General features: G+C 59.9%; 58 protein-coding genes (2 of these 58 cut by a window edge). 15 read left to right on the top strand and 43 right to left on the bottom strand.

The annotated features are described in order from the left end of the window. Positions 1–504, bottom strand: the 5' end (the start) of a protein-coding gene (locus tag FOY56_RS05355; RefSeq protein WP_146344789.1) for a YhaZ family DNA alkylation repair protein. Its footprint begins 630 nt before the window's first position; only the first 504 of its 1,134 coding nucleotides appear in the window; its start codon is at positions 502–504; the stop codon falls past the left edge of the window. A gap of 12 nt (positions 505–516) precedes the next feature. Further along, positions 517–1,296, bottom strand: coding sequence for an SDR family oxidoreductase (locus FOY56_RS05350; protein WP_146344788.1), 780 nt, complete (start codon positions 1,294–1,296; stop codon positions 517–519). A gap of 160 nt (positions 1,297–1,456) precedes the next feature. Here FOY56_RS05350 and FOY56_RS05345 point away from each other — a divergent pair, with 160 nt between their 5' ends. From FOY56_RS05345 to FOY56_RS05325, 5 genes are all read left to right on the top strand, one after another. Then, a complete protein-coding gene (locus FOY56_RS05345) occupies positions 1,457–2,482 on the top strand; it encodes a Hint domain-containing protein (RefSeq protein ID WP_146344787.1) in 1,026 nt (341 codons plus the stop codon). A gap of 68 nt (positions 2,483–2,550) precedes the next feature. Further along, positions 2,551–4,158 carry a peptide chain release factor 3 gene (locus FOY56_RS05340; protein WP_146344786.1) on the top strand — a complete coding sequence of 536 codons (1,608 nt, stop codon included), beginning with the start codon at positions 2,551–2,553 and terminating at the stop codon, positions 4,156–4,158. A gap of 56 nt (positions 4,159–4,214) precedes the next feature. Next, positions 4,215–5,108, top strand: coding sequence for a glycosyltransferase family protein (locus tag FOY56_RS05335; protein ID WP_186766246.1), 894 nt, complete (start codon positions 4,215–4,217; stop codon positions 5,106–5,108). Continuing rightward, entirely contained in the window at positions 5,105–6,037 is a 933-nt protein-coding gene (locus tag FOY56_RS05330; protein WP_146344784.1) for a glycosyltransferase family 2 protein, read from the top strand. The genes FOY56_RS05335 and FOY56_RS05330 overlap by 4 nt, the downstream gene beginning before the upstream one ends. Before the next feature lie 179 nt (positions 6,038–6,216). After that, the gene (locus FOY56_RS05325; RefSeq protein WP_146344783.1) at positions 6,217–7,692 is read left to right on the top strand and encodes a DEAD/DEAH box helicase; all 1,476 of its coding nucleotides are present in this window, start codon (positions 6,217–6,219) and stop codon (positions 7,690–7,692) included. A gap of 46 nt (positions 7,693–7,738) precedes the next feature. On the opposite strand, the gene FOY56_RS05320 is transcribed toward FOY56_RS05325, so the two are convergent. From FOY56_RS05320 to FOY56_RS05160, 34 genes are all read right to left on the bottom strand, one after another. Next, positions 7,739–8,575, bottom strand: a complete 837-nt coding sequence (locus tag FOY56_RS05320) for a HalD/BesD family halogenase (protein ID WP_146344782.1) — start codon at positions 8,573–8,575, stop codon at positions 7,739–7,741. A gap of 103 nt (positions 8,576–8,678) precedes the next feature. Then, positions 8,679–10,346 (bottom strand): ribonuclease J, encoded by a 1,668-nt coding sequence (locus FOY56_RS05315; RefSeq protein WP_146344781.1) that lies wholly within the window; start codon positions 10,344–10,346, stop codon positions 8,679–8,681. Then, entirely contained in the window at positions 10,343–11,122 is a 780-nt protein-coding gene (locus FOY56_RS05310) for a type III pantothenate kinase (RefSeq protein WP_146344780.1), read from the bottom strand. Before FOY56_RS05310 ends, FOY56_RS05315 begins: the two co-directional genes overlap by 4 nt. 12 nt (positions 11,123–11,134) lie before the next feature. Next, a complete protein-coding gene (locus tag FOY56_RS05305) occupies positions 11,135–11,884 on the bottom strand; it encodes a biotin--[acetyl-CoA-carboxylase] ligase (protein ID WP_146344779.1) in 750 nt (249 codons plus the stop codon). A gap of 66 nt (positions 11,885–11,950) precedes the next feature. Next, positions 11,951–13,390: an NADH-quinone oxidoreductase subunit NuoN gene (gene nuoN / locus FOY56_RS05300; protein ID WP_146344778.1), complete on the bottom strand. Its 1,440-nt coding sequence runs from the start codon at positions 13,388–13,390 to the stop codon at positions 11,951–11,953. Between the two features lie 11 nt (positions 13,391–13,401). After that, positions 13,402–14,943 (bottom strand): NADH-quinone oxidoreductase subunit M, encoded by a 1,542-nt coding sequence (locus FOY56_RS05295; protein ID WP_146344777.1) that lies wholly within the window; start codon positions 14,941–14,943, stop codon positions 13,402–13,404. Beyond that, entirely contained in the window at positions 14,943–17,099 is a 2,157-nt protein-coding gene (gene nuoL, locus FOY56_RS05290; protein ID WP_146344776.1) for an NADH-quinone oxidoreductase subunit L, read from the bottom strand. Before nuoL ends, FOY56_RS05295 begins: the two co-directional genes overlap by 1 nt. A gap of 6 nt (positions 17,100–17,105) precedes the next feature. Beyond that, positions 17,106–17,411 (bottom strand): NADH-quinone oxidoreductase subunit NuoK, encoded by a 306-nt coding sequence (gene nuoK / locus FOY56_RS05285; RefSeq protein ID WP_008553673.1) that lies wholly within the window; start codon positions 17,409–17,411, stop codon positions 17,106–17,108. A gap of 3 nt (positions 17,412–17,414) precedes the next feature. Further along, positions 17,415–17,822 (bottom strand): hypothetical protein, encoded by a 408-nt coding sequence (locus tag FOY56_RS05280; RefSeq protein ID WP_146344775.1) that lies wholly within the window; start codon positions 17,820–17,822, stop codon positions 17,415–17,417. Further along, entirely contained in the window at positions 17,822–18,424 is a 603-nt protein-coding gene (locus FOY56_RS05275) for an NADH-quinone oxidoreductase subunit J (protein WP_146344774.1), read from the bottom strand. Before FOY56_RS05275 ends, FOY56_RS05280 begins: the two co-directional genes overlap by 1 nt. After that, complete coding sequence (locus FOY56_RS05270; protein ID WP_146344773.1) at positions 18,421–18,831, bottom strand: carboxymuconolactone decarboxylase family protein; 411 nt, start codon at positions 18,829–18,831, stop codon at positions 18,421–18,423. Before FOY56_RS05270 ends, FOY56_RS05275 begins: the two co-directional genes overlap by 4 nt. Further along, positions 18,828–19,322: an NADH-quinone oxidoreductase subunit NuoI gene (gene nuoI / locus FOY56_RS05265; RefSeq protein ID WP_146344772.1), complete on the bottom strand. Its 495-nt coding sequence runs from the start codon at positions 19,320–19,322 to the stop codon at positions 18,828–18,830. The genes FOY56_RS05270 and nuoI overlap by 4 nt, the downstream gene beginning before the upstream one ends. Before the next feature lie 2 nt (positions 19,323–19,324). Beyond that, entirely contained in the window at positions 19,325–20,365 is a 1,041-nt protein-coding gene (gene nuoH, locus FOY56_RS05260) for an NADH-quinone oxidoreductase subunit NuoH (protein WP_146344771.1), read from the bottom strand. Positions 20,366–20,371: 6 nt separating this feature from the next. Further along, the gene (locus FOY56_RS05255; RefSeq protein ID WP_146344770.1) at positions 20,372–20,758 is read right to left on the bottom strand and encodes a YNQ4 family lipoprotein; all 387 of its coding nucleotides are present in this window, start codon (positions 20,756–20,758) and stop codon (positions 20,372–20,374) included. Then, a complete protein-coding gene (gene nuoG / locus FOY56_RS05250; protein ID WP_146344769.1) occupies positions 20,755–22,776 on the bottom strand; it encodes an NADH-quinone oxidoreductase subunit NuoG in 2,022 nt (673 codons plus the stop codon). The genes FOY56_RS05255 and nuoG overlap by 4 nt, the downstream gene beginning before the upstream one ends. 3 nt (positions 22,777–22,779) lie before the next feature. Further along, a complete protein-coding gene (locus FOY56_RS05245; protein WP_146344768.1) occupies positions 22,780–23,193 on the bottom strand; it encodes a DUF5333 domain-containing protein in 414 nt (137 codons plus the stop codon). Positions 23,194–23,288: 95 nt separating this feature from the next. Next, the gene (locus FOY56_RS05240) at positions 23,289–23,660 is read right to left on the bottom strand and encodes a hypothetical protein (RefSeq protein ID WP_146344767.1); all 372 of its coding nucleotides are present in this window, start codon (positions 23,658–23,660) and stop codon (positions 23,289–23,291) included. A 1-nt stretch (position 23,661) separates the two neighbouring features. Beyond that, a complete protein-coding gene (locus FOY56_RS05235; protein WP_146344766.1) occupies positions 23,662–24,369 on the bottom strand; it encodes a class I SAM-dependent methyltransferase in 708 nt (235 codons plus the stop codon). Between the two features lie 9 nt (positions 24,370–24,378). Next, positions 24,379–24,876 (bottom strand): DUF3291 domain-containing protein, encoded by a 498-nt coding sequence (locus tag FOY56_RS05230; RefSeq protein WP_246139420.1) that lies wholly within the window; start codon positions 24,874–24,876, stop codon positions 24,379–24,381. 21 nt (positions 24,877–24,897) lie between these two features. After that, complete coding sequence (gene nuoF, locus FOY56_RS05225; RefSeq protein WP_146344765.1) at positions 24,898–26,193, bottom strand: NADH-quinone oxidoreductase subunit NuoF; 1,296 nt, start codon at positions 26,191–26,193, stop codon at positions 24,898–24,900. Positions 26,194–26,203: 10 nt separating this feature from the next. Further along, positions 26,204–26,449, bottom strand: a complete 246-nt coding sequence (locus FOY56_RS05220) for a DUF5337 domain-containing protein (RefSeq protein WP_146344764.1) — start codon at positions 26,447–26,449, stop codon at positions 26,204–26,206. A gap of 25 nt (positions 26,450–26,474) precedes the next feature. Further along, complete coding sequence (locus FOY56_RS05215) at positions 26,475–26,897, bottom strand: hypothetical protein (RefSeq protein ID WP_146344763.1); 423 nt, start codon at positions 26,895–26,897, stop codon at positions 26,475–26,477. 26 nt (positions 26,898–26,923) lie between these two features. Then, positions 26,924–28,225, bottom strand: a complete 1,302-nt coding sequence (locus FOY56_RS05210; RefSeq protein WP_146344762.1) for an NADH-quinone oxidoreductase subunit E — start codon at positions 28,223–28,225, stop codon at positions 26,924–26,926. Positions 28,226–28,409: 184 nt separating this feature from the next. Further along, positions 28,410–30,047 (bottom strand): hypothetical protein, encoded by a 1,638-nt coding sequence (locus FOY56_RS05205; protein ID WP_146344761.1) that lies wholly within the window; start codon positions 30,045–30,047, stop codon positions 28,410–28,412. A 100-nt stretch (positions 30,048–30,147) separates the two neighbouring features. Continuing rightward, complete coding sequence (locus tag FOY56_RS05200) at positions 30,148–31,371, bottom strand: NADH-quinone oxidoreductase subunit D (RefSeq protein ID WP_146344760.1); 1,224 nt, start codon at positions 31,369–31,371, stop codon at positions 30,148–30,150. Then, positions 31,371–31,544, bottom strand: coding sequence for a hypothetical protein (locus FOY56_RS23495; protein ID WP_186766245.1), 174 nt, complete (start codon positions 31,542–31,544; stop codon positions 31,371–31,373). Before FOY56_RS23495 ends, FOY56_RS05200 begins: the two co-directional genes overlap by 1 nt. Beyond that, the gene (locus FOY56_RS05195) at positions 31,544–32,161 is read right to left on the bottom strand and encodes an NADH-quinone oxidoreductase subunit C (RefSeq protein WP_146344759.1); all 618 of its coding nucleotides are present in this window, start codon (positions 32,159–32,161) and stop codon (positions 31,544–31,546) included. The genes FOY56_RS23495 and FOY56_RS05195 overlap by 1 nt, the downstream gene beginning before the upstream one ends. A gap of 14 nt (positions 32,162–32,175) precedes the next feature. After that, on the bottom strand, positions 32,176–32,709 hold the full coding sequence (locus FOY56_RS05190; protein WP_146344758.1) for a NuoB/complex I 20 kDa subunit family protein: 534 nt from the start codon (positions 32,707–32,709) through the stop codon (positions 32,176–32,178). Then, positions 32,700–33,065: an NADH-quinone oxidoreductase subunit A gene (locus FOY56_RS05185; protein WP_146344757.1), complete on the bottom strand. Its 366-nt coding sequence runs from the start codon at positions 33,063–33,065 to the stop codon at positions 32,700–32,702. Before FOY56_RS05185 ends, FOY56_RS05190 begins: the two co-directional genes overlap by 10 nt. A gap of 194 nt (positions 33,066–33,259) precedes the next feature. Further along, on the bottom strand, positions 33,260–34,048 hold the full coding sequence (locus tag FOY56_RS05180) for a crotonase/enoyl-CoA hydratase family protein (protein WP_146344756.1): 789 nt from the start codon (positions 34,046–34,048) through the stop codon (positions 33,260–33,262). Positions 34,049–34,086: 38 nt separating this feature from the next. After that, a complete protein-coding gene (locus tag FOY56_RS05175) occupies positions 34,087–34,941 on the bottom strand; it encodes a hydroxymethylglutaryl-CoA lyase (RefSeq protein WP_146344755.1) in 855 nt (284 codons plus the stop codon). A 66-nt stretch (positions 34,942–35,007) separates the two neighbouring features. Next, entirely contained in the window at positions 35,008–36,939 is a 1,932-nt protein-coding gene (locus FOY56_RS05170) for an acetyl/propionyl/methylcrotonyl-CoA carboxylase subunit alpha (protein WP_146344754.1), read from the bottom strand. A gap of 86 nt (positions 36,940–37,025) precedes the next feature. Then, positions 37,026–38,630: a carboxyl transferase domain-containing protein gene (locus tag FOY56_RS05165; RefSeq protein ID WP_146344753.1), complete on the bottom strand. Its 1,605-nt coding sequence runs from the start codon at positions 38,628–38,630 to the stop codon at positions 37,026–37,028. Continuing rightward, complete coding sequence (locus FOY56_RS05160) at positions 38,627–40,159, bottom strand: AMP-binding protein (protein WP_146344752.1); 1,533 nt, start codon at positions 40,157–40,159, stop codon at positions 38,627–38,629. The genes FOY56_RS05165 and FOY56_RS05160 overlap by 4 nt, the downstream gene beginning before the upstream one ends. Before the next feature lie 134 nt (positions 40,160–40,293). On the opposite strand from FOY56_RS05160, the gene FOY56_RS05155 reads away from it, so the two are divergent. Continuing rightward, a complete protein-coding gene (locus FOY56_RS05155; protein ID WP_146344751.1) occupies positions 40,294–40,896 on the top strand; it encodes an OmpW/AlkL family protein in 603 nt (200 codons plus the stop codon). A gap of 74 nt (positions 40,897–40,970) precedes the next feature. On the opposite strand, the gene FOY56_RS05150 is transcribed toward FOY56_RS05155, so the two are convergent. Continuing rightward, positions 40,971–42,134, bottom strand: coding sequence for an isovaleryl-CoA dehydrogenase (locus FOY56_RS05150; protein WP_146344750.1), 1,164 nt, complete (start codon positions 42,132–42,134; stop codon positions 40,971–40,973). A gap of 513 nt (positions 42,135–42,647) precedes the next feature. Between FOY56_RS05150 and FOY56_RS24045 the strand changes: the two genes are divergently transcribed. After that, a complete protein-coding gene (locus FOY56_RS24045) occupies positions 42,648–42,749 on the top strand; it encodes a VOC family protein (protein ID WP_281288794.1) in 102 nt (33 codons plus the stop codon). Continuing rightward, a complete protein-coding gene (locus FOY56_RS05145; protein WP_281288793.1) occupies positions 42,742–42,984 on the top strand; it encodes a VOC family protein in 243 nt (80 codons plus the stop codon). Before FOY56_RS24045 ends, FOY56_RS05145 begins: the two co-directional genes overlap by 8 nt. 152 nt (positions 42,985–43,136) lie before the next feature. On the opposite strand, the gene FOY56_RS05140 is transcribed toward FOY56_RS05145, so the two are convergent. Beyond that, positions 43,137–44,330 carry a DegT/DnrJ/EryC1/StrS family aminotransferase gene (locus FOY56_RS05140; protein WP_146344749.1) on the bottom strand — a complete coding sequence of 398 codons (1,194 nt, stop codon included), beginning with the start codon at positions 44,328–44,330 and terminating at the stop codon, positions 43,137–43,139. Between the two features lie 129 nt (positions 44,331–44,459). On the opposite strand from FOY56_RS05140, the gene FOY56_RS05135 reads away from it, so the two are divergent. Then, complete coding sequence (locus FOY56_RS05135; protein WP_146344748.1) at positions 44,460–45,764, top strand: MmgE/PrpD family protein; 1,305 nt, start codon at positions 44,460–44,462, stop codon at positions 45,762–45,764. Here FOY56_RS05135 and FOY56_RS05130 read toward each other — a convergent pair. Continuing rightward, positions 45,749–46,411 (bottom strand): HAD-IA family hydrolase, encoded by a 663-nt coding sequence (locus FOY56_RS05130; protein ID WP_146344747.1) that lies wholly within the window; start codon positions 46,409–46,411, stop codon positions 45,749–45,751. The genes FOY56_RS05135 and FOY56_RS05130 overlap by 16 nt on opposite strands. A gap of 129 nt (positions 46,412–46,540) precedes the next feature. Between FOY56_RS05130 and glmU the strand changes: the two genes are divergently transcribed. Together glmU and glmS are read left to right on the top strand one after the other, a co-directional pair. Further along, complete coding sequence (gene glmU, locus FOY56_RS05125; protein ID WP_146344746.1) at positions 46,541–47,896, top strand: bifunctional UDP-N-acetylglucosamine diphosphorylase/glucosamine-1-phosphate N-acetyltransferase GlmU; 1,356 nt, start codon at positions 46,541–46,543, stop codon at positions 47,894–47,896. Next, positions 47,896–49,719 carry a glutamine--fructose-6-phosphate transaminase (isomerizing) gene (glmS, locus tag FOY56_RS05120; RefSeq protein WP_146344745.1) on the top strand — a complete coding sequence of 608 codons (1,824 nt, stop codon included), beginning with the start codon at positions 47,896–47,898 and terminating at the stop codon, positions 49,717–49,719. Before glmU ends, glmS begins: the two co-directional genes overlap by 1 nt. Positions 49,720–49,859: 140 nt before the next feature. On the opposite strand, the gene FOY56_RS24100 is transcribed toward glmS, so the two are convergent. Continuing rightward, the gene (locus FOY56_RS24100; protein ID WP_342779778.1) at positions 49,860–50,144 is read right to left on the bottom strand and encodes an FkbM family methyltransferase; all 285 of its coding nucleotides are present in this window, start codon (positions 50,142–50,144) and stop codon (positions 49,860–49,862) included. Positions 50,145–50,398: 254 nt separating this feature from the next. Between FOY56_RS24100 and FOY56_RS05115 the strand changes: the two genes are divergently transcribed. Next, positions 50,399–51,085 (top strand): DNA alkylation repair protein, encoded by a 687-nt coding sequence (locus FOY56_RS05115; RefSeq protein WP_146344744.1) that lies wholly within the window; start codon positions 50,399–50,401, stop codon positions 51,083–51,085. Here the strand turns inward: FOY56_RS05115 and FOY56_RS05110 are convergent. Then, a complete protein-coding gene (locus FOY56_RS05110; protein ID WP_146344743.1) occupies positions 51,073–51,546 on the bottom strand; it encodes a hypothetical protein in 474 nt (157 codons plus the stop codon). The two genes, FOY56_RS05115 and FOY56_RS05110, sit on opposite strands and share 13 nt — an antisense overlap. Before the next feature lie 92 nt (positions 51,547–51,638). On the opposite strand from FOY56_RS05110, the gene moaA reads away from it, so the two are divergent. From moaA to FOY56_RS05095, 3 genes are read left to right on the top strand one after another with little or no spacing between them, the layout of a single operon-like run. Then, complete coding sequence (moaA, locus tag FOY56_RS05105) at positions 51,639–52,646, top strand: GTP 3',8-cyclase MoaA (protein WP_146345142.1); 1,008 nt, start codon at positions 51,639–51,641, stop codon at positions 52,644–52,646. 1 nt (position 52,647) lies between these two features. After that, positions 52,648–53,952 (top strand): 3-deoxy-D-manno-octulosonic acid transferase, encoded by a 1,305-nt coding sequence (locus FOY56_RS05100; RefSeq protein ID WP_146344742.1) that lies wholly within the window; start codon positions 52,648–52,650, stop codon positions 53,950–53,952. Beyond that, entirely contained in the window at positions 53,945–54,979 is a 1,035-nt protein-coding gene (locus tag FOY56_RS05095) for a glycosyltransferase family 4 protein (RefSeq protein ID WP_146344741.1), read from the top strand. The genes FOY56_RS05100 and FOY56_RS05095 overlap by 8 nt, the downstream gene beginning before the upstream one ends. Before the next feature lie 97 nt (positions 54,980–55,076). Here FOY56_RS05095 and FOY56_RS05090 read toward each other — a convergent pair whose 3' ends face one another. After that, positions 55,077–55,532 (bottom strand): MAPEG family protein, encoded by a 456-nt coding sequence (locus FOY56_RS05090; RefSeq protein ID WP_146344740.1) that lies wholly within the window; start codon positions 55,530–55,532, stop codon positions 55,077–55,079. 36 nt (positions 55,533–55,568) lie between these two features. Then, positions 55,569–56,246: the 3' end of a methylmalonyl-CoA mutase gene (scpA, locus tag FOY56_RS05085; RefSeq protein WP_146344739.1), read on the bottom strand. It continues 1,452 nt past the right edge of the window; 678 of the gene's 2,130 nt are visible here — the last part of the coding sequence; its start codon lies off the right edge, out of view — the gene reads right to left on this strand; the stop codon is at positions 55,569–55,571.

Raw genomic sequence — 56,246 nt, 5'->3', positions numbered from 1 at the left:
CCGGGTGCCTTCGCTGACCAGCCGGCGCACATGGTAGTTGGGATGGTCGGTCCACACATGCAATTGCGCCAGTGTCAGGTCGGGCCAGCGGTTCAGCATCGGGCGCAGCGCCCATTCCATCGAGAACCGTTGGGTGATCTGACTGAGAAGGTCCAGTGTCAGGTCCGGATGGTCGTCCAGCCCACGCAGAACCACCAGTTCGCCAAGCGGCGCGAAAATGAAATCGCCAAAATCATCATCCGTCAGTGTCGGGTCCAGCGGCGGTGGCAGCGCGGTAACAAGGGTTGGAGCGATGTCCGGCAAAGGCCCTGGCAGGTGTTGACCCAGACACTCGGCAATCCAGACGATGCGCTGTTTCAATTCCAGATCGGGCAACCGGGTCATGACTGTCGCCGAGAACCCGTTTGCGTCAAACTCAGGCGCCGCGGATTGGAAAAGGCCCGCCAGATAGCGGACCTTTTCGGCGTTGAACAGTTGGTCTTTGAGGGAAAACCCCTGAGCCATTCCAGCGCTGCCTTACATGGTCAGATTGGTAGCACCGCCATCCAGCAGCCAGTTTTGCCCGACAATGAACCCGGCGTTTTGCGAGCATAGGAACGCGCAGGCGGCGCCGAATTCTTCAATCGTGCCATAGCGTTGCACCGGAATCGTGGCCTGACGACGGGCGCGGGCCTCATCAATTGTGATGCCTTCGTTCTGAACGACCGTGTTATCCAGCGAGGCGGCGCGATCCGTGTCATGCAGGCCTGGCAGCAGGTTGTTGATGGTCACGCCGCTGGCGGCGACCTGACGCGAGGTGCCTGCGACATAGCCGGTCAGCCCGGTTCGGGCGGCATTTGACAGACCCAGCACCGGGATCGGTGCGCGTACCGCCTGACTGGTGATGTTGACCACACGGCCCCAGCCACGCTCCATCATGCCCGGCACCAGCCCTTTGATCAGGGCAATGGGGGTCAGCATGTTGGCATCAAGCGCCTTGATGAAATCGTCGCGATCCCAATCGGTCCACATGCCCGGAGGTGGGCCGCCCGCGTTGTTCACAAGGATATCAGCCGCCCCTGCGGCCTCCAGCATCGCGGCCTGACCGTCGGCGGTGGTGACGTCGATGGCCACGGTGGTGACCGTAACACCGAAATCGGCGCGGATCTGTTCGGCGCTGGCCTCCAAAGCGTCAGCCCCACGCGCGTTCATGATCAGATCGACGCCTTCGGCGGCCAGTGCCCTGGCACAGCCCAGCCCCAATCCCTTGCTGCTGGCACAGACCAATGCGCGTTTTCCCGCGATTCCAAGATCCATTCTGGTTCTCCTGTTGAGCTTGTTTAGTGATCGTTTATCATCATCGGCGGATACATTGCCAGTATTTGACCGGGCATTCGTCCGAGATATGACACAATCAGATTGCATTTTCAGTGCTAAGCACTAATTCAATCTATGCTTGTGTTCCCGAGCCTTCGACATGGATGACAATACTGCCGTGACATATTTCCGAGTTCCGACCCAGTCCATTCCTGTCTACCGCGCCGAAGCGTTCGCGGTGACCGATGGTGCCAATCTTGGCGATGAAATCATGCCTTTGGACGAATTGGTTTTCGATGACATCTATCGGCTGGATCCCCACGCCCCGCGTTTGCGGCTGGGGGTGATCGCGCGACCCAACGGCACGTTTCGCATCGGCGAAGGCAGCGAAACCGGTCGGCCCGGCGCAGATCTGCATCTGGACAGCGCCCTGCATTTCATGTCGCCCGACGGAAAGTCGCTGGATATTCTGATCCTGGTCGAACTTGACGACGATGCGCATATCGACGCTGTGTACCTGCTGCCTCTGGCGCCGCTGGTCCCGGGCAAGGATTACGCGCTGGTTGGTGGCGATCACGACAGCGCGCGGCGCAAACTGGCCGAGGTGGCCTGTGTGTCGTTCACGCGCGGCACCCGGATCACCATGGCCAATGGCGCACTGATCCCGATCGAAGACCTGAAGGTCGGCGACCGCGTGCTGACCCGCGATGACGGTCCGCGTGCGGTGCGGTGGATCGGGCAATCCACGGTTCGCGCGGTGGGGGCGCTGGCCCCGATTGTGATTACCGCCGGAACCATGAACAACGAAGGCGATCTGGTGGTCAGCCCGGACCACCGGCTGTTCGTCTATCAGCGCAGCGACGAAATTGGCGCCGGCCAACCCGAGGTGCTGGTCAAGGCCCGGCATCTGGTGAACGACGACACGGTGTATGTGCAGGAAGGCGGATTTGTCGAATACTTCCAGATCCTGTTTGACCGGCACCACATCATCTATGCCGAAGGGATCGCTGCCGAATCCATGCTGATTGACCCGCGCACAAAGTCGGCTTTGCCGGACGGCGTGTTGGACGAACTGGGCGGGTTGGTATCATCGCAACGCGACGGCAGTCATGGGCTGGAGGTGCAGAAATCCCTGCTGGACCGCCCCGACGCGGCAGAACTGTTGCGACGCGCGTCGACCAAGTAAGCGGCCTTGGCGCAGCGGGCGCCCTGTTTTCCTTGCGTGCCCCCGCAACCTTACCTATATGCCCGCACATGTTGGACACCTCTTCGAACCGCCCCGATCTGCCGCCTGAAATTGCGCGGCGTCGCACCTTTGCTATCATTTCGCATCCGGATGCGGGCAAAACCACGCTGACTGAAAAGTTTCTGCTGTTCGGCGGCGCTATTCAGATGGCTGGTCAGGTGCGCGCCAAGGGCGAAGCCCGCCGGACGCGGTCGGATTTTATGCAGATGGAAAAGGACCGGGGCATTTCGGTGTCAGCCTCGGCAATGTCGTTTGATTACAAGGACTTTCGGTTCAATCTTGTCGACACGCCCGGACACTCGGATTTTTCGGAAGACACCTATCGCACGCTGACGGCGGTGGATGCGGCCGTAATGGTGATCGATGGCGCCAAGGGGGTGGAAAGCCAGACCCGCAAGCTGTTCGAGGTCTGCCGGTTGCGCGACCTGCCGATCCTGACCTTCTGTAACAAGATGGACCGCGAAAGCCGTGACGTCTTTGAGATCATTGACGAAATCCAGGAAAACCTTGCGATTGACGTGACACCGGCCAGCTGGCCCATCGGTCAGGGCGCGGATTTTGTCGGGTGTTACGACATCCTGCACGACCGGCTTGAATTGATGGACCGCGCCGACCGTAACCGCGTCGCGGAAAGCATTGAAATCAAAGGGATTGATGACCCGGCGTTGGTTGAGCATGTGCCTGCGCATCTGTTGGAAAAGTTCCTCGAAGAGCTTGAGATGGCGCGCGAATTGCTGCCGCCGCTGGACCCTCAGGCGTTGCTGGATGGTACGCTGACGCCAATCTGGTTCGGGTCTGCAATCAATTCGTTCGGGGTCAAGGAATTGATGGACGGGATCGCCGAATACGGCCCCGAGCCACAGATTCAATCGGCGCTACCACGTCAGATTTCTCCTGAAGAAACAAAGGTCTCCGGCTTTGTCTTCAAGGTTCAGGCCAACATGGATCCCAAACACCGCGACCGGGTTGCGTTTGTGCGGATGGCCAGCGGGCATTTCAAACGTGGGATGAAGCTGACCCATGTACGGACCAAGAAACCGATGTCGGTTTCAAACCCTGTGCTGTTTCTGGCGTCGGACCGGGAACTGGCGGAAGAGGCCTGGGCCGGGGATATCATCGGGATTCCGAACCACGGGCAGCTGCGCATCGGCGACACGCTGACCGAAGGCGAGGCGTTGCGGGTGTCCGGCATCCCCAGCTTTGCACCGGAATTGTTGCAGAATGTGCGCGCCGGCGACCCGCTGAAAGCCAAGCATCTGGAAAAAGCGTTGATGCAATTTGCCGAAGAAGGCGCGGCAAAAGTGTTCAAACCGTCAATCGGATCGGGGTTCATCGTGGGCGTCGTCGGGCCTTTGCAGTTCGAAGTGCTCGCCTCGCGGATTGAAATGGAATACGGGCTGCCGGTGCGGTTTGACGCCAGTCAGTTCACCAGCGCGCGCTGGGTCAGTGGTGACAAGCAGGCGATCGACAAGTTCGTGAACGTCAACCAACAGCACATCGCGTACGACCATGACGGCGACATTGTATATCTGACGCGTCTGCAATGGGATATCGACCGGATTGAGCGGGATTATCCCGATCTGAAGCTGACCGCGACCAAGGAAATGATGATCTGAGTCTGGCCGACCGGGATACAGCGCGCTGGGGCACGGTTTCGACAATCCGCGCCCCATTGCGCGACATTGCCCGGTTTGCCGCCTATCATCTGGATCTGGGCGCGGCGGAAGTTCATATCTTTCTGGATGAACCCTCAGACGCAGTGGACGCGTTTTTCGAAGCGTATCCAAAGGTTTACATCACGCAGTGCAACGCTGCGTACTGGCGGGGCGTGCCAGATGCGAAGCGGTCCACGCATCAAAGACGGCAGGCATACAATGCGTCGCGGTGCTATCGCGAGTGCGCGCTAGACTGGTTGGCCCATATTGATGTGGACGAGTTTTTGCTCTCTTCCCGCCCTTTGGTACATGCACTGGGCGCTGTGCCCCAGAATGTGACCCACGCCCGGATGCGTCCGGCCGAGTTACTGGCGCAAAGCGATGCCTTTCGGGGGCCTGCGCATTTCAAACTGCCGCGCCCGGATTGGGATGACGGGAAAGCGGCGTTGGTGGATATTTACCCTGAGTTCGGTGCTTATCTTACCGAGGGTTTTCTGGGGTATGTCGGCGGCAAGATCGTTGCGCGCACGGGGGTGAGTGACCTCCATTTCGGAATTCACGCACTGAAACAGGGTGGTCAGGTGCTGGGCGGTGGTCTTGATTTGGCGGATGTTCATGTCGGACATGCGCATGCGCCGTCGTTCGAGGCGTTTGAGCGGCATCTTGAGTTTCGGATGACAAAGGGATCGTATCGAAGAAAACCGAATGATTCCATGAAGGTTGAGGACATTGTAAAAGTTATCCGCGACACCGAAGGCCGCGCTGGCCTGCGCCGGTTCTATGATCAGATCAACCTGGCCACGCCACACTTGCTGGACCGGCTGGCCGCGCATGATATGCTGCTGACAGCGACGCTGGATCTGGATGAGAAAGTGACGCGCTGGTTCGGACCAATGCCGGAGGACGCATGACACGTTGGGGCCTTGTGGCAACAATTAGGGCCCCGGCGCGGGAGATCCTTGAATTCGCCGGTTATCATATCGAACAGGGCGCGCACCGTTTGTACATCTATCTGGATGAACCATCGGCCGACGCCGAGGCGGCGCTGAACGCGCACCCCAAGATCCGGGTGACCGTGTGTGACGACGCCTATTGGCGCAAGCTGGGCCGCAACCGCCCCGGCAAGCATCAGCTGCGCCAGACCGCAAACGCGACCCATGCCTATACGCGCAAGGCCGAGGTCGACTGGCTGATCCACATCGATGTGGATGAGTTTTTGTGGCCCGATACCCGTGTCGGTGATCATCTGGAGGCCCTGCCCGACAGCGCACTGTGCGCCCGGGTTCGCCCGATGGAGGCCTTGGCCGGGACTGATGGGTACTTCAAGGCTTTCATCCCCTCCGGACCCGACCGCGACCGGATTGTGGAGCGGCTGTACCCGACTTTTGGGCCCTATGTAAAAGGCGGGTTTCTGAGCCATGTCGCCGGAAAGCTGTTCGTGCGAACCGGGCTTGGCGCGGTGACGATCAAGATTCACAACGCGTTTCGCGGCGACGACATGAACCCCGGCCAGGTCGAACTGAGCGATGTTGCGCTGTGCCATTGCCATGCAACGTCGTGGGACCAGTGGTTTGCCGCCTATCGGTATCGGCTGCTCAAAGGGTCGTATCGCGCCGAACTGGCGCCGTCCCGCCCGCGCGACAAGGGCGGGCTTTCGATGCATGAATTGCTGAGCATGATCGAAGCCGAAGATGGCGAGGCCGGGATTCGTGCATTTCATGACGAATTATGCGCCGATACCCCACGACTGCGCGAAGCTTTGTCGCGCGAGGGATTGCTGCGGCACTGCGACCTGCAATTGAGCCATGTTTTGGCAGCGCAGTTCCCCGATTGTACCTGAATTGTTTCGATTTTTTGAACAATCGGATCCAATCGGCCAAACCCCGCGAGTTCATTTGACCAACGCCCTGCTTTTTGTTATGTCGCCGCACGAGCCGTGATGCGCAAGGGCGCAAGACCAACAGGGTCTGGCTCATCATACGTGCGGGCCCAGACAGTGTCCGCAAACTGCGGATACCCATGACAAAGTTCTCTGATCTAAATCTGAACCCGAAAGTAATGCAGGCCATCGAAGAGGCCGGATATGAAACCCCAACCCCTATTCAGGCAGGTGCCATCCCACCTGCCCTGGAAGGTCGCGACGTTTTGGGGATCGCCCAGACCGGCACCGGAAAAACGGCCAGCTTTACGCTGCCGATGATCACGATGCTGGCCCGTGGCCGCGCCCGTGCGCGGATGCCGCGCAGCCTGGTGCTGTGCCCGACCCGTGAATTGGCCGCGCAGGTTGCCGAGAATTTCGACACCTACGCCAAACATGTCAAACTGACCAAGGCGCTGTTGATCGGTGGGGTCAGCTTTAAAGAGCAGGACGCGCTGATCGATCGGGGCGTCGACGTTCTGATTGCGACTCCGGGCCGTTTGCTGGACCATTTTGAGCGCGGCAAACTGTTGTTGACCGGTGTTCAGATCATGGTGGTGGATGAAGCCGACCGTATGCTGGACATGGGGTTCATCCCCGACATCGAGCGCATTTTTTCGCTGACGCCCTTCACCCGTCAGACGCTGTTCTTCTCGGCCACCATGGCGCCCGAGATCGAGCGTATCACCGATACCTTCCTGAGTGCCCCGGCACGGATCGAAGTGGCCCGTCAGGCAACGACCAGCGAAACCATCAAACAGGCCATCGTACAGTTCAAGCCATCGCGCAAGGACCGCGAAGGCAGCGAAAAGCGCAATGTTCTGCGTGCCCTTATCGACGCGGAAGGCGACAAGCTGACCAACGCGATCGTATTCTGCAACCGTAAGACGGATGTGGATGTCTGCGCGAAATCGCTGAAGAAATACGGCTATAACGCCGAACCGATCCATGGCGATCTGGACCAGAGCCAGCGGACCCGCACGTTGGACGGCTTCCGTGAAGGCAAGCTGCGGATCCTGGTGGCGTCTGATGTCGCGGCCCGTGGTCTGGACGTGCCCAGCGTGAGCCATGTGATCAACTTCGACGTACCGTCGCACGCCGAAGATTACGTGCACCGCATTGGCCGGACCGGCCGCGCCGGACGTGAAGGCAAGGCGATCACCATCTGCACGCCGCGCGATGAAAAATATCTCGAAGCCGTCGAACGGCTGGTTCAGAACGAGATCCCGCGTCTGGAAAACCCGCTGAAGTCCGAAGCGGCCAAACCTGCGACGAAGAGCACAAGCAGCAAGAGCAGTTCGACAACGTCGTCCAAATCGTCGTCGTCGAAATCTTCGAGCCGCTCGACAAGCAGCGCATCGAAAGACGCTGAACCGAAGGCTGCAGAGCCCAAGACCACGTCATCACGCAGCACGTCGTCAAAAAGCACCTCGTCCTCTTCCAGCAGCAGCGCGTCAAAAAGCAAATCCAGCAAATCCTATTCGGATCGCAACGCACGTGGCGGCAAGGTGGTTGGCATGGGCGATCATATGCCCAGCTTCATCGCGCTGAGTTTTGAAGACCGCTACGCCAGCTGACACGCGGGCCAAGAATTTTCGACGAAAATTCTTTTGCGACCGTGCCTCAGTCGATCAAAGCGTCGGCGCGGTGCCCTGCCCGTTCATGATGGATTGGCAGGGTTCGGCCATATAACTGACGTGTGCGTTCGACGCTTCCGACCATGCCGGGGGCTTCGACATAGGAAAAGATCGCCACATAGCGCGGCGTTGGCCCGGCCAGCGGCGCGACGCGATGCAGCGCATACCGCCCCTTGAACAGTTGCAGGTCGCCCGGTTCCAGCGTCAGGGACACTACCCGGTCTGAGGTGCCGTTCAGCACGCTTGCAACGTCGTCGAATTGCTCGTTCTGCGAATCGCGGATCATCGGGACATATTCGAACTCGCCTCCGCTATCAGCGTTTTGCAGCGCGAGGGTCACCGTGAAATTGTTGGTGTCAAAATGCCAGGGAAAGCCGTTGCCCTCTTGCGCGGCATTCACGATGACGTCGGCCAAAGGGTCGGCGTAGCGGAAGAACTTGTCTTCAGGTTCCTGCAGGCAGTCGCGGATGAAGTCATCGAAGCCGTCGCTGTCGAACACACGGCGCAACGGTCCGTTCGGGGCGAAATTGTCGGCCGCGACAAAGGCGTTCGAGCGATCAAAGAACATCCGCCTTGGATCGGCCTCGGGCAAGCTGGGATCTTCGGCGGTGAAATAGGCGTTGGTGCGCGAAAAGCTGCGGTGGCCTTTGTCTGCGACCGCGTCGGCCTCGGCAACTGCGGCAGCGACGCCCTGAGGCGTCAGGAAGCCTTTGAGAACAGCGCACCCCTGTCGGGACAGATCGGCCCGGACCTGCGCCAAAATGGCGTCGCGCGCGGCGCTGTCACCGGCGATTGGATAGCGGTCGAAATCAATTCCGGTCATGGTGTCGCCCTTTCCTGATGCTGTCAGGTCAAGCGAACACCATGCAGGGGGGCCGATCTGTCGTGTTTTCGACGCCCCCGTGTCGCGTTATTGGCGCGCCAGGTCAGCTCATCCGGCTGACGATCACCGTGACTTCTGGCTTTTTGCCGATCTCGTCGTGACCAACCTTGCGGGCGATGCGTTTCAGCGCCTCTTCCAGCTTGTCGTCATTGGCGCGGGTTTTGGCATCGGCGCGGCCCAGGAACTGGGTCAAATCCTCTTCCATCACATCGACGAGCGACGCGTTGGAGCGGCCAGTGTGCGGCAGGCCCATGATCTCGCACCAGGCCTCGCCCAGCGGTTCATCGTCTTCGTCCAGAATGACGTTGACGACGACATGACCGTTCAACGCCATGCGGATCCGGTCGCGCACGATGCCGTCCAGCGCGCCGATCTTGATCGAGCCGTCCAGATAGGTCCGCCCGGTTTCGACATATTCCGCGACCTTCGGTGTATTGCCGGACAGGTCCAGCATGGTGCCGTTGACCGCGACTGCCGATTGAAACCCGGCCTCATCAGCCAGCTTGGCATGTTCGCGCAGGTGACGGTGTTCGCCATGCATCGGAATCACCATCTGCGGCTGCACGATGGAATGCATCTTTTGCAGATCGGGGCGGTTGGCGTGACCGGAAACGTGATACCGACCGGTGGAATCATCAACGATATCAACGCCGATTTCGCTGAGCTGGTTCATGATGTTGATCACGCCGCGTTCATTGCCCGGAATGGTCTTGGACGAGAACAGGAACAGGTCGCCCTCTTTCAGCGTGATGCCACGATACTTGCCACGGGCCAGCTGGGCGCTGGCGGCGCGGCGTTCGCCCTGGCTGCCGGTGACCAGAAGCATGATGTTGTCGCGCGGCATTTCCAGCGCATTTTCGGGGCTGGTGACGGTAGGGAAATCCGTCAGGACGCCGGTTTCAACCGACGCTTCGACCATCCGCTGCATTGCGCGGCCCAGCAGCACGATAGAGCGCCCTGCCCGCTGACCGGCCTCGGCCAGTGTCTTGAGCCGTGCGACGTTGCTGGCGAAGGTGGTCGCGACAACCATGCCGGTGGCTTCGCCGACCAGATGTTCGATTGCCGGGCCGATTTCGGATTCGCTGCGGCCGGGGTCGGGCGAGAACACGTTTGTGGAATCACACACGAAGGCTTTGACGCCGTCCTTGCTGACCTCATGCCACAGGACCGGATCGAAGGGTTCGCCGACGATGGGCTGTGGATCAAGCTTGAAGTCGCCTGAGTGGATCACGCGGCCCACCGGGCTGTCGATGATCAGGGCGGCGCTTTCGGGGATCGAATGCGACATTGGAAGGAAACCGACGCTGAAAGGGCCCGCCTGAACCGTTTCGGGCCAGGGCGAAACGGTGTGCACCGCCTGTTCGGGCTGGCCTTTTTCCACCATCTTGCGGCGGGCCAGATTGGCGGTGAAGGCGCGGGCATAGACCGGCACGCGCAAGTCATCGTAGAACTGCGCGATGCCACCGATGTGATCTTCGTGGGCGTGGGTGATAAACACAGCCTCAAGCCGGTCAACGCGCTCTTTCAGCCAGGTCATGTCGGCAAAAATCAGGTCGACGCCCGGGGTGCTGTCCATGTCAGGGAATGCGACGCCCAGATCGACAAGGATCAGGCGCTCTTTCCCGGGTTTGCCATAGCCATAGACATAGGCGTTCATGCCGATTTCACCGGCGCCGCCCAATGGCAGGTAGATTAGTCTTTCACCGCTCATGCGATTCCATTTTCCTTGTTATAGCGATGAATCACGGTCAGCCCGTGCATCGTCAAATCATCTTCGAAGACATCAAACAGGTCTTCGGTCTGTTGAAAGAGAGGGGCCAGTCCGCCAGTCGACACGATGCGCATCGGGCGCTCGCGTTCGCCTTGAATGCGGCTGCAGATTTCCTTGACCAGCCCGACATAGCCCCAGAACACGCCGGATTGCATGCAGGTGACGGTGTTGGTGCCGATCACCTTTTGAGGTTTCGAAATGTCGACATGTGGCAGCGCGGCGGCGGCCATGTGCAACGCTTCGAGCGACAGGTTCACGCCCGGCGCAATGACGCCGCCGATGTAAGAGCCGTCAAAATCCACCACATCGAAGGTGGTCGCGGTGCCGAAATCGACCACGATCAGGTCGCCTCCGTGGCGATCAAACGCTCCAGCGGTATTTACCAGCCGGTCGGGGCCGACTTGCGTGCCTTCATCAACGCGCGGCTGATGCGGCAGCGCGCATTCGGGTTTGCCCACGACCAGCGGGCGGCAATTGAAGAAACGGTCGGCAAAAACGCGCAGGTTGAACACCACACGCGGCACGGTGGACGAGATGATGACATCGGTGATGTCGGCCTGAATCTCGTAATGTTTGATCAGCGTGGTGAACCACGTGAAATAGGCGTCCGCTGTACGGGCATGGTGGGTCGATGTGCGCAGGGTGCAGAGAAATTTCTCTCCGTCCCAGATCGAGAACACGGTGTTGGTGTTGCCGCAGTCGATGGCCAGAAGCATCTGCGCCCCCTCTTAGAAAAAGACCTCAGCCGCCGGAATGCTGACGCGGCCCTTGGCGGTGTGTAGGACAAGGTTGCCACTGGCGTCCACCGTCTCGAAGGTGCCAGAGGTCTCGGACGTTGCGGTACGGGCGGTGATCACCTGCCCCAGACGCGCAGCCCGGTCAAGCCATGCGGTGCGGATGGGATCAAAACCATAGGTGGAAAACTGCGTCTCGTACCGTGCAAAGGCGGCGGCGAGTTCGGTCAGGAAATCCTCGGCAGATATGGTGACGCCGGTCTCGGACAACAAGGACACCGGGCGCAAAGCGCGGTCTTCGACGTCGTTTTGGCCCGGAGCCTCGGCAAGGTTCACGCCGATCCCGATGGACAGGTAGCTGAGGTTGGGCCCCTGCCCGGCGCTTTCCAGCAGGATGCCAGCCAGCTTACCGCCGTTCAGCAACACGTCGTTGGGCCATTTCAGCGACAGACCTTCGGTGCGTCCGGTCACAGCCACACAAGCGTCAAACAGGGCCAGTGCCGCGACAAAGCTGCGCAACGCGGCACGCTCGGGGCCGTCCTGCGGGCGCAGGACCAGCGTGGCGGCCAGATTGCCCTTTGGGTTTTTCCATGCACGGCCACGTCGGCCACGGGCCGCGGTTTGCATATGCGCCATGATCCAGACCGGTCCGGTCAGGGTGGGCGCAATGCGCGCAGCCTCGTTCAACGTGCTGTCGACGGTGTCGAGGATGTGCAGGCCGTAACCTGCGGGCCAGTCTGTCATGTGCAGGGTCCTGAAACGGAAAAAGCCGCCGGAGTGATCCGGCGGCTTTTCGTGGGTTGGGTGGGATCAGTTGACAAGCGTGACAGCAGCAGCAGCGGCTGCGCCTTCGATACCGAACATATTGATGACCCCCAGAACCATCACGGCAGCCGAGGCCATCAGGAAGCCCCAGAGCACGGGTGAGCTGTTTTCGTCCAGCGCGTCGCCTTCTTCACCGAAGTACATGTAGTAGACGATACGCAGGTAATAGAACGCACCGATCACCGAGGCGATCACACCGGCAACGGCCAGCCATGCAAGGCCAGCCTCGTAGGCGGCGCGCAGCACGTATAGCTTGCCAAAGAAGCCCAGCATCGGCGGGACACCCGCAAGGCTGAACATCAGGATCAGCAGGGCCAGCGCCTTGCCCGGTTCGCGCTTGGAATACATGTTCAGCGCGGTGATATCCGTGACGGGCTGTCCGTCTTTTTCCATCATCAGGATAAAGGCAAAGGTGCCGACATTCATGGTGACATAGATCGCCATGTAGACCAGCAGCGCCTGCACCCCCAGAACCGTGCCCGCCGCCAGACCCATCAGCGCATAGCCCATGTGGGCAATCGATGAATAGGCCATCAGGCGTTTGATGTCGCGCTGGCCGATGGCGGCAAAGGCGCCAAGGAACATGCTGAGCAGCGCCAGCAGGGCGATGACCTGCTGCCAGTCGGCAACGGCATTTCCAAAGGCGTCATGCATGACACGGGCGAACAGCGCCATGGCAGCCATTTTCGGCGCGGTGGCAAAGAACGCGGTGACCGGTGTGGGCGAACCTTCGTAGACATCCGGGGTCCACATGTGGAACGGCACGGCCGAGACCTTGAACGCAAGGCCCGAGATCAGGAACACAAGGCCGAACAGCAGCCCCAGAGACAGCTCTCCGTGATGGGCGGTCTGGATGATGCCGGCAAAGGCGGTGGTTCCGGCAAAGCCATAGACCAGCGAGGCACCATACAGCAGCAGACCCGAGGACAGCGCGCCAAGGACAAAATATTTCAGACCGGCTTCGGTCGATTTCACACTGTCACGGCGCAAGGCGGCAACGACGTAGAGCGCCAGCGACTGCAGTTCCAGCCCCATGTACAGCGCGATCAGGTCGCCCGAGCTGACCATCATCATCATACCAACGGCGGCCAGCGCCACCAGGACCGGGTATTCGAATCGCAGCAAGCCGCGACGCGACATGTATTCCTGACTCATGATCAGGATGGCAGCGGCCGAGAACAGGATCGTGACCTTTGAGAACCGGGCGAACCCGTCATTGATGAACATGCCGTTGAACGCGGTTTCGGTTCCGGAAGAACCGGTCGCGATCCAGATGCCCAGGACGAACATCAGGGCAGCGGTCACCCAGGTCAGGACCGGCGCAAGGCCATCCTTGGAGGTGTAAACCGCCCCGACCAGCGCCAGCATGGCATAGACCGACAGTACGATCTCGGGGAGGATAATGTTCAGATCAGCCTGGATCATGTCCGGCTCCCTTAATGCGTGGCGACCTGGGTCGCGGATTTCGCCGCGGCCAGTGCGCTATCATAGTTGTCAACCAGTGCCGCCGTGGACGGGCCGATGATGTCGGTGATCAGTGATGGGTAAACACCCAACAGCAGGGTCATGACAATCAGCGGCGCAAAAATCAGACGTTCGCGCGGGGTTATGTCGGAGATGGTTTTCAGGCTTTCCTTGATCAGATCGCCAAACACCACCCGGCGATAGAGCCACAGCGCATAACATGCGCTGAAGATCACGCCGGTTGTGGCAACGGCGGCCACCCAGGTGTTGACCTGGAAGATACCCATCAGGGTCAGGAATTCGCCAACGAAGCCCGAGGTGCCCGGCAGGCCGACATTGGCCATGGTGAACAGCATGAAGACCAGCGCATAGGCGGGCATCCGGTTCACGAGGCCGCCATAGGCGTCAATCTCACGCGTGTGCATCCGGTCATAGATCACGCCGACACAGAGGAAGAGCGCGGCCGAGATGAAACCGTGGCTGAGCATCTGGAAGATCGCGCCATCCACACCCTGCTGGTTGGCCGCAAAGATGCCCATGGTGACAAAGCCCATATGCGCCACCGAGGAATAGGCGATCAGCTTTTTCATATCTTCCTGCACCAGCGCGACCAGCGAGGTGTAGACGATGGCGATGGCCGACATCCACAGGATCAGCGGGGTCAAAACCTCGGACCCGACAGGGAACATCGGCAACGAGAACCGCAGGAATCCATAGCCACCCATCTTCAAGAGGATCGCGGCCAGAACGACAGAACCAGCGGTCGGCGCCTGAACGTGGGCGTCAGGCAACCAGGTGTGCACCGGCCACATCGGCATCTTCACCGCGAAGCTGGCGAAGAAGGCGATGAACATCAGCGTCTGCATCCCGCCGACGATGTGGATACCCAGAACACTAAAGCTGTCAGAGGCAAATTCATGCGTCATCAGCTGTGTGATATCCGTGGTGCCCGCATCGGCGAACATCGCCACCATCGCCACCAGCATCAGAACCGAGCCGAGGAAGGTGTAGAGGAAGAACTTGAACGACGCATAGATGCGGTTGGCGCCGCCCCAGATGCCGATGATCAGGAACATCGGGATCAGGCCTGCTTCGAAGAACAGGTAGAACAGCACGAGATCCAGCGCCATGAACACGCCCAGCATCAGAGTTTCCAGGATCAGGAAGGCGATCATGTATTCCTTGACGCGGTCGGTTACATTCCAGCTGGCCAGAATGGTCAGCGGCATGATGAAGGTGGTCAGCAGGACAAACAGAACGCTGATGCCATCAACGCCCATCTTGTATTTCAGGCCCAGCAGCCAATCGCCCTCTTCCACCATCTGAAAGCCGGTGTCGGCAGGGTCAAAGCCGGTATAGATGCCGATCGACACAAGGAAGGTCACGGTGGTGGCGAACATCGCCACCCATTTGGCATTGCGCTGCGCGGCTTCATCTTCGCCGCGCAGGAACACGGCGAGGATCGCCGCCGCAATCAGCGGGATGAAGGTGACAATGGAAAGAAGATTGTCCATTAGTGCGCTCCTCCGCCGATCGTCATCCAGGTCACAAGGGCAGCTATGCCCAGCACCATCCAGAAGGCGTACGTAAAGATAAATCCGGACTGGGCCTTGCCAGCGAGGCGGGTAAAGAACGGAACAACCCCCATCGCGACGCCATTCAGGAAGCCGTCGATGACATTGCCGTCGCCGCGTTTCCACAGGAAGCGGCCAAGGGCCAGCGCGGGCTTCACAAAGATCGCGTCATAGAGTTCGTCAAAGTACCACTTGTTCTTGAAGAACAGGTACAGCGGACGCTGGTTCTCGGCGAGCTTCTTGGGCAGTTCGGGATTCACGATGTAGAACAGGTATGACAGCCCCAGACCGATCAGCATGGCGATGAAGGGCGAAACCTTGACCCATTTTGGCGCCGCGTGCGCGTCGTCCAAAACATGGTTGTCGGGGGCAAAGTACAAAGCGCCCTCGCCCGGTTTGCCGATAAAGGCTGCGTGATGCTCTCCGCCATGGGCTGCGTCGTCACCGTGGCCGTCATCACCTGCCGCGTGGCTGGTTTCAGCATTTGCGTGGGTGTCATGGCTGTCGCTGACTTTGTCTTCGCCGGACGCGCCATGCGAGGCGTCATCGCCATCAGCCGACATCTCGGACACCGGGATGCCGTAGAATTTGCCAACCTGATCCGCGTGACCGAAGAAGTTCGAATACCAGATCATGCCGGCAAAGACCGCGCCAAGGGACAGGACACCCAGTGGGACCAGCATGGTCATCGGGCTTTCGTGCGCGTGCTCATGCGTGTGCTTGTCGCCACGTTCCTTGCCATAAAAGGTCAGGAAGATCAGACGCCAGGAATAGAATGACGTCATGCCCGCCGCGATGACCAGAAGCCAGAAGCCATAACCCGATCCGCCTGCATAGGCGCTTTCGATGACGGCGTCTTTGGACAGGAACCCGGCAAAGCCGATGGTGGTCAGCGGGATGCCGACACCGGTGATGGCCAGCGTGCCGATCATCATGGCGGCAAAGGTATAGGGGATCTTTTTGCGCAGGTTGCCATAGTTCATCATGTCCTGCTCGTGATGCATCGCGTGGATGACCGAACCGGCCCCAAGGAACAACAGCGCCTTGAAGAAGGCATGCGTGAACAGGTGGAACATCGCCGCCGAATACATGCCGACGCCTGCGGCGACGAACATATAGCCCAGCTGCGAACAGGTCGAATAGGCGATGACGCGCTTGATGTCGGTCTGAACCAGACCCACGGTCGCGGCGAAGAATGCGGTCGTTGCACCAAGTACGGTGATGAACGCGGCGGCTCCGGGTGCGAATTCATACAGCGGCGACATGCGGCAGACCAGGAACACACCGGCGGTGACCATGGTCGCAGCGTGGATCAGGGCCGACACAGGTGTCGGGCCTTCCATCGCGTCGGGCAGCCAGGTGTGCAGGATCAGCTGGGCCGACTTGCCCATCGCGCCGATGAACAACAGTACGCCAATCAGTTCGGCCGCGTTCCAGTCGCTCCACAGGAAGGTGACATTGGTTTCCGCCAGCGTCGACACCGACGCAAAGATGTCATCAAAGCTGATGCTGTCGACAAGGAAGAACAGCGCAAAGATGCCAAGGGCAAAGCCAAAGTCTCCGACACGGTTGACGATGAAGGCTTTCATCGCTGCGGCGTTGGCGCTTGGTTTACGGTAGTAAAAGCCGATCAGCAGGTACGAGGCAACGCCGACGCCTTCCCAGCCGAAGAACATCTGAACAAGGTTGTCCGAGGTGACCAGCGACAGCATGGCGAAGGTGAAGAAGGACAGATAGGCAAAGAAGCGCGGCTTATAGACCTCGCCCTCTTTCCACTGCGGATCTTTGTCCATGTAGCCAAAGCTGTAGAGGTGGACCAAGGCGGATACGGTTGTCACCACGATCAGCATGATGGCTGTCAGTCGGTCCAGACGGATCGCCCATTCGGTCGCCAGTGTGCCGCTTTCGATAAAGCGCAGAACCGGGATCGACTGGGTGATACCGTCGAACGAGAAGAACACGATCCAGCTGAGCAGGCAGGCCAGGAACAACAGGCCCGTCGACACCCAAAGGGCAGCGGTTTCGCCGATGTATTTCCAGCCGAACCCACAGATCAGGGCGCCAACCAGAGGGGCGAAGAGGATAATGGTTTCCATTGTGACTTAGCCCTTCATCACGTTGACGTCTTCGACCGCGATGGTGCCGCGGTTGCGGAAGAAGCAGACCAGAATGGCAAGGCCGATGGCGGCCTCGGCGGCGGCAACTGTCAGCACGAACAGCGTAAAGACCTGCCCGACCAGATCGCCCAGAAAGGACGAGAACGCCACAAGGTTGATATTCACCGCCAAGAGCATGAGTTCGATGCTCATCAGCAGGATGATCACGTTCTTGCGGTTCAGGAAGAGCCCGAAGATCCCAATGACGAACAGCGTCGCCGCGACTGTCAGATAATGTTCAAGTCCGATCATGTTTCACCATTCCAGCAACGGGTAGCCGTGCTTAGTACAAGTATGCTGCGCAAGGGGCGCAACGTCAGCGTTTTGGTCGAATGAGGTCGCAGCAGGGTCTGCGGAGTCGAAAGGGAATTCACCGGGCATGGCCGGGCCAGAAAACAGAACGTCATACTTCTTGTTTACGCAGTCGAAGTGGTAGATCGAGTGCGTGCTGCCGTCTGCGCCATCCTTGCGCGCGTGCAACTGAACCGCGCCACCGCCGAAATCCTTGCTGGCGTGTTCGAAGTATTTGTTCACCTGGTCTTGCCGGTTCTTGATGTTGGTCTCGGACGCCTGTGCGCTTACGGCCAGAACCGAAACGACGCACATGGTGGCAACCCCGGCCAACCTGACCTGAGATAATGTATTTTGGGTGAGGCCCTGCATCAGAGCCCCTGCCCCGGTTTCACGTCTTTCAGTTCCATCGCTTTGGCCGGATCGCGATAGATCTGGGCAAGGATGTCCTGACGCTTGATGTCGGTGCGATGGCGCAGGGTCAGAACAATGGCGCCGATCATGGCAACCAGAAGGATCAGACCCGACAGTTGGAAGATCAGGAAGTACTGATCATAGATGATCGCGCCAAGCGCCTGAGTGTTGTGCATGTCGGTGGGTGTGGGCTGAGCCCGCAGCCCTTCGGCAGCCGCGGCGCTTTCCCATGCGCCAAAGGCGGTGACGAACTGCATCAGGATGATGACCCCGATCAGCAGCGCCAGCGGCATATAGCGCGCCATTTCAGCTTTGAGTTCGGCAAAGTCGACATCCAGCATCATCACAACGAAGAGGAACAGCACAGCGACCGCGCCCACGTAGACAATGATCAGCAACATCGCGACGAATTCAGCCCCCAGCAGGACGAACAGCCCGGCTGACGAGATGAAGGCCAGGATCAGCCACAGCACCGAGTGCACAGGCTGGCGGCTGATCACCGTGAACAGCCCGCCAATGATTGTGCTGATCGCGAAGAGGTAAAAGGCAAACACGCTCATGTTTCATCGTCCCCGTTGTCGTCCATGGCCTCTTTCGCGAGTTCCAGCGCGCGGCTCATGGCCGGAATGCCGGCAAACACCGACATCTGACCGATCGTTTCAACGATCTCTTGATTTCTGGCCCCCGCCGCGATGGCGTGGCGCACGGTCTGGCGCACGGCCGAGTCGGCCTGCGCGCCCTGCATGGTCAGCCCGGCCAGCGTCAGCAACAGCCGCGTCTTGGCATCCAGACCGTCCTTGTTCATCGCGTTCCCGAACCACATTTCCATCGCCTCTTTCGGCATGGTCGGCCACAACGCTTCGAACCCTTTTGGAGAAAAGCTCTCCATGGCGGGGTTGAAAGCTTTGGCCATTTCATGGGCCTGAGCCAGCATCTGTTCGAACGGGTTTACGGGATTGTCGGTCATCTGTAGGGCGCATCCATTTCCAGGTTGCGGGCTATTTCGGCCTCCCAGCGATCCCCGTTCTCAAGGAGCTTTTCCTTGTCATAGAACAGCTCTTCGCGGGTTTCGGTGGCGAATTCGAAATTCGGCCCTTCAACGATGGCATCAACCGGGCAGGCCTCTTGGCAGAAGCCGCAGTAGATGCATTTCGTCATGTCGATGTCATAACGCGTTGTGCGGCGGGAGCCGTCTTCGCGCGGTTCGGCATCAATGGTTATGGCCTGCGCCGGGCAGATCGCTTCGCAGAGTTTGCAGGCAATGCAGCGTTCTTCGCCGTTGGGATAGCGACGCAGCGCGTGTTCGCCGCGAAACCGCGGGGACAGCGGGCCCTTTTCGTGCGGATAGTTGATGGTGGCCTTGGGGGCGAAGAAGTACTTCATCCCCAGTTTGAAACCGACCCAGAAATCCTGCAGCAGGAAGTATTTGGCGGCGCGGGTGTAATCGATCTGCGTCATGCTTAACCCCCTATTGTCCAGCGCGCGTAGACGCCCCAGAACCAGTCGAACCGTGCGGCGAAGGCCACGAAAACCACCCAGAACAGCGACATCGGCAGGAAGACTTTCCAACCCAGGCGCATCAACTGGTCATAGCGATAGCGAGGCGTGATTGCCTTGACCATCGAGAAGAAGAAGAAGACGAACAGCATCTTCGCGACCATCCACAGGATGCCGTCAGGCAGGCCCGGAATGGGCGACAGCCAGCCGCCAAAGAACAGCAACGAAACCAGAGCGCACATCAGCACGACCGCGACCAGTTCACCGATCATAAACAGCAGGAACGGGGTCGATGAGTATTCGACCTGATAGCCTGCAACCAGTTCGGATTCAGCCTCGGGCAAGTCAAAGGGCGGGCGGTTGGTTTCGGCCAGCGCCGAGATGAAGAACAGGAACAACATCGGGAAGTGCGGCAGCCAGTACCAGCTGAACAGGCCGTATTTGCCATCCTGCGCACCGACGATATCACTGAAGTTCATCGACCCGGTGGACAAGATCACACCGATGATGATCAGGCCGATCGAGACCTCGTATGAGATCATCTGAGCGGCGGACCGCAGTGAGCCGAGGAACGGGTACTTCGAGTTCGACGCCCAGCCCCCCATGATCACGCCATACACCTCAAGCGAGGACACAGCGAAGACGTAGAGGATGGCAACGTTGATGTTGCTGAGCACCCAGCCATCGTTGAACGGGATCACCGCCCAGGCGATGAGCGCCATGACCAGGCTGACCATCGGGGCCAGCAGGAACACGACCCGGTCGGCCCCGGCGGGAAACACGACCTCTTTGACGATGTATTTGATGAAGTCCGCAAAGCTTTGCAGCAGACCGTAAAAACCAACAACGTTGGGTCCGCGCCGCATCTGGACAGCGGCCCAGATCTTGCGGTCGGCATACATCAGGAAGGCCAGTGCGACCAGCAGCGGAACGACGACCAAAAGGATCTGCCCAACAGTCAGAAGCAGGATGCCAAGTGTCGTGGTGGTAAAGAATTCAGCCATAGGTCCTCACACCGTGGGTATTCCATTTTCCGCGCAGTTGGCCACAGCGACTTCAGCGTCGACAGTCAGCAAACCACGGGGCAGCGATGGCGAGATGGTGTAAACAGCATCTGCCGTCCATACGCCACCCTCTTCGTGTACATTTGTGCGCAAATGCCGCGCGAATCCGTAACCCCGAATCAGGGTGTATTGCGCGGCGGCGCATTCCGCATAATCGTCCAGATCTGATTTTGCCCGAGGGTTGATCATGGACACGTTGAATTGAACCAGATCGCCATCCAGCAAATTGGTCTCGACCCCGCGATATTCGGGTTCGGCCACCGGCGTGTCGCTGGCGACGCTGGTGTCGCAAGCGGCCAGCAGCAGAGGCGATATGAGTGCGGCGCGGATCATTCTGCGGCAAGTGCTCCGCTGGTGCGGGCCGCGGCCCCGGCCGAGAGTTCGGCCATGAGTTGCGACGCCCGTGCAACCGGGTTGGTCAGATAGAAATCCTTGACTGCGTTGCGGAAGGTCGCATCGCCCAGTTTGCCCGGATCCAGCGGCTGCCAGTCGTTTTCCGGAACCGTGTCGATCTGGGTCAAATGAGGAGCGTCGGCGACCATCGCCTGACGCAGTTGCGCCAGCGAATCGAACGGCAGGGTTGCGCCCATTTCGCCCGACAGTGCACGCAGGATGGCCCAGTTTTCCTTGGCCTCGCCCGGAGCGAACCCGGCACGCAGCGCCAGTTGGGGGCGGCCTTCGGTGTTGACGAACAACCCTTGTTCTTCGGTATAGGCGGCCCCCGGCAGGATGACGTCGGCGCGATGCGCACCGCGGTCGCCGTGGCTGCCCTGATAGATCACAAAGGCACCGTCACCGATGTCGACCTCGTCCGCGCCGAGGTTGTAAACCACATCGGCCCCGTCGATGGCAGCGTCAAGCCCACCTTCGGTGGTGGCGTCGATGTCCATCGCGCCGACGCGGGACGCGGCGGTGTGCAGGACCAGCAGCTTGGAATTGGCAGCCTCGGTCATGGTCATCACGGTGCCCAGAACGCTGGCACCGTCAGCTTCGGTCAGGGCGCCCTGACCCAAAATGACAACGCCGGGCACGTCCTGCTTGTCGGCGTGGTCCATGGCGGCCAGCTGAGCCAGTGTCGCGCGGTCGGTGCCGATGTGATGGTAATCATACGTCAGATCAACAGCTTCGCCGATCAGAGCAACCTTGGCACCGTTCAGCCATGCCTTGCGGATGCGGGCGTTCAACACCGGTGCTTCGTCGCGCGGGTTGGTGCCGATCAGCAGAATCATCTCGGCTGAATCGATGTCTTCAATCGCCGCGTTACCGGCATAGCCCGAGCGGTTCCCGGCGGACAGCTTGGCGTTATCAGTGCGGCATTCGACCGAGCCGCCCTGCCCTTCGACCAGCTGCTTCAGGGCAAACGCGGCTTCAACCGGCGCGAGATCACCGACCAGACCGGCAACTTTGCTGGCGCCTTTGATCGCGTCCGATGCTTTGCCAAGGGCTTCGCCCCATGTGGCAGGCTTGAGCTTGCCATCGACGCGGATATAGGGCCGGTCCAGACGCTGGCGGCGCAAGCCATCCCAGACAAAGCGGGTTTTGTCGCTGATCCATTCTTCGTTTACGCCGTCATGGTTGCGCGGCAGGATCCGCATGACTTCGCGGCCCTTGGTATCGACCCGGATGTTGGAGCCCAACGCATCCATCACGTCGATGGATTCGGTTTTGGTCAGCTCCCACGGGCGGGCGGTAAAGGCATAGGGTTTCGACGTCAGCGCGCCCACCGGGCACAGGTCGATGATGTTGCCCTGCAGGTTGGAATCGAGCGTTTCGCCCAAGTAAGACGTAATCTCGGAATCTTCGCCACGCCCGGTCTGGCCCATCTGGGTGATACCGGCGACCTCGGTTGTGAAGCGCACGCAGCGGGTGCAGCTGATGCAGCGGGTCATGGCGGTGCCAACCAGCGGGCCGAGATCAAGATCATCGACAGCGCGCTTGGCTTCGCGGAAGCGTGAGAAATCAACGCCATAGGCCACGGCCTGATCCTGCAGATCGCATTCGCCGCCTTGATCGCAGATCGGGCAATCCAGCGGGTGGTTGATCAGCAGGAATTCCATCACGCCTTCGCGGGCCTTTTTGACCATGGGCGAGTTGGTTTTGACGACGGGCGGCGCGCCCTCGGGGCCCGGGCGCAGATCACGGACCTGCATGGCGCAGGAGGCGGCGGGTTTCGGGGGGCCGCCAACGACCTCAACCAGACACATGCGGCAGTTGCCAGCAATCGACAGACGTTCGTGATAACAAAAGCGCGGAACCTCGATCCCGGCTTGTTCGCAGGCCTGGATCAGGGTCATCGCCCCGTCTACTTCCACTTCGTTTCCGTCGATAATGATCTTTCGGAGGTCAGACATGATCTATTTCGCCCTCAGTAGCGCGCCGATCGCGCTGTTGTTCTTCATTTCGATATGACCCAGCTGGCACAGGTCGCCCGGAGTGTCATAGTTCAGGCCTTTATTGGCCATATACGTCTTGCCGCGATCAATCATCCGGGCCTTTTCGGCGTCGGAGTTCAGCAATGACCGAATTTCATCGTCGGGATACCCCAGATCGTTGGCCCGCGCCCTGAGTTTGCGCGCCTGGCCGATCCCTTTGAACAGGCGGCCATCGATGTCATCGCAAATGCGGCGGATCTGGTTGGCAACCACAAGCGTAAAGATACCATTCGAGATCTCGGGAACTTCGCGCAGCGGTGGTTTGGAAGATTGCGCAGCCGCCGGGACGGTCATTGCAAGGGTGATGGCACAGATAGCAGTGCGGAAACGGGTCATAACAGAACTCTCCTTTTGGGAGAGATCAAAACAGCCCAGAATCCGGCTGTTATGCAATAACAGCGCGGGAAATCCGCCGATATGTGCCGATGCCGTCACCATGTTTTCTGACATATCCCCTGCAGGATCAGTGTATCGCCGTCCAACACCAGTTGGTTGTTTTCGACGTCCGGACCCGAGGTCCAGACGATTTTGGAACTGCCAAAGGTGGCGATGCAGTACTTGATGCCTTCATAGCGCCCGGCTTCCTTGGCACCCTCCAGCGACTGCAGCGCCCGTTTTACCGTGACGGTAAAGTTTTCGCGTGAGACCTTCTTGTCGGTCGCAGCGGCCTTGGTCTTGAATTCGATCCCGTCGAACGCCACCCGATCAATGTTCGACATGGACGAATTGCACGCCGACATCCCCGCCAGCGCAATCGCGGCCAGCAGCAGAGGAAGGCGAGAGATCAGGATCCTTGCGTGCATATCAGCTGACCCGCGAGTGAACCGGCGCGTGCACTGGTTCTTTATCGATGACGGCGATGGAATCGTGGATATGCAGACCGGTGAAATGCGCTTCCAACCCGGGATGGTGCAGTTTCTTGTCATGATACCAATGGTGCATATCGTCGATCAGTTCGCGCATGAAGCCAAAGAAGTTGTCGGGGTGGCGATAACCGCCACCGTATTTGTGCTTATAAGCCGTATGCAGGTCTTCGATCATGTAGGTGCCACCGGTTTCAAGCCGCGGGTACAAGGTTTCGAAGGATGTGCGAACATGTGACATGACGTGGCTGCCATCATCCAGCACCACGTCGACACCACCCATTTCGTCGATCACCTTGTTCAGGAAATTGGGATCGGCCTGACTGCCAATGCGGACCTGACCGGCCTGACCGTTATATTGAGCGCAGTCTTCGTTGATATCGATACCAAACAGCGTCGCATCCGGGCCGAAATAGTTGCGCCACATCTGCAGGCTGCCGCCCTTGTTCACGCCGATTTCCAGAAACCGGACCGGGGTGTTGCGGTAGGGGCCAAAATAACGGTCATAGATCGGAATATAGTGGTGCCATTTGTGCACCTGCACACCCTTGTTGCCTGCGTAGAGGTCAAGCAAGTCGCCGTCGAACCCGTATTTTGTACGGATGTCTTCGGCAACGTCAGCGCCTTCGTCGAACCGGTACTTTCGCATTCTTACCCTCTACTCTGCAGCCACATGCGAACAGCCATGGCTTTGCCACATCTGCGCGTCTTTCAGATCGGCCCAGCCAAATGCCTGCTCGGAAGGACCGTTTTTGTTGAGATGGTCCAGTCGGTCCAGCGCCTCTTCGAGCGTGGGTTTGTGCCCGGCAGGCACCCACCACATCACGAAATGCTGCTGGCCCATGATTTCGAACCAGTCCTGACGGCGTTCATAGAACTGTTTGTGGATCGTGCCCCAGACGAATTTCTCAAGGCTTGCAACGTCTTCCCAGACCGTCAGGTTGGACACGAACTGCGGATCGCCGCCGATGGCGTTCTCGGTATTGCCGGTGCCCGGCTCACCCGAACCTTCCATCATCCAGACGAATCCGGGCATGCGTTTGCCCAGCCCGTTGATGCGGTCGAGATTGTCCATGAAATCGGCCACGCGCGGATCATCGGTCGGCGCAAGGAGCCGTCCGATGTTGAGTTCCGCAAGATGCATGGTCGTGGTCATGTCAGCCGTTCCGGTCCCGCTCTATTCCGCCGCCATCGCGCCCATGCGCCCGGTGCGCTTGGCTTTGATGCGGTCTTCGATTTCTTCGCGGAAATGACGGATCAGACCCTGGATCGGCCAGGCGGCCGCGTCGCCAAGGGCGCAGATGGTGTGGCCTTCGACCTGTTTGGTCACGTCCAGCAGCATGTCGATCTCTTCGGGTTCTGCGTCGCCGGTGACCAGACGATCCATCACGCGCATCATCCAGCCAGTGCCTTCGCGGCAGGGCGTACATTGGCCACAGCTTTCGTGTTTAAAGAATTTGGCCAGACGCCAGATCGCTTTCACGACGTCGGTGTTCTGATCCATCACGATCATGCAGCCGGTGCCGAACGACGATTTGTTTTCGCGCATCCAGTCAAAATCCATGATGGCGTCTTCCAGCGCATCCTTGGGCAGAACCGGGCAAGAGGCCCCACCGGGGATGATGGCCTTGAGATTATCCCAACCACCGCGAATACCGCCGCCGTGACGTTCAATGATCTCACGCACGGGCATCGACATCGCTTCTTCGAACACACATGGGTTGTTCACGTGGCCGGTCAGCGCCATCAGCTTGGTGCCATGGTTGTTGGGACGCCCGAACGAGCTGAACCAGTCTGGCCCGCGCCGCAGGATGGTCGGTACAACGGCAATGGATTCAACGTTATTCACCGTGGTCGGGCAGCCATAAAGACCCGCGCCCGCCGGGAACGGTGGCTTCATTCGCGGCATGCCTTTGCGGCCCTCAAGGCTTTCCAGAAGCGCGGTTTCTTCGCCGCAGATATAGGCGCCTGCCCCGTGGTGCAGATAGAGATCGAAATCCCAACCCGAACCGCAGGCGTTTTTGCCCAGCATGCCAGCGTCATAGGCTTCGTCGATGGCGTTTTGCAGGGCTTCTTTTTCGCGGATGTATTCGCCGCGAATATAGATATAGGACGCATGTGCGTTCATCGCGAAGGAGGCAATCAACGCGCCTTCGATCAGCGTGTGCGGATCGTGACGCATGATTTCACGGTCTTTGCACGTTGCCGGTTCGGATTCATCCGCGTTGATCACCAGATAGGCCGGGCGGCCATCGCTTTCCTTGGGCATGAAGGACCATTTCAGACCGGTCGGGAAACCCGCCCCGCCGCGTCCGCGCAGGCCGCTGTCCTTGACCTGCTGGATGATCCAGTCACGTCCCTTTTCGATGATCCCGGCTGTGCCGTCCCAATGGCCACGGGCCTGCGCGCCTTTCAGCGTGCGGTCATGCATCCCGTAGAGGTTGGTAAAGATCCGGTCCTGGTCTTGCAGCATGGGTTTACCTTCAGCTGTCCTGGCGCATTCGCCAGAGTTGATAGATGTTGACGAACGCATAGATCAGCGCCGCCAGAGCTGCGAAATCGAACAGGAAGGCATAGCGCCCCGGCAGGAAGGCAGGGCCCACCCACAGGGACAGAACCACCCAAAGCACCATGGTGCCCGCAATCACGACGGCGATATGCCGACCCTTGCGGGCCTGCAGTTCGTCGCGGTCGTCTTGCGCGATGGGCTTGTCCTGTTTGACGTTCATCAGCTCTTTGTCGTTTTGCGCCCGCTTATGCGGATGCGTTGTTTGCGTCGTACCGCCAGCTGCCTTTGCGTTCGGCCAGTTCGGCCTGCCCCGGCAGAGCGGTGGAGGGTTTGATCAGGGACTGTGTGGCGGGTGCCGCAGTTGCTACCGTTTCGGCAACGTCGTCGGCCACGTCTTCGACAGTTTCCACAACGGCGTCCACGATGGTTTCAACCGGCTCAGCCTGCGGGGCTGCAGCTTGTGGAGCCGCCGGTGTCTCGGCCGCACCTTCGCTGTTGCGCCCCATCACGAAACCCGCAACCCCGGTGAACAGGGCACCGATCAGCACGGAAGATCCGATTCCCGCTCCGGTCAGGACAGAATAGACCACAGCCACGACGACACCTCCAACACCGGCAAGTTTCCAGTGTCGGCTCAGGCCGTTATTTGTGTTGTTTTCGTTGCTCATGATCGTGTCCCTTCCCTTGATGTTGATTAGTCGTAGAGCCCTTTGTCTTTTGCTTTCTTGGCAAAGTCGGTTTCTTCGCCCGAGGCCAGTTTTTTGGCCTGCTCGATCCATCCGTCCCGTTCGATCCGACCCTTGAACGTCAGCCGATTGTCGACCCACGACACTTCGGCCGGTGTCCAAGCCGCGACCTGGTCAAAATGATAAAAGCCCATCTCGTGCAGCAGGTTTTCCAGCTTTGGCCCGACACCTTTCAGCAGTTTCAGGTCGTCAGCCTTGCCGTCACGGGGAGCAGTCAGGGTCAGCGGCTGCTGTTCCTGAACGTCCGACGTGTCTGCCGGGTCTGCGGCCTTTGCGGACGCTGCAGGTTTGGCGGGCGTTGCCGGTTTGGCTTTGGCGGGAGCGGCGGCAACGGGGGCTTCGTATTTCCACGTGCCCTTGCGGCTGGACAGTTCGTCCTGTCCGGCCAGCGCTGTCGATGGTTTGATCAGCTCGACCGGATCTGAGGTCGCTGCGGGTGCAGCTGCGGCGACTGGTGCCGGCTGTACTTCGGCCTTGGGTTCCGACCGAACCGGGGCCGGCTCAACCGGGGCCGGCTCTTGCGGTTTCGAGGGGGTAACCCCGTCACTCAACCATGGCGTCAGGATCGGAACTTCTGTGCCGTCAATGCGCTTGATCGTGTCGCCGATGTCGTTCGCCAAAGCAACGCTGGCGTTATACTGCGTGCGCCCACTTTCGTATTCTTTCAGACTGGACAGTCCGGCCAGCGGTTCACTGGAGAACCGGCCATTCTGCGGACCCGGCAACGGCACCTTGCCCGCTGCCAGATCATCGAGGATCCGAGAGAAACTCTCGACCGTCAGGTCTTCGTAGTAATCCTTGCCGATCTGGGCCATCGGCGCGTTGGCACAAGACCCGAGGCATTCGACCTCTTCCCAGCTGAACTTGCCATCATCAGACAGCATATGTGGCTTGGGCGCGATCTTTTCCTTGCAGACGGCCATAAGGTCTTCGGCGCCACAGATCATGCAGGTCGTGGTGCCACAGATCTGGATATTCGCAACAGATCCAACGGGTTTCAGCTGGAACATGAAGTAGAACGACGCCACTTCCAGCACCCGGATATAGGCCATGCCCAGCATGTCGCCGACACGTTCAAGCGCCGGTTTCGTCAACCAGCCTTCCTGTTCCTGCGCGCGCCACAGCAGTGGGATCACGGCACTGGCCTGCCGGCCTTCGGGGTATTTCGAGATCTGCGCCCGCGCCCAATCCTGGTTGGTGGGCGTGAATTCAAAACTCTCGGGTTGTTCAGGATGAAGACGACGCAACATCAGGCTGTTCCTTCCGCAACCGGACGACAGAGGGCGTCAGCCCCATGCGCAACCGGATAGTCATACTGCTTGGCCAAAATGACCTTTGATCCGCGCGCACCGTCACACATTGCGCACCCAAAAGGGTGCGGCGCTGTGGTGAAATGCGATGGAAGCGGTTTGGTCATTTTGGCGGTCTACTCTTTCAGGTCTCGGTCTGGTCCGGGGCACCGGGACGGCGGCGCGGGCCACCTGCCGGACGCTCACGGCGTGGGCCACCTTCGGCGCGTTCGCGGCGTGGTCCACCTTCGGGACGTTCACGGCGCGGGCCGCCTTCGGGGCGTTCACGACGGGGCGCACCTTCGGCGCGTTCACGGCGCGGGCCGCCTTCGGGACGTTCACGACGCGGGCCGCCTTCAGGACGTTCACGACGGGGCGCACCTTCGGCGCGTTCGCGGCGTGGTCCACCTTCGGGACGTTCACGTCGGGGGCCACCTTCGGGGCGTTCGCCGCGCGGGGCACCTTCGGGGCGGTCTGGGCGACCGGTGCGTTCGGGACGCCCTGCTCCCATGCGGCTGGACGGCGGTCCGGGACGATCACGCGGCGCGAGGTGCGCGTATTGGTCTTGTTCAGCCTTCAGGCCCAGCATCGCGGCGTCGACAAGACGCGCGACCTGTTTGGGACCGTCGGTTTCCGCCTTGGCCTTAGCCAGTTCCGGCTCGACCACATCGGCAACGGCATCACCCAGTTCAGCGATCTTTTCGACGCGCTTGATAAATTCGTCCTTACTCGCCATCGCGACTTCGAACAGGTCGCTCATCTGGCGGATATCACCGGGTTTGTCTGAAAGATCTTCTTCCAACTCAACGCCCATGCGCTGTTCCAGATACGCCCGCTCCTGGTCATAGTTCGACGGAAGCATGCTGGGCGACATGCGGAATTTGCCTTCACCGAACCCGTCCATGATCTCAAGGAACCGGTTGCGGATGATCAACGCGCCCTCAATCTTGGTGTGCTCACCCAGTTCATTGAAGGCATAGAGATAGGCCATCGTGTCCAGCGTCAGACCTTCGTTTGTCATCGAGATCTGATCATCGTTAAGCGTTACGCCCAGATGTCTGGCGAAGTCCTTGACGACGTTTCCATCCGGGAAGTCCGAGCGCACGAACCGGTAGAGTTCCACATTGTCCCGCCCAAAGCAGCGATCCAGCATTTCCACATGGACCTGTTTGGCCATCATAGTGGCGCGTTCGTCTGCGGTGTTGATGTTCACGCCGGTCTTGATGCGCTGCTGCACGCCACTGGTCAGACCCGACAACAACGGACGGACATACCCCAGATAGCGGGACGTTGCCGCGTAGGGCTCAAAGAACTCCGTGATCTTGCGACCGCTTTCTTCGCTGCCCAGCATGCACAGCGCTTCTGCAGAAAAGATCAGCTTGGGTTTGGTGCAGTCTTCTATCGCCTGAACAAGTTGTTCATGAGCGCGGGCGCGCATTTCAGGCGTGTCACCGGGGTGACCATCGCGCGGCATCCGGCCAGCACGTTGCGGACGGTTGCCGCCACGTGGCGCGCCTTCGGGGCGTTGCGCCCGGCGTTCCTTGATCGCTTCGCGGCGTTCACGGTCTTCGGCGCTCAGATTCGCAACATCACCACGTCCACGACCCGGGCCACGGCGTTCTTCGCGCGACGGGCGAAACAAGCGGCTGACATACCATGAGTGGTTCGATCCACGGGTTTTCAGGAACTCGTACTGATCGTCATCAAGGTTCTTGAAGGTTTCCTGGATCGAGGACGATCCGGTCTTGTGGAAACCAATATGAAAGATGAAGTCTTTTTTCATGGATTACGTCTCGTACCCGGTTCTGGCCGAATGCCGGCCAAAATGATCGTGAATTGCGTTGTTTCACGCGCAAGCATCTGGCCTGTCACGCGCAGTGTGGTCACCTGTCAACTTCTCCGAAAACGATGTCCATGGTTCCGATAATCGCGGCAACGTCGGCCAGCTGGTGCCCCTTGGCGACGTGATCCATCGCCTGCAGGTGCAGATAGCCCGGCGCGCGCAGTTTGGCGCGGTAAGGTTTGTTGGTGCCGTCGGCCACCAGATAGACGCCAAATTCGCCCTTCGGAGCCTCGACCGCAGCATAAACTTCGCCCGCCGGAACATGAAAGCCTTCGGTGTAGAGCTTGAAGTGGTGGATCAGGCTTTCCATCGAGGTCTTCATGTCGCCGCGCTTGGGCGGTGTGATCTTGCCGCGCGCCAGAACGTCACCGGGGCAATCGCGGATCTTGGCGATGGCTTGACGGATGATCAGCAGTGACTGGCGCATTTCTTCCATGCGGACCAGATAGCGATCATAGCAGTCGCCGTTCTTGCCGATCGGAATTTCAAAGTCGAATTCGTCGTAGCATTCGTAAGGCTGCGCGCGACGCAGATCCCACGCCAAGCCCGATCCGCGCACCATGACGCCCGAGAAGCCGTATTCAAGGATTTCTTCTTCGGTCACGACGCCGATCAGGGCGTTGCGCTGTTTGAAGATCCGGTTTTCGGTCAGCAGCCCGTCAATGTCGTCCAGAACGGTCGGGAACTCGTGGCTCCACGTTTCGATATCGTCCAGCAGGTCGGGCGGCAGATCCTGATGGACACCGCCGGGTCGGAAATAAGCCGCGTGCAGACGCGCGCCACAGGCGCGTTCGTAAAAGATCATCAGCTTTTCACGCTCTTCAAAGCCCCAGAGCGGCGGGGTCAGCGCGCCCACGTCCATGGCCTGCGTGGTGACGTTCAAAAGGTGGTTCAGAATGCGGCCGATTTCGCTGTAGAGCACGCGGATCAGCGATGCACGGCGGGGCACTTCGACCCCTGTCAGCCGTTCGATGGCCAGACACCAGGCATGTTCCTGATTCATCGGCGCCACATAGTCGAGACGGTCGAAATACGGCAGGTTCTGCAGGTACGTGCGGCTTTCCATCAGCTTTTCGGTGCCACGGTGCAGCAGGCCAATATGCGGGTCAGCGCGTTCGACGATTTCGCCATCAAGCTCAAGCACCATGCGCAGCACGCCGTGGGCTGCCGGGTGCTGAGGCCCGAAGTTGATGTTGAAGTTGCGGATCTTCTGTTCGCCGCTCAGGGCGTCGGAGCTGCCGTCATCGAATTTCGAGCCGTCCATCACCGTGTCTCCATCTCTTGCAGCTTCATGGCCATCATCCAGATCAGCACAATTGTGATAACCGGAAGGACACAGCCAATGGCCCAGTATTTATTGATGCCGAAATGCGGAAGCAGTTTCAGCATCGGAATGATCGTGGCAGCCGCAACGATAAGCCAGATCAGCATTTCCATTACTTCGCCCCCGATTTCTCGTCGGTTTTCTCGTCACCGGGAAGGATGTATTCGGCCCCTTCCCACGGGCTCATGAAGTCGAACTGACGATATTCCTGAACCAGGTTGACCGGTTCATACACGACGCGTTTTTCAACTTCGTCATAGCGTACTTCGGTATAGCCGGTGGTCGGGAAATCCTTGCGCAACGGGTAGCCGCGAAATCCGTAATCGGTCAGCAAACGACGCAGGTCAGGGTGACCCGAGAACAGGATGCCGAACATGTCGAACACTTCGCGTTCGAACCAGTTGGCCGAGGGATGAATATCGGTGATCGACGGCACCATGTCTTCTTCGCGCACGGCCACCCGCAGGCGGATGCGGTGGTTCTGATACATCGACAGAAAATGATAGACGACATCAAAACGCTTGGCACGTTCAGGGTAATCGACGGCGGTGATGTCCACCAGGGACGAAAACTTGCAGGTCGCATCGGTTTTCAGAAATTCGATGAACCCGGCAATATTGCCCAGCGCCACATCGACGTTCAGCTCGCCATGGGTGACATCCCAGCCCAGAACGCAATCAGGGCGCTTGAGTTCGATATGCGTGCCCAGTTCTTTGAGTGCTTCGCTCATCTTCTGGTCTCTCCTCAGCGCACGATTGTGCCGGTCCGGCGCATTTTACGCTGCAATTGCATCAGGCCATACAGCAATGCTTCGGCAGTCGGCGGGCAGCCCGGGACATAAATATCAACCGGCACGATGCGGTCACAGCCACGCACCACGGAATAGCTGTAGTGATAGTACCCCCCACCATTGGCGCAGGACCCCATCGAGATCACATACCGCGGCTCGGGCATCTGATCGTAAACCTTGCGCAAGGCCGGGGCCATCTTGTTGGTCAGGGTGCCAGCCACAATCATCACGTCCGACTGACGCGGAGACGCGCGCGGTGCGATCCCGAAGCGTTCGGCGTCATAGCGCGGCATCGAGGTGTGCATCATTTCAACCGCACAACAAGCCAGACCAAATGTCATCCAGTGCAGGCTACCGGTGCGTGCCCAGTTGATGATGTCTTCGGAAGAGGTCAGCAGGAACCCTTTGTCCTGCAGCTCGGCGTTCAGCGCCTGAGTCGCGACTTCTTTATCGGCCCCGGCCGTATTGGCTCCGGTGATCACTCCCATTCGAGCGCCCCTTTCTTCCATTCATAGGCAAAGCCGATGGTCAGCACACCCAGGAATACCATCATCGACCAAAAGCCGACGGCGCTGAGATCCTTGAACCCGACGGCCCAGGGAAACAGCATCGCGATCTCAAGATCAAAGATGATGAACAGAATCGCGACCAGATAAAAGCGAACATCGAACTTCATGCGCGCGTCATCGAAGGCATTGAAGCCGCATTCATAGGCACTTACCTTCTCAGGATCCGGATTGCGCACCGCCACGATCACGGCGGCCAAAATCAGAACGGCCCCAAGACCAATGGCAACGGCCAGAAACACCAGAATCGGGAGATACTCCCGCAACAGCTCTTCCACGAGTGGCTCCTTTCTTGCGCACGGACCCCCGCACGCCGTCAATTGGCGTGTTGACTAAGGTGATCTCTACTCTCGACATAACAGAGCGTCAACCAAGCCAAGCCCATTGAATCCCGGTTGAATCGCCGCAGGAGGCCCATGAAAACACATGCGAATGTGTCTATGTTTTACGGGCCGCCCTGATTCCGCTGTTTTCAGCTTTCCCGCTGCCACACAGGCTTGCGTTTAGCAAAGAAAGCATCAATCCCTTCGGGCGCTTCATCGCCTTCCCAGCGGGCCACAAGTTCGCCGATCGTGTGTTCGATTGTCGCGTCGTCGATAACTGGGCCCAACCGCCGGGTCAGCGCTTTGGCAGCGGCCACGGCCCCAGGGGCGCAGGACAGATATGGCACGACTTCGGCCTCGATCGCGTCGGCAAGTTGCTCTGCTGGAACGATTCCCGCCAGCAGGTCCAGTTTCACAGCCTCTTCCGCCCCGAACAGACGCGCCGACATGAACACGCGCCGCGCCTTGGCCTCGCCCATACGAGCAATGACATAGGGCCCGATGGTTGCCGGGATCAAACCCAGCCGGGTTTCGGTCAGGCCCATCTTCAGGTGATCCGCTCCGATGGCCACATCGCAAATACTGACCAGCCCGATACCACCGCCAAAGGCGTTGCCCTGAATTGCGCCGATCACGGGCTTGGGCAGGGTGTTCAATGCCTGCAAGGCGCGCGCTAACCCGCCAGCCTCGCGGGCCCGGGTGCGCGGATCGACCTGCATCTGATCCTTCATCCAGGCCAGATCGCCCCCGGCACAAAAGCTTTTGCCGATGCCGGTCAAGACGACCACACGTACGGCATCATCCGCGCCCAGTTGCGCCGCCGCAGCCGCAAGATCGGCAATCATCTGTGCGGACATCGCGTTGTGCTTATCGGGCCGGTTCATCGACAGGGTGGCCACGCCACGGGTGTCCGTTTCGACGGTCAGTGTCTCAAACATAGCTCTTCTCTCTTTGATCTCTTGTCCGGCTAGCGGGTTTATCCCGCGCGCATGGCCCGGGCCATTCCGGCAGCCTCTTCCAGAACACTGGCGTCCAACCCGGTCTCATAGCCCAACCGCTCCAGATGTGCCTGTACGGCTTCGGTCGCAACATTGCCCGCCGCCCCCGGCGCATAGGGACACCCGCCCAGACCGCCAACAGCCGCATCAAACACCCGCACACCAAGGCTGAGCGAGGCATCAATATTGGCCAGCGCCCGTCCCGCAGTATTGTGAAAATGCCCGGCCAACCGCGTCGCGGGCATTCGCTCGCGCACTGCAAGCAACATCCGTGCCACACTGTCAGGTGTTGCATGGCCCAGCGTGTCGCCCAGCGAGATCTCGTAACAGCCAAGACCGAACAGGAGATCGGCCACTTCGGCGACCTTGTCCGGCGGGGTCGGCCCATCATAGGGGCAGTCGGTCACACATGACACATAACCGCGCACCGGCAGGTCGATATGCCGGGCCGCCGCCAAAATCGGTTTGAACCGTTCAATCGTCTCGGCAATCGTCGCGTTCACATTGGCCTTGGAAAACCCTTCGCTGGCCGAGGTAAACACCGCGATCTCATCAGCCTTTGCTGCCAGCGCATCCTCATAACCGCGCATGTTGGGTGTCAGTGCCGCATAGCGGACCCCTGGTGCGCGGGTGATGCCGGCCAGGACCTCCGCCGAACCGGCCATTTGCGGGACCCATTTCGGGCTGACGAAGCTGGCGCATTCGATACGGGAAAACCCGGCCTGGCTCAGGCAATCGATCAGCGCAATCTTTTCCGCTACCGGAATATCGCGCTGTTCATTCTGCAGCCCGTCGCGCGGGCCCACTTCAAAGATCTCGACCCGGTCTGACATCGCTGCTCTCCTGCTTCTTTCTTGTTCCAAATACCCAGATCCCACCGCGCAGGATCAGGCAACCGATCAGTCGTCTTCAAGCCGGACCAAAGCTGCGCCAGCTTCAACCTGCGCGCCTGCTTCGGTCAGCACCTCGGCCACGATCCCGTCACGGGCAGCCAGAAGGGCATGTTCCATCTTCATCGCCTCAAGCACAGCCAACCGATCCCCCTCGCTCACCGCCTGCCCCGCTGTCGCGAACACGGCTTTCACCAGTCCCGGCATTGGCGCCACGATCACGTTGCTATCCCCGCCGGCGCTGGTATCGCGGTCCAGCGGGTCCTGCACATGAACCACAAGACCATACCCATCGAACACCGTCACCACCGAATCCGCAATTGACGTCATTGGTAACGCGTTTCCGTCGGTCCGCCATGCGCCGCCACGGCGTTCAACGGTCAGGTCATGACCCTGAACGGTCCAGCGTTGCCGGTCTGCAGTATCGACCCTAAGGTCAATCCGCTCCGGCTCTCCGGTCCAATCCAGCGTGACGCTCTGAACAAGAGGCTCCCAAAGCGAAAATCCATCGGCGGTCTCGCACGTATCCAGACCCAATGCTGCCATGCCTGCGGCCACCACGTGGTGCGGCTGAACCTCGGGTTGCTGCACCAGATCGTCCAGATCACGACCGATAAGCCCCGTATCAACGTCGCCTGCCGCAAAACCCGCATGGGTGGCAAGTGCGCCAAGGAAGGCAAGATTCGTCACAGTCCCCGCCACCTGCGTCTGCTCCAGCGCCCGCGACAACCGGGCCAGCGCCACGTCCCGCGTCGGCCCGTGCACGATGACTTTCGAGATCATCGGGTCGTACCATGGGCTGATCGTATCGCCGCTGCGCACACCACTGTCGGCGCGAACCCCGGTCGGAAAGGTCAGATGCGTCAGGGTGCCCGTCGCGGGCAGGAACCCTTTAGGCACGTCTTCAGCATACAGCCGCGCTTCAAAGGAATGGCCGTTGATCGACAGGTCCTGTTGCCGTTTGGGCAGGCTTTCGCCCGCAGCCACGCGCAACTGCCACTCGACCAGATCGACGCCGGTGATCGCCTCGGTTACCGGATGTTCCACCTGCAACCGCGTGTTCATCTCCATGAACCAGAACCGATCCGCCCGCAGCCCATCCGAGGCATCCACGATGAATTCGACCGTGCCTGCGCCTTTATACCCGATGGCTTCGGCGGCGCGCACGCCTGCCTGCCCCATCGCGGTGCGCATGTCTTCGGTCATGCCCGGCGCCGGGGCCTCTTCGATCACCTTCTGATGACGGCGCTGCAACGAGCAATCGCGCTCAAACAGATGCACCGCATGGGTTCCGTCGCCAAAGATCTGTATTTCGATATGACGGGGTTTGGAGACGAATTTTTCAACCAACACCGCATCATTACCAAACGCGGTCTTCGCTTCGCTGCGCGCACTGTCCAGAGCATCGGCGAAATCCTCAGACCTCTCGACCAGCCGCATACCCTTACCACCGCCACCCGCAACGGCCTTGATCAGCACAGGATAGCCAATCGTGTCGGCGGCCCCGCTCAGATGCTCGGGATCCTGGTTTTCACCGTGATAGCCGGGCACGACCGGCACCCCGGCCTTGTCCATCAGCACCTTGGCCGCGTCCTTAAGTCCCATCGCCCGGATCGCATCAGCAGACGGCCCGATAAAGGTCAAACCCGCGGCTTCGACCGCGTCCACGAACTCGGGATTCTCCGATAAAAACCCATATCCGGGGTGAATCGCCTGCGCGCCCGTGTCCAGCGCAGCCTGAATGATCACATCGCCCTTCAGGTAGCTGTCCGCCGGGGCCGGCCCGCCGATGTGCACCGCTTCATCCGCCATGGCCACATGTTTGGCACCAGCATCGACATCGGAATGCACCGCCACACACCGCACGCCCATGGCCTGCGCCGTTTCCATAACCCGACAGGCAATTTCCCCGCGGTTCGCAATCAGAATCTTGTCAAACATGGGAAGGCTCTCCTGCCTTGATGCTTCTTTCTTGTTTCAAATACCCCGGGGGAGTCGCCCGACAGGGCGGCGGGGGCAGCGCCCCCTTACATCCGGAACAAGCCAAACCGCGTCTCCTCGATGGGCGCATTCAGCGCGGCACTCAAAGACAACGACAGAACATCGCGCGATTTTCGCGGATCGATGATACCGTCATCCCACAACCGGGCCGATGCATAAAGCGGGTGCGACTGGTGTTCGAACATCTCCAGCGTCGGGCGTTTGAATTCGGCCTCCTCTTCGGCCGACCACTGCCCGCCCTGCCGTTCGATCCCGTCGCGTTTGACGGTGGCCAGCACGCCGGCTGCCTGTTCGCCGCCCATGACGCTGATCCGCGAGTTCGGCCAGCTCCACAGGAACCGTGGCTGATAGGCGCGGCCTGACATGCCATAGTTCCCGGCCCCGAACGACCCGCCGACCAGCATGGTGATCTTGGGGACCTTGGTGGTGGCCACGGCGGTGACCATCTTGGCCCCGTGCCGCGCGATGCCTTCGTTTTCGTACTTCCGCCCCACCATGAACCCGGTGATGTTTTGCAGGAACACCAGCGGGATATGGCGTTGCGAGCAGAGTTCGACGAAATGCGCCGCCTTCTGCGCACTTTCGGAAAACAGCACACCATTGTTGGCGATGATGCCAACCGGGCAACCTTTGACATGGGCAAAGCCGCAGACAATGGTTTCGCCAAAGCGGGGTTTGAATTCGTCAAAGCGCGAGCCATCGACCAGGCGCGCGATGACCTCGCGAATGTCATAGGGCGTGCGCAGATCGGCGGGTACAACGCCAAGGATTTCCTCGGGGTCATAGGCGGGCTCTTCCGGGTTTTGCCATTGCACGGTTTTTGGTTTGCCCCGGTTAAGGGATTCCACGGCGCGTCGGGCCAATGCCAGCGCATGGGCGTCATCCTCGGCCAGATAGTCGGCCACACCGGACAGGCGTGTATGGACGTCACCGCCACCAAGGTCTTCGGCCGTTACGATTTCGCCAGTCGCGGCCTTTACCAGCGGCGGGCCAGCAAGAAAGATGGTGCCCTGTTCCTTCACAATGATGGTGACATCCGACATCGCAGGCACGTAAGCGCCGCCAGCGGTACAAGACCCCATGACCACGGCGATCTGCGGGATGCCGCGCGCCGACATGTTGGCCTGATTATAAAAGATGCGGCCAAAATGGTCGCGGTCGGGGAACACCTCGTCCTGATTGGGCAGGTTGGCCCCGCCCGAGTCCACCAGATAGATGCAGGGCAAGTTGCATTCCGCCGCGATTTCCTGAGCGCGCAGGTGTTTCTTAACCGTCATCGGGTAATAGGTGCCGCCCTTCACGGTGGCATCGTTACAGACCACCATGACATCTTGCCCATGCACACGGCCAATGCCTGCGATCACTCCGGCGCAAGGGGCGGCATCGCCATACATGTCATGCGCCGCCGTGGCGCCGATTTCCAGAAAGGGTGAGCCGGGATCCAGCAGGTTTGCCACCCGACGACGCGGCAACATTTTGCCCCGGCTTTCATGTCGTGCGCGGGAACGTTCGCCGCCGCCCAGCCGGGCTGCTGCTGCTGCGTCCGAGATCTGCGCCAACGCATCAAGATGCGCCGCCCGGTTTGCTTTGAAACCTTCGGATCCGGCCATGGCCTTGGATGTGAGTTTCATTCATGAACCTCCAGTTCAGCCGCCGCGCGGCGTTTGAGTTCTTTACGGATAACCTTACCGGTCACAGTCATGGGCAGATCTTTCACAAGAGAGATTTCCCTTGGATAGGAATAACTTGCAAGGCGACCCTTGACCCACGCCTGAAGATCTTCCGGCGTGGCCAGTGCATCGGGTTTGAGCACCACATAGGCCTTGACGATTTCGGTTCTAAGCGGATCGGGTTTGCCGATGACACCCGCGGTGGCGACGGCGGGATGGGTCAGCAGGCAGTCTTCGATCTCGGCGGGGCCAATGCGATAGCCTGAACTGGTGATCACGTCATCCTCGCGCCCCACGAAACGCAGATACTGACCCTCCCAGATGCCCCGGTCTCCGGTGATCAGCCAGTCGCCGCGAAACTTCTCAGCGGTTTGGTCGGGTTTGTTCCAGTATTCGATCATCATCGAGGCCGAGCCGCGGTGCACACCGATATCGCCCTCATCGTTGGTCGGTTCTCCATCCGCATCCAGCACGGCCACCTCGTGCCCTGGCACCGGTTTCCCGATGCAACCGGGTTGTGCCGGGAAATCAGCGCCGCAGTTTGAGACGATCATGTTGCATTCCGTCTGGCCGTAGAATTCGTTGATCTGCAGACCAAAAGCACCCTGCCCCCAAGCCAGCATTTCAGCACCCAGGGGTTCACCACCACTGGCGACCGAGCGCAGGCCGGGAAGTGATGTATCGGCAGCTTTCAGCATCCTGAGCGCGGTGGGCGGAAAGAACACGTTGCGCACCCCGCCTCGTTCTATGATGTCAGCGCAACCCCGGGCCGAGAATTTGTCCATCCGGGCCGCGACCACCGGGATGCCCAACGCCAGACCGGGCATAAGCACATCAAAAAGGCCCCCGATCCACGCCCAATCGGCCGGGGTCCACAGGCAATCACCACTCTGCAGATGATCATGGCTGATCGACACGCCAGGCAGATGGCCCGTCAACATCCGGTGGCCATGCAAGGCCCCCTTGGGGCTGCCGGTTGTGCCAGAGGTATAAATCAGAACCGCAGGATCGTCGGGGCCGGTATCTGCAAAAGGCAGCGGCCCCCCCGTCACCTTGGTGTTCGCAGCGATAAGCGGAGCCGCAAGGTCGCCCAGCAGTCGCGCGCCGTCGTCATCGGTAACGACACGGGTCAGCCCGGCATCGCTGATCCGGGAGTGCAGCGCATCATGTTTGAAGAGTTTGAACAGCGGGACCGAGATTGCACCGATCTTCCAGATCGCCAGATGCGCTGCCGCGCACCAGGGCGACTGGCTGAGCAGGACGCCGACACGCTCCCCCGGTTTGATCTGTTCCAGCAACCGATGGGCCAGCCCGTCAGTCATCGCTGACAGCTCCGCCATGGTCACATCGCGGCGCGACTCACCCGTCAGATCGATAATGGCAGGTCCGGTCTGCGGCCCCTGCAGGCATTGGCGCGCCATATTCAGACGGTGGGGGATGTCCCAGCCTCCATCAGGGCGCAATCCGGGTATGCGTCGGGCAGCACTCATTTGGTTTGCCTTGTGTTTTCTAAGTCTTGACGGCGACTTCTTAGAAATCTCATGCGCGCACCTTGATCCAGATCAGCGCCCCGGTCTGCAAAATATGCCACTTTTGGTATATCAAAAGCAGATTGGACAGGACAATGAAACATCTGATCGCCACACTCGCCCTCACCACCGCATTGGGAGCCATTGCCGCGCCGCTGGCGGCGCAGTCGCAGGGGGACTGGACCTTTGGTATCGGTGTTGGCTGGGTCAATCCGAAATCGACCAGCGCCACAGTTGCCGGGTTGCCGTTGAGCGTCGATGAAGACGTCCGACCGACCTTCACAGTCGAGTATTTTTTCCGCGACAATCTGGGGATTGAACTGCTGGCCGCTACGCCGTTTCAGCATGACATTTCGCTGGGCGGAACGAACATCGCATCGACCAAGCACCTGCCGCCCACCCTGTCGCTGAACTATCACTTCCCGACGCAGACCAAGTTCAAGCCGTTTGTCGGGATTGGTGTGAACTATACAACCTTCTTCGACGAACAGACCTCGCTTGGTACGCTTAACTTGAGCGATAGCTGGGGCGTTGCCTTGCACGCCGGTGCGGATTACCAGGTTTCCCAGAACGGATCGTTGCGCTTTGACGTGCGCTGGATCGACATCAACACCGACGCCACCTTGAACGGCGTGGCGCTGGCCGATGTCGAGATCGACCCGTTCATCGTGGGATTCTCGTACATCCACCGGTTCTGATCCCTCCCAAGATATGGCGGGCCTGACAAGGCCTGCCCGTTTCGGCCCGCGTTTTTGCGCGGGCCGGTGTCGTTTCAGCCCATCGATCCCATCAATTCGCGGCCCACCAGCATCCGGCGGATTTCAGAGGTTCCGGCCCCGATTTCCATAAGCTTGGCATCGCGGAAAATGCGTCCGACCGGGTTGTCATTCAGATACCCGGCCCCACCCAACGCCTGAACTGCCTGATGCGCCTGCACCATGGCCTGTTCGCTGGCATAAAGGCAGCAGGCAGCCGCATCCTGACGGGTCACATCGCCCCGGTCGCAAGCTTTAGCGACCTCGTACACATAAGCCCGGGCCGAGTTCATCGCCGTATACATGTCGGCAATCTTGCCCTGCATCAGCTGAAAGTTCCCGATCGGCTGACCAAATTGTTCGCGGGTGGACACATACGGCATGACCTCGTCCAGGCAGGCGGCCATGATGCCGGTTCCGATGCCGGCCAGCACGACGCGTTCATAATCAAGCCCCGACATCAGGACGCGCACGCCCTTGCCCTCTTCACCCAGCACGTTTTCAAACGGCACTTCGCAATCGTCAAAGATTAGCTCGGCGGTGTTTGATCCGCGCATGCCCAGCTTGTCAAAATGCGGCGAGGTCGAGAAGCCTTTGAACTCTTTCTCGATCAGGAACGCCGTGATGCCCCGGCTGCCCGCGTCGGGATCGGTCTTGGCATAGACCACCAGTGTGTCGGCATCGGGACCATTGGTGATCCAGTATTTGTTGCCGTTCAGGATATAGCGGTCATTGCGCTTTTCCGCCCGCAGCTTCATCGACACCACGTCGGACCCGGCTGAGGGTTCGGACATGGCCAAAGCACCGACATGATCCCCCGAGATCAGACCCGGCAGGTATTTCTGTTTCTGTTCGGGCGTGCCGTTCAGCTTGATCTGGTTCACACACAGATTGGAATGCGCGCCATAAGAGAGAGACACCGACGCACTGGCCCGCGCGATTTCTTCCACCGCCACGGTATGGGCCAGATAGGACATGCCTGCCCCGCCGTATTCCTCGGACACGGTGATGCCCAGCAACCCCAGATCGCCCATTTCTTTCCACAGCGCGGCCGGGAAGTCGTTGGTCTGGTCAATTTCGGCGGCCATCGGCTTGACGCGCTCCTGCGCCCAGCGATGCACCATATCGCGCAACGCGTTCGTGTCTTCGCCCAGATCGAATGTCATGGTCGCATTGAACATAGCGCCCTCCCCCTGCGTTTAATGAACAAGTGTTCATTTCATAGACGAGGTTTGTGAGTCGGGTCAAGTGTTGGGCTGCCGACGGCGTGTCAGCGCCCGGTCAAAACCGACTTCATTTGTGCCGCGGGTTTGTGACACAGTTAAACAATTGAGATATGAAGGCCCGGCAAAGCATGCCAAAAAGACCGTTTCTGCCGCACAGGTTTTGACACGGGGTTATTGTCCGATGTGCCGGGCGAACCGAAATTCTGCTCTGCCTTACGCGAGACCTGATTTCGAAACAAACCTTATGCAGTAAAATTACTGCACTTGCCATGTTCTGGAGAAGGCTGGCTTGTTTGAGATCGAATGGAAGGGGCGCACGAAGGCGCATTCTTTGAGTGTCGACGAACAGCACGTCGCAACGGCATCATGGCTCGTCAACTTCAAAACGAACGGACCCAAAACATGAAAATCTAGGTCACAAGCGTCTTCGTCGATGATCAAGACAAGGCCGAAAAGTTCTACACCGAAATGCTCGGCTTCATAGTGAAGCACATTATCCCATTGGGCGATACCCGATGGCTGACGGTCGTGTCCAAGGAAGACCCCGGAAGGCACAGAACTGTTGCTTGAACCGAGCGACCATCCAGCCATTGGACCTTACAAGAAGGCGCTTGTCGCCGATGGCATCGTCGCACATTCATTCCAGGTGCAAAACCTTGACACCGAATGGAAAAAGCTGAGCGACGGGGGTGTGAAATTCGTAACTGAACCTATGGACGCGGGCGCAGTTCACATGGCCGTTTTTGACGACACTTGCGGAAACCTCATTCAGTTAATCCAGATGAAGGAAACCGCTTCTGACTGATCCCAGTATAGACTGGATTGCTGCCAGCCCGGACGGTGAAACAGGCGTCGTTCGGATCAGTTCCGCTTACAAAGTTCCAAAACTCATATGTTTTTGATATCGGCGATCACGACCTGTTTTGTATGGTCTCGAAAGCACGGCGGGACGCTAAATCATGCGCCCTGCCACACCGCCCCAACCTCGGCCCGGACGATGCGGGCGATAAGGGCGCAGTCGTCGAGGCTGAAGGTCAGCGGCACGCGCATGTCGACGATGCCGGCAAGGATGCGGTCGGTTTTGGGCATCGGCACACTGTCGGCATAGCGCCAGCTGTCATAGCGCGAGGTAAAGGCGACGGGTTCTGCACCGCCGAACCATTTCAACTCGACCCCACGCGCGGCACATCGACTGAGCGCCTCTTGCACCTTGTCCGGGTCCCAGTCGAGCAGCAGGAACTGGATGGACGAGCCGACATAAACCTCTTGTTCGGGGCGGTTGATCACGGTCAGGCCGGGGGTGTTACGCAGCCCGTCTTCCAGCACGCGATAACGGTCGTTCCAGCGTTGTACCTGTGTGTCCAGATCCCGCAATTGCGGGCGCAGAATCGCGGCGCGCAGGTTGTCCATGCGACCGGACACGTTGGGGGTGTCGTATTTCACGCGTTCGAAGACCTCGGGAGACGGGGCGGCGAGATGGCGTTCATACAGCATATAGCTGCCAGAAAGGATCGTGGCGCGGGCGGCGACTTCTTCATCATCGGTGATCAGGAACCCGCCCTCACCCGAATTCATATGCTTGTACGTCTGGTTTGAATAACAGCCGATCAGACCCGCGCGGCCCGACGGCACACCTTTCCAAGACGCGCCCATGGTATGCGCACAGTCCTCGATCACGGTGACGCCCGCGTCATCGCAGATCTTCATCAGACGATCCATGTCACACAGGTGGCCGCGCATGTGGCTGAGCATCAGCACCTTGGCGTCGGTCACTTTTTGCGCCAGATCGTCAAGGTCGATGGTCAGGCTTTCAGTGACCCCGACAAACACCGGTTTTGCCCCAACCGACGCAATCGCACCCGGCACCGGGGCCAGCGTGAAGGCATTGGTCAAAACCGGCTCCCCCGGCTTCACCCCGATGGCCCTGAGCGCAGTGGCCATCGCATAGCCCCCAGAGGCCACGGCCAAGCAATATTTCGCGCCGGTATAGGCGGCAAATTCCTGCTCCAGAAGCGCGGTTTCGCCCAGTTCGCCCGCAGCGACGTTATAACGGTGCAGACGACCACTTTGCAGAACCGCCAACGCGGCGGCGATCCCGGCATCGGGGATCGGCTCTTGCTGGGTGAAGTTTCCGGTGAATTTTTCTGTCATGTGCTGGTTGTGATCTGGGTAACGTCAGCGGTCAAGATCCGCCTTGGCGAATTCACAAAGCTGAAACATTGCGCCGGGTCGCGTCGCAAACGGGACAGAATCGCGACGCACCTGCCCTAGCGTAACCTCATGACACCTTATGAGTTGATCCATGATCTGCACTGGTCGGACTGCCCTGCCCCTGTGCAAACCCGGGCCGAGCTGTGCATTCTGGACCTGATCGGGGTCGCTGCTGGCGCAATGGGCACAGACCTGAGCGCCATTATCCGGGATCACGCGGTCGAAACGTTCGGGGGCACCGTGCCGATCCTGTTTGACGGTCGCACGGCCAGTGCGCCGGGGGCTGCATTGGCAGGCGCGATGACGATTGATGCGCTGGACGGGCATGATGGGTTTAATGCGGCCAAGGGCCATGTCGGCTGCGCTTTGCTGCCCGCTGTTCTGGCGTTTGCTGAACAAACCGGCGCCGATGGGTCCGAGTTTCTGGCCACCATCGTCATGGGATATGAATTCGGGTCACGCCTGTCCGTGGCGCAACACGCAACAACACCAGATTATCACACGTCTGGCAGTTGGGGGGCTGTCGTGGCGGCAGCAGCGGGAGCGCGTTTGCTGCGACTTGATCACCAGCGGACCCGAGAAGCGTTGGGGATTGCCGAATACCATGGTCCGCGCAGCCAGATGATGCGCTGCATCGATCATCCGACAATGGTCAAGGATGGGTCAGGCTGGGGGGCGATGGCCGGGGTGTCGGCCGCGCAACTGGCGCGACGCGGGTTTACAGGGGCTCCGGCGATCACGGTCGAATCGACTCCGACGTTCTGGACTGATCTTGGAACCAACTGGCTGATTTTGGATCAGTACTTTAAGCCTTATCCAGTATGTCGCTGGGCGCATGGCCCAATTGACGGGGTTCTGAAACTGGCCCGTGATCACAATGTGAGTGCGGCTCAGGTCGCGCGGATCGAAGTCACGACGTTCCATGAATCCGTGCGGCTGGCCACACGCCGCCCACGCAATACGGAAGAGGCGCAATATTCGACTTCGTTCCCCAGTGCGGTGGCGATGGTGCGCGGCGATGTCGGACCTGCGGGTATCACCGGGGACGCTTTAAGCGACCCTGAAATCCTGCGTCTGTCGGACAACCTGGTGATGCAGGAATCCGACAGCGCCAATGCTGCCTTTCCCGCGACGCGTCTGTCGCGGGTGGATCTGGTGCAAACCGATGGCACCGTTTTGAAAGGCGAATACCTCCAGCCGCGCTGGGACCCGGTCGCGCCACCAACAGAAGCTGAACTGCGCGCCAAGTTTCACGGCCTCGCCGATCCGGTATTGGGAGCCGATCGGGCCGATGCCATTGAAGCCGCATTGGCGGATCTTGCGAATACCGGACTGCGGCCCCTGACAGATCTTTTGTATCAGCCGATCAACTGACGCACGACACCCGGCAGATCATCGAACCGATGCAGCAGCGCTTCGGGCTCTAAAGCGGCCATATCATCGCCAGAAGGCCCAAACGTCACCAGAACCGAAGGCACACCGGCGGCCCGCGCCGTGTTGCGGTCCGTATCTGAATCGCCGATCAGAACACATTTTGCCGGGTCGCCGCCTGCCCGGCGGGCAGCTTCGCGCAGCGGCTCCGGGTCGGGTTTGCGTACTGGCAACGTGTCGGCTCCGACCATCGATGCAAAAGCGTCGCGAATGCCAAGGCTGATCAGCAACTGATCGGCCAGCGCTTGTGGCTTGTTGGTACAGATCCCGACGCCGAATCCGTCAGCCTTTAACGCCTCTACCGCGTCCATCGCACCGGGATACAGCACCGTATGAACGTCAATCGCGGCGCCGTAGGCCTCAAGCAGAACAGGATAAAAGGTTTCGACGACGCTGGCATCGAACCGGCCCAACCGCTCAAGCCCGCAGGTCAGCATCTTCTTGCCGCCGCGCAGGGCGATTCCCTGATCGCGCGCCGGGTCCAGCACATCGCCGTCGCCCATCTGGCGAAAACAGACGTTCGCAGCGGCGATCAGATCACCGGATGTATCGGCCAGTGTGCCGTCCAGATCGAAGATTACCGTTTTCATGCCTGCCCCCTTTCGGCGCTTTTCCGCACCAGTTGTTGCATCCCGCAACCTTGTTTGATCACCGTTTCGCTTGCGTGACCGCTATCAGCGGATAAAACGGCTCAAAGCAAAACACAAAGAGAAAACCAGATGAGCACAGCCCTCGTCATCCTCGCCGCAGGCAAAGGCACACGGATGAACTCGGACCTTCCCAAGGTTCTGCACCCCATCGCACAAGCCCCCATGCTGGCTCATGCCATGCGCACCGGTGCCGCGCTAGAGCCTGAACGTCTGGTTGTCGTGGCCGGCCATGGTGCCGATCTGGTCGCAAAAGCCGCGCAGCAGATCAATGACCGGGCCGAGGTCGTCTTGCAAGAAGACCAGTTGGGCACCGCTCATGCTGTCGATATGGCCCGCGAGGCGCTGGCCGGTTTCGATGGCGATGTTGTCGTGCTCTATGGTGACACGCCGTTTTTGCAGCCTGACACGCTTGAGCGCATGATCGCCGCACGCAAGACCCATGATCTGGTCATACTTGGATTTGAGGCCCCTGATCCCGCCCGCTATGGCCGTCTGGTCATGGATGGCGACACGCTGGAAAAGATCGTGGAATTCAAGGACGCCTCAGACGCCGAGCGCGCGATTACCTTTTGCAACAGCGGGCTGATGGCCTGCGATGCCAAGACGTTGTTTGATCTGATCGCACAGGTCGGCAATCAGAACGCTTCGGAAGAATACTATCTGACCGATGTCGTCGAACTGGCCCGCGCCCGCGATCTGAGCGTGACGGCAGTGTCTTGCGACGAAGACCAGACCATGGGGGTCAATTCCCGCGCTGATCTGGTCAACGCGGATGCCGTGTTTCAGGCCCGCGCCCGCGCGGAACTGCTGGAAGACGGTGTGACCCTGATGGCCCCCGACACGGTCTATCTGGCCATCGACACGGTCATCGGGCGGGATGCCGTGATCGAACCCAATGTGGTATTCGGCCCCGACGTCACGGTGGAATCCGGGGCCACGATCCGCGCGTTTTCGCATCTGGAAGGCTGCCATGTCAGCCGTGGCGCGGTGGTTGGTCCTTATGCCCGGCTCCGCCCCGGTGCCGAACTGGCCGAACACACCAGGGTCGGCAACTTTGTCGAGATCAAGAATGCCGTGATCTCCGAAGGCGCCAAGGTCAATCACCTGAGCTATATCGGCGACGCCACGGTTGGAACCAACACGAACATCGGGGCAGGCACCATCACCTGCAATTATGATGGCGTCATGAAGCATCAGACCACAATCGGGGCGCGGGTATTTATCGGGTCGAACACCATGCTGGTCGCGCCTGTCTCAATCGGCAACGATGCGATGACAGCGACCGGATCGGTGATCACCAGAGACGTTGAACCCGAGGCGCTGGCACTGGCCCGCACACCGCAGGAGAACAAACTGGGCCGGGCCCGCAAATTGTTCGATTTGTTAAAGGCGAAGAAAGCAAGACGTAACAAGGAGGCCGAATAATGTGCGGTATTGTAGGGGTACTTGGCGACCATGAAGCAGCGCCGATCCTTGTTGAAGCGCTGAAACGACTGGAATACCGGGGCTATGACAGCGCCGGAATCGCCACCGTGAACCACGGCAAACTGGATCGCCGCCGCGCCGTCGGCAAGCTGGTCAATCTGGGCGATTTGCTGGTGCATGACCCCTTGCCGGGCAAGGCCGGGATCGGTCATACCCGCTGGGCCACACATGGCGAGCCGTCGGTCAGCAATGCCCATCCGCATCAGGCAGGGCCAGTCGCCGTGGTGCACAACGGGATCATCGAAAACTTTCGCGATCTGCGCGCCGAACTGGCCGAACACGGCATCCTGCCGCAAACGGAAACCGATACCGAAACCGTCGCTCTTTTGACGCAACACTATCTGGATCAGGGCGCATCCCCCGTCGATGCCGCGTTCCAGGCGCTTGATCGGCTTGAGGGCGCTTTCGCCTTGGCATTTCTGTTCGATGGCGAAGAAGATCTGATTGTCGCCGCCCGCAAGGGATCACCGCTGGCCATCGGCCATGGCGAGGGCGAGATGTATGTTGGCAGCGATGCCATCGCGCTGGGGCCGCTGACTGATCGGATCACCTATCTTGAAGAAGGCGACCGCGCCGTTCTGACCCGGACCTCGCTGGAGATCCGCGATGCTCAGGGCGAACTGGCCAATCGCGAAATCCGCACGGTTCAGATCCAGTCCACCCAGATCGACAAGGCGGGTCACAAGCATTTCATGGCAAAGGAAATCGCTGAACAGCCGCTGGTGATCGGCGACGCGCTTGGCCACTATCTGCCGGCCGGGCAAGACACCGTACAACTGCCGGGCAAGGGTATCGACTTTACCAAGATCGAACGTGTGACCATGGTCGCCTGTGGCACGGCCTATTACGCCTGCCTCACGGCGAAATACTGGTTCGAACAGCTGGCCCGTATCCCGGTCGAGGTCGATATCGCCTCAGAATTTCGCTATCGCGAGCCTCCCGTCAGCCCCGGCACGCTGGCAGTATTCGTCAGCCAGTCTGGCGAAACTGCCGATACGCTGGCCGCCCTGCGTTATTGCGAGGGCAAGGCCGACAAGATCGTGTCGGTGGTCAATGTCCCCGAAAGCTCGATCGCCCGCGAAAGCGATCTGGCACTGCCGATCCATGCCGGGGTCGAGGTCGGCGTGGCGTCGACCAAGGCGTTCACCTGCCAGCTTGTTGTGCTGGTTCTGCTTGCGCTGAAGGCGGCTGCGGACAAAGGACAGATAGATCAGGAAACGCTGGCCGATCACATCTCGGCGGTGCGTGGGTTGCCGTCGCTGCTGAATGCCGCGCTGGATCAGAACGAAGCGATCCGACAGGCCGCAATCAAACTTAGCGAAGCCCGGGATGTGTTGTTTCTGGGGCGTGGGCCGATGTATCCGATGGCGCTTGAAGGTGCTCTTAAACTGAAAGAAATCAGTTATATACATGCCGAAGGTTATGCGTCAGGTGAACTGAAACACGGCCCGATTGCCCTGATCGACAAGAACATGCCGGTGATCGTCATGGCGCCGCGCGACGCGGTCTTCGACAAGACCGTTTCGAACATGCAAGAGGTCATGGCGCGTAAGGGTCAGGTGCTGTTGATTTCGGACGATGACGGGCTGGCCGAAGCACAGGACGGTGTCTGGTCGACCATCCGGATGCCGCATGTGCACCCCACGCTGGCACCGATCTTATACGCCATTCCAGCGCAATTACTGGCCTATCACACCGCCGTTGCCAAAGGTACGGATGTGGACCAACCGCGCAATCTGGCAAAATCGGTGACCGTGGAATAACGCGCGCCCTGCCGTTTCTTCTCTTTAAAAATACTCGGGCGGGCGTCGTTGGTTGCGCCATTGAACCCGGTGACAAAAGGGCGACGAGGGGCTGGCCGCTCGCGCCTTTCCGGCCCGCCTAGTCGCGGATGTACAAAACGTCACCACGACGCGGCACTTGTACTTACCTGCGCGAACTCTTTGACAGCCTCGCCCATCTCGCGCAGGACCTCCAATTCGTGGCCCTGTACGTCAATCGACAGCATCCCACGCCTTGCCGACCGAACGTCGATGGCATGGCGCGCCAGGATTTCAGGCAGCGAAGGCGTTGTCATCGTCAGCACTTCACCGGTTTCGTGGCTGCCGGGAAAGCGGTCGCGGTACGTTTCGGTTGACCGATAGACGGATGACGGCGCGCCATCACCCGCGAACCGGTCAAAAGCCAGTTCCGTACCCGTGTCGGCGGAAACAAGTGCGTTTTCAGTGAAATGGAGCGCGGCGTCCCATCAGAAGTTCATACTTGGACGCTCGAAAAAACATGCGCCAGCTTTGCGGGACCAGTTCCTTTGCTGTTCGTTCGACACCTTTGAGGAATTGCATCCTGCCTCCCGCCCGCATTCTCACGATTTCACCGTTTTTTATCAGCCCCCTTGCACTGCGAAAAGCACAGCATAGTCTGTGCGGCAAAAGGGGTCGGATCATGTGCAAAGACTATCTGGATCAGATCAGGGCGCGGGCCGATGCGACCAAGGCTGCAGATATGGCGCGGTATCACAAGGCAGCGCGCGTTTATCTGGGCGTCGCGAACCCGGTGTTGAACGATCTGACCAAGGACTGGCGCCGGTCCCTAACGGTTGAAGACCGGGTGAAACTGGCGGATGACCTGTGGCGCACCGATATTCACGAGGCCCGACTGGCAGCCGCCAAGCTGCTGACCCAGGCCCGCATTCGCCCGGATCAGGCGGTTTGGGAGTTGCTCTGCAACTGGGTGCCCGATTTCGATGCCTGGGCCGTGGCGGATCATGCCTGCATGGCGGCCCAGAAACGGCTGGTCGCGGACCCGACCCGCCTGGACACCGTCGAAGGTTGGACAACATCCGACCTCATGTGGACCCGGCGGGCAGCACTGGTCGCAACCCTCCCCTGGACCAAGCAAAACCATCCGAAACCCGAAGAACTGGCACAACGTGACCGGATTTTGGGCTGGGTGGCCACCTATGTGCCCGACCGCAACTGGTTTATTCAAAAGGCAATCGGCTGGTGGCTGCGCGATCTGTCAAAGCATGACGCCCCCCGCGTAATTGCGTTTTTGAGCGCGCATGGTGACGATCTTAAGCCGTTTGCCCGCAAGGAAGCCGCCAAATACCTGCCCGATCAGAGCGGCTGAACAGTCAGGTCGATCAATTCGGTCAGCGGGGCACCAAGCGCCTGAAACCCTTGCAGGGACAAACGGCTACCTGCGGTATCTTCGCCTTCAATGGGAATCAGTGTGACCTCGGCGCTTTTACCGGTCGCGGCAAGGGTGATCCGACCCGATCGCTGATCCGAGACCAAAGGCGTTTCAAGCCATAAGCCTGGTTTTGTCGGATCGCCAAGTGCTGCAACGGTGGATTTCGGACCTGCACTTTGGGCAGGAACAGAGTCTTGCCCCGTGTCAGTGGCCGCGTCCGTGCCTGGATCGATGTCGGCGTTAGTGTCGTCCAAATCGGTTGTTTCTTGGGTCAAAGATGCGTCTTCCAGCGTCGCATCGGCCTGAGAAGGCTTGGTGGCCGTATCCGTTTGGAACAGCTGATCCGTAACACTACAGGACGACGCAACAAGAATAGAGACAAGAACCAGATACCGCATATCTGCTTTCTACCCCTGCGGATGCAATCCCGCCAGACCCAATACGAAGGCCCCCCTTGCCGGGCGGGTGCGCGCGCTTTACCTATGTCCACATGACAGCACCTTTGATCGATCCTTTCGCCCGCGCCATCACATACCTGCGTGTCTCCGTCACCGACCGGTGCGATTTCCGCTGTGTGTATTGCATGTCGGAAAATATGACCTTTCTGCCCAAGAAAGAGCTGTTGACGCTCGAAGAACTGGACAAGATGTGTTCGACCTTTGTTGGACTGGGCGTCGAAAAACTGCGGATCACAGGCGGCGAACCACTGGTCCGGCGCGAGATCATGACGTTTTTCCAATCCATGACCCGCCATCTGGACAGCGGGGCGCTGAAGGAACTGACGCTGACGACAAACGGATCTCAGTTGGAACGATTTGCCGATGCGCTTTATGCCGCTGGCGTGCGCCGGGTGAACGTGTCGCTGGATACGCTGGACGACAAGAAATTCGCCGACGTGACACGGTGGGGCCGGTTGGCCCAGGTGCTGAAAGGCATTGATGCGGCTCAGCGGGCTGGCTTGCGGATCAAGATCAACGCCGTCGCGCTGAAAGGGTTCAACGAAGAAGAACTGCCGCGCATTACCGAATGGTGCGCCGAGCGGGACATGGACCTGACCTGGATCGAAGTCATGCCGATGGGGGATATCGGTAACGAAGACCGGCTGGATCAATATTGGTCTCTCGAAGATGTGCGCAGTACCTATGAGCAGCATTATACGGTCACCGATCTGGCCGAACGGTCGGGCGGACCGGCCCGGTATGTGCGGCTTGAGGAAAGCGACCAGAAGATCGGCTTTATCACGCCGCTCAGCCATAATTTCTGCGAAAGCTGCAACCGCGTGCGCCTGACCTGCACCGGTGAGCTGTACATGTGCCTTGGTCAGGAAGACATGGCTGACCTGCGCAAACCCCTGCGCGATCACCCCGGTGACCCTCGCGCCTTGGAAGAAGCGATCCGCGCCGCCATTTCGCTGAAACCAAAGGGCCATGATTTCGACTATTCCAGACAGCGTGCCGACGGCCAGATGTCGCGTCACATGAGCCATACGGGCGGCTGACATGTCAGCCCCCAGCAGTGCGCCGACGCCGCTGTTCCGGATCTACCGCGCTGCAACCACGATGCTTGTGCCCTTCGCGTGGCGCAAGGTGTCACGCCGGTTGGCAGCTGCCGGTGTCCCCCCCGAGCGCATGCAAGAGCGGCTGGGAAATGCCAGCCTGCCGCGCCCTCCCGGTCAGCTGATCTGGTTCCACGCTGCCAGTGTCGGCGAAAGCCTGTCAGTCTTGTCGCTGATCAAGCGGTTGGGCGACCGTGTGCCCGGGGCGCAGTTTCTGATCACGTCGGGTACGCCCACCTCGGCCGCGCTTGTGGCCCAGCGTATGCCACCCCGCACCCGTCATCAGTACGCGCCTTTGGATGCAAGTGGTCCGGTCGCGCGTTTTTATGCGCATTGGCGCCCCGCCGCCGGGCTGTTTGTCGAAAGCGAACTTTGGCCGTTGATGCTGGTCAAAGGTCGCGAGGCCGGAACACGACTGGCCTTGCTGAACGCACGTTTGTCGCGAAAATCCGTCGACGGCTGGAAAAAACGGCCCGATACAGCCCGGTTCATTCTGAGCCAGTTCGACCTGCTGATCGCCCAGAATCAAACCATTGCCGATGACCTGATCGCCATGGGGGCTGATCCCGCTCGGGTTCATGCCGGCAGCAACCTAAAGGCCAGTTCCGCCGCGCCGCCGGTTCAGTCGGATGTGCTTGAAGAACTGCGCGGACGCTTGGGTGATCGTCCGGTCTGGACCGGCAGTTCGACCCATGCCGGCGAGGAAGAAATCGTTCTAGAGGCGCATCGCCAGCTTTTGACGGCCCATCCCGATCTTTGCCTGATCCTTGTCCCGCGTCACCCCGAACGCGGCGACGAAGTCGAAGCCCTGCTTCACGCCAGTGGCCTGACCTATGCCCGGCGCACGTCCGAAACACCTGTCACGCCTGAAACACAAGTGTACCTCGCCGACACATTGGGCGAGACCGGAACCTGGTATGCCCTGTCCCCCATTGCTTTTCTGGGGGCAACGCTGGTGCCCAAAGGCGGGCACAACCCGTTCGAACCGGCCTTGGCCGGTGTCGCTGTCGTCGCCGGACCTCATGTCGACAATGCAGCGGATGCCTATGCAGGTCTCGATGCCGCCGGGGGGATGACCCAGATCGAAACCGCCCGTGATCTCGCCGCACAGGTCGGTCATTGGCTGAACAACCCGGCTGACCTTGAAACCACGCGTACCGCTGCGCAAAGCTATGCCGAAACCCAAAACCGGGCGCTTGACGATGTGGTCAACCGGCTCTGCGCTGCGCTGGATCTTGACCATGGCTGAGCTGTTCGTGACTAATTTCAATCGCAATTTTACCGGCGTGTCGGCCACCGCCGCCAATGTGATCCGCCAACAGATCAAAGACTTCGACCTGAAACTGGTCGGCCACCCGCTGCCCGGGTGTCCCGATCCAATCACCGTGTCCGATGCCCGCACCCTGTCGCGCACCGCCCCACCGGGCCGCCCCTTCCCGATCTGGCATGTTCGGCGCAACACCGAAATGCGCGCAGCCCTCTGGGCGCGGGATGTCCTGAAGTTGCCGATCCGGATTGTCTTTACCTCGGCCGCGCAACGCAGACATTCGGCCTTCCCGCGCTGGCTGATCTCAAAAATGGATGCGGTGATTGCCACGACCGAAGCGGCAGCTGACTATGTCCCCCATGTCCGGGGCGTCGTCCCACATGGCGTGGACACCGGCCTCTTCACCCCCGCCCCGGATCGCGCTTCGGCTTGGGCGGCGCTGGGATATGGCGGCACCATGGGTATTGCCACGATCGGACGTGTGCGACCCGAAAAGGGCACCGATGTTTTTGTCGATGCCATGCTGAAACTGCTACCCGAACTGCCTGGTGCCACAGCGCTTGTCATCGGGCGCGCCGCCCGCGAACATCAAAAATTCGACCTCGACCTCAAAGGCCGGGTGCAACGAGCCGGGCTGATCGAAAGGGTGCGTTTTATCGGAGAAGTTCCCGCCGCGGACCTGCCCGCCCTGATGCGCGGCCTGTCACTGGTGGTACAACTGCCCCGCTACGAAGGCTATGGCATGGTCCCGCTCGAAGGCATGGCCAGCGGCGTGCCCTTCGTCGGCAGCGACACCGGGTATTACGCCGCCTTTTCGGCCCAGGGGCGCGCAGGCACAGTGGTCCCTATCGACCACGCAGGCCTTGCCGCAGACGCCGCGCGTACCCTGCTCGGCTCTGTTGACAGCGCAGGCCAAGCCGCGCGCGAGATCGCAGAATCCACCTTCAGCATCACCCACGAAGCCCAGGGCATTGCAGCTGTTTACGACGCACTCTGGACGGCCCCATGATTTAGGGCTTCTTTCTTGTCTCAAATCCCCTCGGGGGTGAATTGGGCCGAAGGCGCAAGAGGGGGCAGACAGCCCCCCATACCGCGTCACAGCATCGTCAGACAAACCAAGCCACCAAGGCCCAAAACCCGGACAGAACCGTCGGATAGAAGGTTCCGGCAAAACCGACCCCACGCAATGGGGGCGACATATGATAGCCGACCCAGAACAGCCCCCGCATCAGCGCAAAGCTTAACCCAAGCACGATCACAGCCGCCCCGCCCAGCGACATGGCCACAAAGGGCCAGGTCACCAAGGCCAGAACCAATTGTTCGACAGTGTTCGTCAGAACCTTCTGATCCGTCGCGGCCCCGGACCCGGGCGCAAAGACTTGTCCGTCGATGATTTCAGTATCAAAGAACCGGCGCTGCGCCAGTCGCCCGATCATGGCGGCCAGAACAAAGCCCGGCGCAAGAAACGCAACCGGCAAGGCCACCGGCGGCGGCAGAAACGGCAGATCCAGCTGCTGCGGCACCCAGATAACCACCAGCGCCCAAAGGACGCCGATGGCCATGCTGATCAAAACGATGCGGCGCTTGCCCAACGCCGGTTACGCGGGCGCGGTCCCGATCAGACGCAGGATATCGCGTGCCGCTTCAGGGATGTTGGTGCCCGGCCCAAAGATCGCTTTCACACCGTTTTTGTACAGGAAATCATAGTCCTGCTGCGGAATTACCCCACCGCAAATCACGATGATATCTTCGGCTCCGGCTTCTTTCAGCGCGGCAACCAGTTGCGGGGCCAATGTCTTGTGACCTGCTGCCTGAGACGAGATTCCGACGACATGCACGTCGTTATCCACCGCGTCCTGCGCCGCTTCGGCAGGGGTCTGGAACAGCGGACCGACGTCGACGTCAAAGCCGATGTCGGCGAAGGCGGTGGCAATCACCTTGGCACCACGATCATGCCCGTCCTGCCCCATCTTGACCACCAGCATGCGCGGGCGACGGCCTTCGGTTTCGGCGAATTTCTCAACATCCGCCTGGATCGCGGCAAAGCCTTCGTCGCCTTCGTACGCCGCGCCATAGACCCCGGCGAGGGTCTTCACTTCGGCGCGGTGGCGGCCAAATTCGTTTTCCATTGCCATGCTGATTTCTCCAACCGAGGCGCGGGTACGCGCGGCTTCAACAGCCGCTTCAAGCAGGTTGCCACCTTCTTTGGCACGGCGGGTCAGTTCAGCCAATGCCGCCTGACAGGCCGCTTCGTCGCGATCCGCCCGCATCTTTTC

Source organism: Falsiphaeobacter marinintestinus (assembly GCF_007923355.1).
Taxonomy (GTDB): Bacteria; Pseudomonadota; Alphaproteobacteria; order Rhodobacterales; family Rhodobacteraceae; genus Phaeobacter_A; species Phaeobacter_A marinintestinus.
This window is presented reverse-complemented; position numbering and strand designations above follow the sequence as displayed.

Coding starts and splice junctions, on each gene's coding strand:
- FOY56_RS05220 (WP_146344764.1), bottom strand. CDS start 26,449: ATGAACGTCAAACAGGACAAGCCCATCGCGCAAGACGACCGCGACGAA.
- FOY56_RS23495 (WP_186766245.1), bottom strand. CDS start 31,544: ATGGAAATGCTGATCTGGCTTATCGTTGCGGCTGCCACGATCATTCCG.
- FOY56_RS05310 (WP_146344780.1), bottom strand. CDS start 11,122: ATGCTTCTGGCCATCGACTGCGGCAACACCAACACCGTGTTCTCGATC.
- nuoI (WP_146344772.1), bottom strand. CDS start 19,322: ATGACGCAGATCGATTACACCCGCGCCGCCAAATACTTCCTGCTGCAG.
- FOY56_RS05160 (WP_146344752.1), bottom strand. CDS start 40,159: ATGAGTGCTGCCCGACGCATACCCGGATTGCGCCCTGATGGAGGCTGG.
- FOY56_RS05270 (WP_146344773.1), bottom strand. CDS start 18,831: ATGACCGACAATCCCGTAAACCCGTTCGAACAGATGCTGGCTCAGGCC.
- FOY56_RS05275 (WP_146344774.1), bottom strand. CDS start 18,424: ATGAGCGTGTTTGCCTTTTACCTCTTCGCGATCAGCACAATCATTGGC.
- FOY56_RS05175 (WP_146344755.1), bottom strand. CDS start 34,941: ATGTCAGACCGGGTCGAGATCTTTGAAGTGGGCCCGCGCGACGGGCTG.
- FOY56_RS05195 (WP_146344759.1), bottom strand. CDS start 32,161: ATGAGCGAAGCACTCAAAGAACTGGGCACGCATATCGAACTCAAGCGC.
- glmS (WP_146344745.1), top strand. CDS start 47,896: ATGTGCGGTATTGTAGGGGTACTTGGCGACCATGAAGCAGCGCCGATC.
- FOY56_RS05200 (WP_146344760.1), bottom strand. CDS start 31,371: ATGGACGGCTCGAAATTCGATGACGGCAGCTCCGACGCCCTGAGCGGC.
- FOY56_RS05305 (WP_146344779.1), bottom strand. CDS start 11,884: ATGACAGACTGGCCCGCAGGTTACGGCCTGCACATCCTCGACACCGTC.
- FOY56_RS05135 (WP_146344748.1), top strand. CDS start 44,460: ATGACACCTTATGAGTTGATCCATGATCTGCACTGGTCGGACTGCCCT.
- FOY56_RS05330 (WP_146344784.1), top strand. CDS start 5,105: ATGACACGTTGGGGCCTTGTGGCAACAATTAGGGCCCCGGCGCGGGAG.
- nuoK (WP_008553673.1), bottom strand. CDS start 17,411: ATGATCGGACTTGAACATTATCTGACAGTCGCGGCGACGCTGTTCGTC.
- FOY56_RS05100 (WP_146344742.1), top strand. CDS start 52,648: ATGTCAGCCCCCAGCAGTGCGCCGACGCCGCTGTTCCGGATCTACCGC.
- FOY56_RS05325 (WP_146344783.1), top strand. CDS start 6,217: ATGACAAAGTTCTCTGATCTAAATCTGAACCCGAAAGTAATGCAGGCC.
- FOY56_RS05280 (WP_146344775.1), bottom strand. CDS start 17,822: ATGCAGGGCCTCACCCAAAATACATTATCTCAGGTCAGGTTGGCCGGG.
- FOY56_RS05110 (WP_146344743.1), bottom strand. CDS start 51,546: ATGCGGTATCTGGTTCTTGTCTCTATTCTTGTTGCGTCGTCCTGTAGT.
- FOY56_RS05240 (WP_146344767.1), bottom strand. CDS start 23,660: ATGCACGCAAGGATCCTGATCTCTCGCCTTCCTCTGCTGCTGGCCGCG.
- FOY56_RS05320 (WP_146344782.1), bottom strand. CDS start 8,575: ATGACCGGAATTGATTTCGACCGCTATCCAATCGCCGGTGACAGCGCC.
- FOY56_RS05155 (WP_146344751.1), top strand. CDS start 40,294: ATGAAACATCTGATCGCCACACTCGCCCTCACCACCGCATTGGGAGCC.
- FOY56_RS05215 (WP_146344763.1), bottom strand. CDS start 26,897: ATGAGCAACGAAAACAACACAAATAACGGCCTGAGCCGACACTGGAAA.
- FOY56_RS05245 (WP_146344768.1), bottom strand. CDS start 23,193: ATGACCCGTTTCCGCACTGCTATCTGTGCCATCACCCTTGCAATGACC.
- FOY56_RS05350 (WP_146344788.1), bottom strand. CDS start 1,296: ATGGATCTTGGAATCGCGGGAAAACGCGCATTGGTCTGTGCCAGCAGC.
- nuoH (WP_146344771.1), bottom strand. CDS start 20,365: ATGGCTGAATTCTTTACCACCACGACACTTGGCATCCTGCTTCTGACT.
- moaA (WP_146345142.1), top strand. CDS start 51,639: ATGACAGCACCTTTGATCGATCCTTTCGCCCGCGCCATCACATACCTG.
- FOY56_RS05090 (WP_146344740.1), bottom strand. CDS start 55,532: ATGGCCATCGGCGTCCTTTGGGCGCTGGTGGTTATCTGGGTGCCGCAG.
- FOY56_RS05315 (WP_146344781.1), bottom strand. CDS start 10,346: ATGAGCGGTGAAAGACTAATCTACCTGCCATTGGGCGGCGCCGGTGAA.
- nuoF (WP_146344765.1), bottom strand. CDS start 26,193: ATGCTGCAAGACCAGGACCGGATCTTTACCAACCTCTACGGGATGCAT.
- FOY56_RS05130 (WP_146344747.1), bottom strand. CDS start 46,411: ATGAAAACGGTAATCTTCGATCTGGACGGCACACTGGCCGATACATCC.
- FOY56_RS05255 (WP_146344770.1), bottom strand. CDS start 20,758: ATGATCCGCGCCGCACTCATATCGCCTCTGCTGCTGGCCGCTTGCGAC.
- FOY56_RS05165 (WP_146344753.1), bottom strand. CDS start 38,630: ATGAAACTCACATCCAAGGCCATGGCCGGATCCGAAGGTTTCAAAGCA.
- FOY56_RS05140 (WP_146344749.1), bottom strand. CDS start 44,330: ATGACAGAAAAATTCACCGGAAACTTCACCCAGCAAGAGCCGATCCCC.
- FOY56_RS05180 (WP_146344756.1), bottom strand. CDS start 34,048: ATGTTTGAGACACTGACCGTCGAAACGGACACCCGTGGCGTGGCCACC.
- glmU (WP_146344746.1), top strand. CDS start 46,541: ATGAGCACAGCCCTCGTCATCCTCGCCGCAGGCAAAGGCACACGGATG.
- FOY56_RS05340 (WP_146344786.1), top strand. CDS start 2,551: ATGTTGGACACCTCTTCGAACCGCCCCGATCTGCCGCCTGAAATTGCG.
- FOY56_RS05190 (WP_146344758.1), bottom strand. CDS start 32,709: ATGGGAGTGATCACCGGAGCCAATACGGCCGGGGCCGATAAAGAAGTC.
- nuoG (WP_146344769.1), bottom strand. CDS start 22,776: ATGTCTGACCTCCGAAAGATCATTATCGACGGAAACGAAGTGGAAGTA.
- FOY56_RS05210 (WP_146344762.1), bottom strand. CDS start 28,225: ATGTTGCGTCGTCTTCATCCTGAACAACCCGAGAGTTTTGAATTCACG.
- FOY56_RS05235 (WP_146344766.1), bottom strand. CDS start 24,369: ATGCGAAAGTACCGGTTCGACGAAGGCGCTGACGTTGCCGAAGACATC.
- FOY56_RS05095 (WP_146344741.1), top strand. CDS start 53,945: ATGGCTGAGCTGTTCGTGACTAATTTCAATCGCAATTTTACCGGCGTG.
- nuoN (WP_146344778.1), bottom strand. CDS start 13,390: ATGATCCAGGCTGATCTGAACATTATCCTCCCCGAGATCGTACTGTCG.
- FOY56_RS05170 (WP_146344754.1), bottom strand. CDS start 36,939: ATGTTTGACAAGATTCTGATTGCGAACCGCGGGGAAATTGCCTGTCGG.
- FOY56_RS05150 (WP_146344750.1), bottom strand. CDS start 42,134: ATGTTCAATGCGACCATGACATTCGATCTGGGCGAAGACACGAACGCG.
- nuoL (WP_146344776.1), bottom strand. CDS start 17,099: ATGGAAACCATTATCCTCTTCGCCCCTCTGGTTGGCGCCCTGATCTGT.
- FOY56_RS05295 (WP_146344777.1), bottom strand. CDS start 14,943: ATGGACAATCTTCTTTCCATTGTCACCTTCATCCCGCTGATTGCGGCG.
- FOY56_RS05115 (WP_146344744.1), top strand. CDS start 50,399: ATGTGCAAAGACTATCTGGATCAGATCAGGGCGCGGGCCGATGCGACC.
- FOY56_RS05345 (WP_146344787.1), top strand. CDS start 1,457: ATGGATGACAATACTGCCGTGACATATTTCCGAGTTCCGACCCAGTCC.
- FOY56_RS05205 (WP_146344761.1), bottom strand. CDS start 30,047: ATGAAAAAAGACTTCATCTTTCATATTGGTTTCCACAAGACCGGATCG.
- FOY56_RS05230 (WP_246139420.1), bottom strand. CDS start 24,876: ATGACCACGACCATGCATCTTGCGGAACTCAACATCGGACGGCTCCTT.
- FOY56_RS24045 (WP_281288794.1), top strand. CDS start 42,648: ATGCTCGGCTTCATAGTGAAGCACATTATCCCATTGGGCGATACCCGA.